Genomic DNA, 49,207 nt, shown 5'->3' on the forward strand with positions numbered 1-49,207 from the left:
ACCGCAGCCAACTCCTCACTCAGCACATCCAGTCAACGACACCGCCGATCAAGAAGACACGCCATCACAGATCCCACATGACCAAGCACTACTAGGCATCAACCACACCATCTCCATCGGCGACCGCAACCTGACCCCCACCGCGCTCTCCTACGCCACGCTGCGCACCGTCACCCGCTTCTGCCACTCCGCCGACCCCACCCTCACCCACCGGCACGTCCCCCGCCTGCGCGGACTGGAAGACCCCGACCACCACCACGAGTTCGCCACCCACATCGCCCCGTTCGCCCGCAAGGCCTGGGCCGACCTCCAGCACCCCGACGACGGCGCCGTCCGCTTCGAACACGACCACTACCTCAAGATGTGGTCACTGACCGACCCCACCCTGCGCACCGACTTCCTCCTCCTGGACGAAGCCCAGGACACCAACCCGGTCGTCGAGCACGTCTTCAACCGCCAACGCGACCACGCCCAACTCGTGATGGTCGGCGACTCCGCCCAGGCCATCTACCAGTGGCGCGGCGCCAAAGACGTGATGAGCGGCTTCGGCGGAACTCACCTGGCCCTGTCCCAGTCCTTCCGCTTCGGCCCGCACCTCGCCACCGAGGCCAACCGGTGGCTGACCCTTGCCGACGCCTCCCTGCGCCTGACCGGAACCCCCGCCGTGCCCACCGAACTCGGCCCCGTCCAGCAGCCCGACGCCGTACTGTGCCGCACCAACGTCGGCGCCATGACCCAGGTGATGCACCTGCTGCACGCCGGTGCCCGCGTCGCGCTCGCCGGGGGAGGAGCCGGCCTGCGCGCCCTCGCGCTGGCCGCCGACGACCTCAAAGCAGGACGCCGCACACACCATCCGGAACTCGTTCTCTTCGCCACCTGGTCCGACCTCCAGGAATACGCTGCCCATGACCCCGCGGGATGCGACCTGCAGCCCTTCGTCGACCTGGTCGACACCCACGGCACTGTGTCCATCCTCGCCGCCGTCGCTCAACTCACCCCCGAACAGCACGCCCAGGTGACCGTCTCGACCGCCCACAAGTCCAAAGGGCGCGAATGGGAACGCGTACGGATCGCCGACGACTTCAACCCGCCCCGGGACACCCGCGACGAGACCGGACAGCTGGTGCCAGGCCCCATCGACCCCACCGAAGCCCGCCTTGCGTATGTGGCTGTCACCCGCACCCGCACCCGCCTCGACCTCGGCGGTCTCTCCTGGGTGAAACAACACCTGCAGGGCCAGCCCGACGAACCCCACTGAGAAGCTGCCAGCGCCTTGGCCACCTCGACCCGAGGTAAGCGAACCAGGCTGGGAAGCCGGGTGGGACTGCCGCAACCCCCAGCCCGGGCTCGCCGACCGCAATCCGAAGGGGCGCAAGGAACTGGCAGACAGTCGACGGGTGCAGGTACCTGTGGCCGCCGCCAGGAGATGACCCCGACGAACTCTGGGGCGACGCGCAGCGGGCGGGCGTTGCCCACCAGGGCCGAGAGGCCCGCCAGTGCAGCGGGGGCCGGTTGTCCGAGGCGGCCGGTGCAACACCGCCCATGCCGAGCCGACCGAGTAATAGTCAAGACTTGTGGATCAAGCCATGCCGAGCCTCTCATCGGGCTGCGCATCAGCGTTCGTTGACCATGGTTCAGTCGTCGGGCATCTGCCAGGTCTCCCATACCAACTCAAGGCGTCGGTACGCGTCGTCGAACCAGGCATCGACCAGTGGGACGGTGACCGTCACCGTCGTCAGAGATATGGAGAGGTCCTTGATCGTGACCCGGCACCGGTCATCGTCCTCGTCGAGTTCGATGAACAGCCACGGAGCGCTGTGCCCCTCGCGCCAGGAAATGTTCTGCCCCGCGTCGAGCGAGTCCAGGGCCTGCTGCCACTCCCGCAGGCTCTCGGGGAAGATCCAGGTCTTGAGGGTGCCACGGACAAAGGGCGTATCGACCAGGAACTCTCCGACCAGGACATCGGGCTTGCCGGAACGCTTCCTCCCCTCTGCCCCCGTGATCCGGAGAATGACGCTATTGCCGTCCCCCTCCAGGCGGATCATGTCGATCGGATCCTCAGACATGACTGCCCCTCCCGGCCTCGCGCATGGTGCCGAACCCTAAACGTCGGCACTGACACAGCAACGATTCAGGGGTGTCAGGCCGCGTGAGTTTCGGGGTGTTTGACGAGGTGGCCGCGTTCGAAGCGGGCGCCGGCCCGGACCAGGGCGACGAGGTGGGGTGCATTTACTGCCCGCCAGCGTTCCTGGGCTGCCTCGATGAGCTTGAAGACCATCGCGAGGGCGGCGGCCCGGCTGCCGGCGCCCCTGGTGACCTTGGTCCGAAGGCGCACGGTGGCGAAGGTCGACTCGATGGGGTTGGTGGTCCGCAGGTGGATCCAGTGCTCGGCGGGGAAGTCAAAGAACGCCAGCAGTTCCTCCTCGTCGTTCGTGAGCCGCTTGACGACCTTGGGGTACTTCGTCCCGTACTGCTTGGCGAACGCGGCGATGGCCTTGGCCGCGTGCTCTTTGCCCTCGGCGTTGTAGATCTCCTGGATCGCTCGCTTAGCCGCGGGCTGGGCCGACTTCGGCAGCGCGTCGAGCACGTTCGCGGTCTTGTGCACCCAGCACCGCTGGTGGAGGGTCTCGGGGAACACCTCGTTCAACGCGTTCCAGAAGCCGAGTGCTCCGTCGCCGACGGCCAGGACGGGGGCCCGCATGCCCCGGCGGGCACAGTCCCGCCCATGCCTCGGACGATTCGCGGTAGCCGTCGGTCATCGCGATCAACTCCTTGGCACCGTCCGCCCGCACGCCGACCATGACCAGGACGGCGGCCTTCGCCTCCTCCAGGCGAATGCGCAGGTGAACAACATCAGCCCAGACATAGACGTAGTCCGTGGCGGACAGGTCGCGGTCCATGAACACCTTGTGATCGGCCTGCCACCGCGCCGTCAGCCGCGTGATTGTCGCGGGCGAGAGGCCGGCGGAGGAGCCGAGGAACTGCTCCAGCGCTGGCACGAAGTCCCCGGACGACAGGCCGTGGAGGTAAAGCAGCGGCAGCACCTCACTGATCTTCGGGGATTTACGGGCCCAGGGCGGCAGGATTGCCGAGGAGAACCGCTTGCGTTCGCCGGTGGCCTCGTCGAGGCGTTTGTCGTTGACCCGCGGGGCCCTCACTTCGATCGCCCCGGCCGCAGTCGTCACCTCCCGCGGCTGGTGGAAACCGTTGCGCACAACCAGACGACGGCCGGAATCGTCCCGCTGATCGGCCAACTCGGCTAAGTAGGCGTTGACTTCTGCTTCCAGAGCGGCGGCCAGCATCCGCCTCGCGCCCTCGCGGACGATCTCGTCAATCAAGGAGCCGTGTGGTGTCGTTCCGCCTTCGTTGACTACCGTGAGCACGGGCGTGCCTTCTCGGCCGACGCAGCGAACGTCGGCCTACTCGATGACCATCACAGGATCATTCGGGAAGGTACATCCTTCGCGTGCCAACCCGAACCCAATCCACAGGTCTTGAGCATTGCTCGAGCCGCGACGAGGCAGTCGTGCCACGCTCCAAGGCAGATCCTCCTCGCGATCGCACTCCGGGCTCAGCCTTCCCCAACCCCGATGGAGTTCGTCATGGGCGAATATCCGAGAAGCCCTCACAAGCTACTGGCACGCAAGAGAGTGCGACCGGTGGGCTGGTGCCGGGCCGAACTCCGTCAGAAACTGCCATCAAATCTCCGCGTTACAAGATGCCCAGGGGGAGATGAAAATCTGCGTACAGTCCGACCAGGTCGTCTGCAGAATCGTCGACGGTAGGGTCGTCATATCCTTAGGATCGACTTTATTCGTCCGTGAGAAATATTTTGGTGATTTCCGTTGCGCGCCGCCAAACGAGCCCCGTGCAAGTGCTTTGGCTAACGAGCGCTGCCCGAGCCGCGAAGGACTCCCTCCGTCTTACCGTTACCCATTTGCCGGATCAGTGGAAGGGGGAAGCCAATCGGGCAACTGATGTTCCCTGAAGTGGCTCAATCTGAGTAAGACCACAGTTGCCCAGAACCCTTTAGGGCCCCTGAGGTCCTCATCTCCGACAGAGTCACATACTAAGTCAGGGGCATTGGTAGTGCGTCGAGGCTGCAGATTTCAGATCCGAGTCTCCGTGCCGGGCCGCAGCCTTGCAGAGGCGTATGAGGGACTGCAAGTGGTGACTGACCGGGGCCGTGGGTCACCAGATCTCATTCTCCAGTTCTTCCAGCGCCAGGTTCCAGGGGGATTCCTCCTCAGTGAACGGAGTTGCATCGAACTGGCCGACAGTCTCGCGGAACCGGGTGCTCAGCTCCTCGGGGTCTTCCTCGTTCTCGTGGCCCACTTCGATTTTGCGGAACTCAATAAAGCTGTAAACCAGGGATTCGATATCGCGGTGAATCAGCAGATATTCGGCGGATCCCTCGGGAAAGGAGAAAACCTTTCCGCTCGCAGGATCAAGTGCGAGAAGCGAGGTGAAAAAGTACCCCAGCTTCAGCCAGGAGCGACTCTCCGGCGGGCATGTCATCCCGTCCTCGTCGAACCTACTGCCCAGAGTGATGGCATCCCCGTCTCCTTCTTCGAATTCCTCCACATCGGCTCGCGTGTGGAAGACTTCCGAGTCGGGAAGCCCGACAGAGCTAAGGAACAGGGAGGTGCGTGCATCCATCTCGTCCGCGGTCCGCGGAAAGTAGACCACGCCGTTCAGGCCGTAGGAGCGGAGGAGGTCGCCGGGTGTCACGGTAAAATTCACGCACTGATCCTATCGCACTCTATTTCCCATGAGCCTTCTTCAGGTCACGGACGTACTCTCGGTGTTCCTGATTGGTGGTTTTACCCGTATCGTCGTAATAATCAGCCACGTGCTCAACTTTGAACGTGGGGTTCTTCTCCTTGAAGTAATGATCCATCCAGCGTCCGCACTCCGGATTCTTTTTGCATGGTTCCCTCTCGGTGAAAACTTTCCTAAGCCCCATACCTTTCCCGCTTTGCAGTAGAGGGCGCCCAATCATCCTTTCAGAGTGCCCGGCTTTGTTGCTGTACCCCACAAGGACCGATTCTTTCCCCGTGGCCGGGTCAACGTAGCGTCCTGCGGCGTAGTTGGTTCCCTTGTAGTCGTCCCTCGCGATCCTGGCGAGCTGTGTGGCCTGAACAAGATTGTCTTTGGCGGGATCCTTTACTTTGGTCGACTTCACCTTTCCCGTGTGTTCCTGGGGCGTGTTCCACTTCCGCTTGTCTTTGTCAGTCGCCGGAACCCACACCTTGCCGTCCTTGACGACACCGTCCAGCCGCGTCTTGTCGTCGCTGGACAGGGCGTCCAGCCCGCCGTCGGGGGTGATTCGCTGCACCGTTCCGTCAGCGTTCAGCAGGTACATCGGAGAGTCGCCGCCGTCCTCCTTCTCCACCTTGCACTGGTCGAGGCCCTTCTTGGCCTCTTTGTCCTTGGCCTTGTGGTCCTTCTTGCTCTGATCGATCTTCCCGCCGTGCTTCTCAAGCATGTCGACGGTCTCGTCGGCCTTCTTATCGACGGCGTCCTCGGCCTTGTCCATGACCGCGGCGAGCTTGTGGAACCGACTGTCCTTCTTCACAGAGCTGCGGCGCTTGCCACCTCCGCTCTTGTGCTCGCCCTTCTTCGTCTGGAAGTTGTCGCGGGTGGTGCGGTAACCGCCGGATGCCCGGTCGAACTCGTCGAACTCGATGGCCAGGTCCTGAGCCATGTCCGCGCTGCCGGGCGCATAGTGCGCCGGGCCCTCCCCGGCCGCCAACCGGTCGGTGAAGACGCTCTCGATCTTGTCGAGGATCTTGGCCTCGATCCGGTCCGTCACCACGGACGTGATCTCACTGACGGCGTAGTCGATGGCCTCGTGCAGAGCGATCCGGCAGGCGATGACGGCGCCCGCGCTGAGCAGGCCACTGAGGCCGGCGGTGAAGAACATGCCGATGACACCAGCGGTCGCAGCGCCAGCCGTTGCGCCGAGCTCGGCGATGCAGGCAATTTTGCAGCCTTCGATCAACGCGGCGCAGTCGTCGAGTGCGTCACCGAGTTCGTCCAATCCCTTGGAGAACGCGGTCAGGTCTCGGCTGGTGAGCTTGCCCCACCGGCGGTCGAGCGCGGCGACGGTCTGGCCCTTGCTCTTGCCAGCGACGATGTGCGAGCAGGCGTGGTTGCCCTCTTTGATGACGTCGCGCAGCCCGTTGGCAAGGTTGCGGTAATCCTTGGCGCACCCCCGGACCTCGTCCTCGTCGATGTTGGGCCATGCGACCCCGACGAAATCGAGCACCTCAACCAGCTCGTCCGGCAGATTCTTCCCCACGTGCCCCGTGCTCCCCTCGTGGCCAGTCCTGCCACCCTGGCGGGCACATGAATGATCGTCAACTCAGGTTGGACCGAGAGCCTGCTGAAACGCGCGGCCTCAGCGGGGATGCAAGCAGCACACCCTGTCACGAGTACCGAACACAAGAGATCCCTCAATGGTGACGGCCAGCGCGCTGACCTCGGCCCCGGTACGGAAGGCACGCACCTCACCGGAATCCACACGATGGTAGCCGATCAGCCCATCAGCCCAGCCGACCGCCAGGACCAGCCCATCCGCGGTCCGCACGGCGCTCAAGGCGGTGACCGGGCAGCCGCGTTGGACCACAGGACGAGCCATCGGTTCCTGCCCCGGGGCCCACAGCCGCACCCGCCCGTCAAATCCCCCGCTATACAGCAGCGTTGTCCATTCGGCACCCCCGCCCACCGGCAGGTCCACTGCGGCCAGCGCAGTCACAGGGCCGTCGTGGAGGGCAGCGGCGGTCACGCCCGCACCCAGGCCACCACACTCCAGGCTATGCACCGCTCCCTGCCCGTCGGCGACCGCCGCGACACGGCCGGTCATCGCCAGAGCCGTTCCTGGGCGCCGTGCCAGCACAGCGGCGAGCACATCCCGAATCTGCTCGGCTGGCCCCGGCACGTCGTCGAGGAGGGCGGCCAGCCCTGACACGGGCCGGTGAACAGGCAATTGCGCAATGTGCAGAAGCCCGCTCGCATCGAGTGCCCACAATGCACCGTCAGGCAGTGCGCAGAGCGCCGTGGCCTGCGGAACGCGCCGGGCGAGACGCCCGATGGGGGCAGCGTCGGCCAGCGACACGGTACGCAGCACACCCGAGTGGTCCGCCAGCGCGGCCGTGCCGCGCCACGAGCCCCCAGTCGTGGCCAGAGCGACGACGGGGCCAGGCCACGGCGGCACAATGTCTCCCGACGTCCGCCGCCAGACCACCTCCCACGGCGTGCCGGCCGCACAAGACGCCAGAGCAGCGTCCACCCGCGGGTCTGACCCATCGCCGAGTGCGGAGCGCAGGATCAGCGCACGTACTGCCGGGTCCTGTTCCCGCACCAGCGCCTGTCCCGCACGCAACCATGCAGACCGCAGTCCACCGTGATCGCCGACCGCAGATTCGTAGGCCGTGCTGACACCCACCGGATCCGCTGAGCACACCGCCACCGGGTCCCCCAAGTCTGTCTCCGGAGAATCGCGCGCACCGACGACAGAACGCCAAGCTTGGCGCGCCGGGTCCACCACAGGTGCCTCTCGGAGGGGATCAGTCCACCGAGGCTCGTCGAGGTCCATGACGGCGGCGGGCGCGTCCGACAGCTGGGACAGCACGGGGTGACCGCTGACCACTTCCACCAGCAGCCGCACCTGCTCCACGCCGGCCAGAGCGTGCACCCAGGCCGCGACGCCCTCAGCATCAGCCGCCTCGTGCAGACCAGGAAGCACCAGCACCGCCCGGCGGCCATCCGCGCGCAGAACCTCCACCAGCTCCGAAGGCGAACGGGCGACGATGCCGAGCTGGTCGGCGAGCACCCACACCGCGCTCCGCATCCCATGCCCGGACAAGGGCACCACCGCGTGCACCGTACGCGGCCCGCGTATGCCAGGACGCATCCCATGACCAGCCAGCCAGGCCAACAGCGCCGACTTCCCGGACCCTTCACTGCCGGTCACCAGACACAAGGAGGGGGCGGACTCGTCTGCCAGCCAGCCCAGGAGCGCCGCCGCCGCAGGTTCCCGACCATGATCAGGCCGCTCCCACACTGCGTCACTCACTGGCGACGCGCCTGCTGGGCGGCGGCTGTGATGAGCTCTTTCAGCCCCGTCTCACGCGACTCAGCGTCCATGCCGTAATCAAAGCTGTGGGTGAATTCGGCGCCCGGGAAGGTCTGCTGCATCCAAACGGCGCAGTAGTGGCCCGGCATCATGCACGCCTCCAATTCGCAGTACACCCGGCGCACCTGTTCGGGCGCCACCCCCCGTGAGGCCAGGCTCCGCCACACCAGTTCCTCGGGATGGGCCCGGCCAGGCCCGGTCGCCTCAGTGGCGATCTGCTTCTCTCCTGCAGCATCGACGTACTCGAACGCCGCCGAGAATGGAAAGTTGAGGGTGTGCCGCACATCATCCAGAACCCGCGGCCACCAGCTCTCCCGTGCCTCGAACGCCGACGGGTCGATCTCCCGCAGTTCTGTGTTCAGCTCTCGGAACGCCGCTGCCGCTGCCGGCAGGTCCGGTGCCGCCGCAATCACGGCCTGCTGCCGGTCCAGGACCGCCAGACTGGCATTGAACGTCGTCACGCTCGTGCTGGCGAACATGTCCGCCTCGCCGGTTCCGAGGAATACCGCCTGCACTGCGCCGTCCGGCCGCACGCACAGGTGCGCGAGACGGTCAGTGCCGATCCGCAGCCATTCCTCCTGCTCCGTCAGCGGGCGCGGTCCGCCACGATGACCGGCAAACACTCCCAATGGAACCGATTCGTGCGCGTCCGGGGCCTCGAAGTAGGGAATCACATGCACCGGCACCCCCACTGTCGCAAGGACCTTCTGCACACTCGAGGGCACTGTGCTGATGTGTGCGCGAGACAAGGGGAAACGGCGCATACCCTCCGCGCCGAAATGAGCAACGGCCGGATCGGGGACAGGCACAGACACAAGGCACCTCACACAACTGACGACGCAACGGATACGACCCTAATAGGGCGCGACTCCTCAGCAGGCAAAGCGTTGAGCTGGCAGGAGGCTGGTTCCTGTGTGTGGGGTTGCCGCCCCCCCCGCTACGACTGGCGGAGCGGAGGCGCCGGGCGGGTTCGTCGTTCGAGGACCGGGAGGGGCCCGCCCGTCCGACAACACCCGCCAAGGGGGCGGGAGTCTCCCACCTTCGCTGTCGTGGTCCGCCGCCCCTCGCTCGTCCTCCTACGCGGGGTTGGGCAGTGAAGATTGAACCCCGCAACAAACTCGCCCCCGAACCAACCCGCGCCCGGTTACCGGACACCCGGCTACCCACGGGGGCACCCTAGATCTCAGGCATCAAGGAGGGATTGGGTCAGCGGGCGAGGGTGACCTTGACGGGGACGTTGGAACAGGTCACGGTGGTCTGGGCGAGGGCGTTGGCCTCGGCGGGGTCCACGGTCAGCTGCCACCGCACCTTCACCGCCGCCCACTCGGTCACGTACGCGCAGTGGTCGACCTCGGCCGGCGGCATCCACGTCGTGGGGTCCTGGTCGGCCTTCGACCGGTTCGTCTTCGCGGACACCGCGATCAGAGCCCGGCTGTCGTCGAGGTCGTTGGCGTACGCCATCCGCTCCTGGGCACTCCAGGCGGAGGCACCGGAGTCCCAGGCCTCAGCGAGCGGGATCAAGTGGTCAATATCGATCTTGGACGGGCCGTCGATGTAGGTGTCGTCGTACGCGCTGTACCACCGGCCACCGCTGATCTTGCACTGCGTGTCCTTCTGTGGTGTCAAGACCGCCTCGGCCAGTAGAATCTCAGCTCTCGTGTTGCACCGGTTCTTGTCCGCGTCGATCCAGTGCTTGAACTTCGTCCGCTCGTACCCGGTACGCGATTCCTCCGCCACCGGCATCTCCGCCAGGATCTTCTGCAGGGGCATCACGAGGGTGTCCCCGCGCTCGCCCCAGGCCCCGGAGCCCACGGGCTCCGCCTGTGCGGCCGCCGCCGGGGCCAGCAGACCCGTCATCAGGGCGGCTGCCGTGGTCATGGTCATCAGTGTGCTGCGCACGCGCATCAGGGTCCCCACCGTCTTGAAGATCACGAATGTGTTGAGATCTTCGTAGCGGAGCCTCGCACCCCAAGTCCCGCCCACCCGTGAGAGGTTCACCCGGGGGAGGGGAAACCGTGATCATCACACAGCCACAGCCACAGCCACAGCCACAGCCACAGCCAGTCTCGATTCCGGGCCGGAAGCGGGCCCCGGTGTTGGGGGCATCGCGATGACAGCGGAGCGCCTTGAGTCCTGGTGGATGTTTGGGGCCTGTTCACGCTGGCAAGCTGCGGACGGTGCCGCCCTGGCCATACGGCTGCCACCAAGATGCGGAGTCCGTCCTCGAAGCCGAACGCAGCCTGCGCGCCGACTGGTTCACGACTCCGAGAGCGGCAAGTCTGCCGGCGGGCCACCTTGTGCAGGCTCTCGCGGAAACGGATTACGCCTGATCTGGGTTCGTTGGCCAGCCGGGGGACTGACCGGCGTGGGGGGGGGGCGAGGAGCCGAGGGGCCGGCGTGATGGTGCTGGTGACTCTGGCGGTCGTAGTCAGTCCGGACGGCGGGGAGTGACATCAAGAGATGTCTGGTGCGGGGGGCTGCTGCCCGGTACTGCGCTGGAGCAGCGCAGAATCCAGCTGGTGGGCACGAGCCGCTGCTTCGATTACCTCAAGATCACCTCCGTCTGCGCGTAAGGCCTGCATGGCACAAAGTCGGAACTTAACTCGGGCAAGCTGTGCTTGTGCCAACAGCTCCGCCAGAGATAAGGGCCCGTTGCTCTCGGGATAGCCGAGCCATTCCGCTGCACGGTCAGTAGCCGCGATCATGACCGTACCTAGCTTCGAGGCCGCCAAGGCCACGTCCTCGGGGCCTTCGAGGAGCACGGCTTCGTAGGCCGTGCTGAGGCCAGGATCTTGCAGTGACTGCATGTGCCCGAAGGCTTCCTCGCGCTTTGGGGGATCCGAGGAGAGGGCCGTATCAACCCGATGGAGAATCATCAGTTCGGCTGAAATCTCAGCAACATACGAGGCGTACGCCTGCCGCCGAGGGCCCCGCAGCTGTGAGACATGATCGGCCCTTACCTGCCTCTCTTGCTGCCGTTCCTGGGCAGCGAGCTGCATCTTGAGTTGAGATCGCGCCCAGAATCCTGAAATTCCCGCAGTCAACGCAGTTCCGAAAGCTCCGACGCCCGCGCCAAGAATTGCTGCCATACCTGCATCCATGGTCGGATTGTGCTTCACTCCGGCACTCCAAGTGGGAGTATCCGCGTACACGGTGCCGCCTCGTTCGGTGCTGCCGGTCCAGTGTGGTGGCACCAGTGGGATCAATTCGGTAGGCCGGTTGCCGGGCGGCCGCACGTTCCCCGGGAAGCATGTGCGGCGGTCAGGGGAGAGGGAAGGAGCGGTGCCTCGGGGTAGTGCGCTGCGAGGTCGCTGTCCATGGTGATGGTCAGGCCGGCCACGAATGCGTCAACCTCTTCCAGGTGCGGGGCGGGTAGTGCAACCTCGTGGTATCGAGGCGGTGGGCGAGCGTGCCGAGGAATCCGTCCGTGTGTTCCTGGAGGTAGCTGCCGTGGCGCAGCGTTAGAGCCCCTTAAGGTCGTGCACATAGCCTTGCGGATATGGTCCGCACCACTCCGCCTCGCCCCGTCGATGTCACAGGGCCCTTCCCTGACGCAGGAAGCATGGCCCACCTGTCCCGACCACGACGGCCCCTGGCAGCTGGGCATACGGCCCGAGGACATACGGCTACGGCGACGGATTCTCACCGAGGCGTGGGAGCGCCCCGGCGCGGCAGGCGCCGACCTGCTGAGCACGGAGGAACGCGAGACACTCGACCGCATCGGCAAGAGCTCACGGATCCCTCTCGAAGGCCCCCTTCCCATGGTGCCCGTGGCCCAGCTCCACGCCGCGGACGTGCCCGATCTGCTGTGCCCTGACGGCACAGATCTGCTCCAGGTGCTGTGGTGCCCGTTCGGCCACGGCGAGGACGAGCTGCCCCGGACCGAACTGCGCTGGCGCACCACTGCCACCCTCACCGGCCCCTACACCCCCGCTCCGTGGCTGCCGGTGATCGGCAACGACGACTACCTGCCCGAGCCGTGCGTGCTGCACCCCGAGACGGTCACCGAGTACCCGGCGCCGCACGAGTTGCCCGAGGAATTGGCGGAGCGGATCGAGGCCTGGGGAGATCAGCACGAGTTCTTCTACCAGTACGACCTCGCCGTTGCCCCGGGCTGCAAGACCGGCGGTCACGCTCCCTGGAGCTTCCGCGACCCCTTCCCCATGGCCTGCCCGACGTGCGGCTCGAACGTCCGGCCGCTGCTCACCCTTGACGGCTGTGAGTGGGACGGTGGCAGCGTGAGCTGGCGGCCGCTGGAGGATGCCCACGACGCGGGAGAGTACTTCCGCGGGCCGGCCAATCCGACGCAGCTCACTTTCGGCCGCGGATACAGCCTGCAACTGCACGTGTGCACGGCTTCCTCCGACCACCCCCACCTCCAATCCGTGCAATGACTCCACTGACGGCGGGGGAGAATTTTCAGAGGCTGCCCGGCGTTGTGGCCGTCGGCCGCCCGCAAACTTGAACGTCTCTCCTCCAGGACCGTTCGGTGGTGGTCGGGTGCGTGCTCCCCGAACAACCACGACGACCAGACGGGGTGTGGCGAGTGATACCGCTTCGGATCCCCCGTGCACAATGGGACGCCACTTTTGGCAGTCGCTGAGCAGAGGTTCCGACGTCCGCGCCCCGGCTGCGGAACACCAGCGTCTTATCCAGGTTCTCATCGGTGCGGGGCCACCAGGCCCGTCCGCAGCGAGCCAAGCGCTTCCCTGCTTGCCAGATCCGAGCCGAGGTGCCCGGCCGTGCGGGCCGCGTGCAGGCCTGGGCCGCTGGTGTCGGCGCAGATCACCTGGTGCGGCGTGATCAGGGCCCGGCGTCTGGCTTGGGCGGCGTCAGATTCCTCAGGACCAGCCTGAAGGCGGGGGAGCGCAGCAGCATGCTGGTGATCGACCGTGGCGCCCGCGCCGGCGCTCAGTCTCAGCCCCTCCCGGATCGGGGCGGCCCCGTCAGGCAGATGCGCCAGGCGGCCGAGCCTTTGCCGGGTCGTGTGACGCCGCCTAAGTATTGGCGGCCTTGCCGCTTTGTGGTGGGCCCCTTCTTCGACCTAGCGGTGCAACGAGCTCATGCCCAGCATTGCGACCGTTGCTCCGTTCGGCAGCGGAGGTGTGAGCAGCAGATCCATCACGCTGAAGTGCCGCGTGTCGCTGACGGCTCCGAGGGAGGCTTCGTCCCGGGCGAATGCCTGGGCAGCCCGCAGGCTGCGCGTGGTGCGCCCTCGAAGGCGTTGAGTGTGATGCCGGCCGAGGGTGCAGGTTGACGGTTGGACTCGCCGGCCCGCACGCGGGTGCATCGGGCAGTCCCGAGGCGATGAGTTGACTCGGACCGGAGCGTATGTGAGATGTAGGGGCAAGGTCCTCCGAATGTGGAGAGAAGGTGTGTTCAGTGCTCTCGTGTATCCGTGGCGCAAATGCCAGACGCATGATCGATCGATCAAGTATTTGCTTGAGCAATTCAAGGTGAGAGTGAACTTGGGCATACTGTCAGTCGATTTTGAGACAGCGCATCCGACTCTGTTGCGGTAGCTCTTTTGCCGATCAGTGGAAGGTGGGGGAGGGTGCTCTGCTCGATGGCGGGATGCCGATCCGTGCGTACCGGTTCCTGGTAGCAAACACCTGGCGGGGATGGGTGGTTGCCGCTTGACGCCTTTACATGCCCACTACATATTGGGCAGCCTTTGTAAGGCTCATGTATACGGTGGGGTGGGTGTGAGGGCTCAGTGGCGGCGTCGTGTGCGCCGAAGAACGGGTGTGGCCGTGCTCGCGGCGTTGATGTCGGTGGGGGCTCCGGCTGCGACGGCTGGAGCGGCGGATCATCGGGCGACACAGACGGAGGCGGCCGGCACGGCCGACGGCCATCCGGACACCGCGCTTGCCAGGGCGGCAGCTACGGGTGAACCGGTGGAGGTGGAGTCCGAGCGGACGGAGTACACGTCGACCACCGCCAACCCGGACGGCACCTTCACACTCACCCAGAACACGACGCCGCAGCGGGCAAGGGGCAAGGACGGTGCGTGGCATGCGATCGACACCACCCTGGTGCGCCGGCCGGACGGATCGGTGGGCCCGAAGTCCGCGGTGGCCGACCTCGGCTTCTCCGGCGGCGGTGACGGCAAGGGTCTGATCCGGCTGGGGCACCTCAAGGGCTCGATGAGCCTGGGCTGGCCGGGCTCTTTGCCGGAGCCGAAGTTGAGCGGGGCACAGGCGACGTACCCCGAGGTGCTCCCAGGGGTCGATCTGCAGCTGACGGCCGAGGCGGAGGGCTTCCGTCAGGTCCTGGTGGTGAAGTCGGCCCAGGCGGCGGCCAATCCGGCGCTGGAGCAGATCAGGCTCACCTCGTCGGGGGACGGTCTGCAGATTGTGCCGGGGGCGGACCGGGGGATCCGGGCCATCGACGCGGACGGCAACGCGGTCTTCTCCGGTCCGTCCGGCCTGATGTGGGACTCCGCCGGAACACCGGCGGAACCGGATCCCACAGGGCCGGCATTCAAGAAGGCCGCGCCGCAACGCGCCGCAACCGAGGGAGGCAGCCCGCAGGAGGAAGGCACTCACCCGGACGCGGGCGATGTCAAGGCAGATCTTCCAGTCCAGGTCGGCCAGGGCAGTGTCACGGTCAAGCCGGATCTGAATCTGCTGCGCGGGCAGAAGACGGTCTACCCGGTCTACATCGACCCGCCGGTCGGACTGGACCTGAGCGAGCGGACCGTGCTGTCGTCCGACGGCGACCGGTTCTGGAACTTCAACGGGGACTACGGGGTCGGCAACTGCAGCCAGTCGGGTCCGTACTACTGCGACCGTTACCACGTGAACCGGATGTTCTTTGAGTTCGCGCCGACCAAGCTGGCGGGCAAGCAGGTCGTCGACGCGACGTTCCGGGCGTACGAGACGTGGTCGTGGGACTGTACCGCACGTCTGGTGAACCTGACCCGGACCGACAACATCTCCGAGGGCACCCGCTGGCCCGGCCCGGCCTACCGCGACCTGATGGCCGACCGGTGGATTTCCGCCGGGCGTGGTGACCTGTGCAGCCCGTCGCAGCCCGACTCCTGGGTGGAGTTCCACGACAACCCGGCAGAGCCGGACGAGAACCTGACTGCCTCGGTGCGGGACCTGGCCAACGGCAAGTTCTCCCGGCTGACCCTGCGGCTGAGCGCCGGCGACGAGGGCGACCCGGATGCCTGGAAGCGGTTCGACGACAACGCCCAGCTGCAGGTCGTCTACGTGCCCAAGCCCGGCGTGCCGTCTAAAGTGGGCATCATCCCCAACAACGGGGCCCAGCAGTACTGCAGCCGGACCGCCACCGCGCCGACGACGGTGACCATCCCCTCCCCGATCGTGCAGGCCGCGGTGGAGACAGCCGTGCAGCCCACCGCGAACGAGGCCAAGGGCGAACTGCAGGCCGAGTTCGAGATCGAACGCAGCAGCAACGGGCAGCCCACCGGCGCCTGGTCGAAGTTCTGGTCCGACTACCGGCCCAAACCCGGCTGGCACGCCGACGGCACCCTGGAGAAGGCACCCACCGCCGCCCTGGCCGACGGGGGCCTCTACCGGTACAAGGCACGCACCGAGTCGCACCTCAACTACGCGGGCAAGAACACCGAACTGTGGTCCGCCTACACCCCTTGGTGCTACTTCACCTACGATGCGGGCGCGCCCAAGGCACCGGTCATCACCTCCGGCGGCCCGTACACGCAGTGCACCGCGACCCTGTGCGAGGGCAAGGGCGGCCCGGGTGTTCCGGGTACGTTCACGTTCCAGCCGAACGCCGCGGACAAGGACATCAAGAGCTACCGGTGGCGGCTCATGACTTCTGATCAGGCGGGTGCGACGACCGTGGCGGGCTCCTTGGTGACGGTGAAGAACGTTACCCCCAGCCTCTCGGGCACCTACGTGCTGTCGGTCGAAGCCAGCGACCTGGCGGCCGGGCGGGTGCGCTGGGGTGCCCCTGCCGAATACACCTTCAAGGTCCAGTCGCCGCAGGGACCGGTGGGTCAGTGGCGCTTCGACGACAGTGCGCCGGGCGCAACCGGTATCACAGCCAAGGACACCGCCACGGACGGAACGCGCCACGATGTGACCTTGCGCCAGCCGGTCGCCGGCACGGCTGCCACCTGGTCGGCGCTCGGGCGGCGCGGCGTGGACATCCAGACCGTCAACGACACGGAAGTCGTGCGCAGGGACTACTCGCTGCGCCTCAACGACGACCTCGACGACCCCGCCAAGCGCCTCGGCTACGCCTCCAGCGCCGGCGCCCCGGTGAACTCCAAGGACTCCTTCACCCTCTCCGCGTGGGTGCTGCTGGAAGACGACACGGTCAACCACGCGGTGGCAGCGGCCCCGGGAACCTACGGTTCGGCCTTCACCCTGTACTACTCGAAGGACTACAAGAGATGGGTGTTCAACCGCACCGCCACGGATGCGCAGAGCAACCCCGTCTACCTGCGGTCCGTGTCCGCCGCGCCGCCGGTGAAGCATGTGTGGACGCACCTGACCGGTGTCTTTGACAACCACAACACCACTGCCGCGGGAGACGACACCATCCAGCTGTTCGTCAACGGCCGCCCGCAGGGCGCTCCGGTCAATCTCACGGCAGGCTCGGCGGCCTACACCCCCTGGGTGGCGGCCGGAGATCTGCAGATCGGACGCTCCAGGGCCCTGGGCGCCTACCAGGAGTACTTCCTGGGCCGTATCGACGAAATGCGGGTCTGGCAGCGCGCGCTGAGCCCGGCGGAAGTCCTGGACGAGAGCCGGATGCTGGAGAACTCCGTGCCCCAGGCCGCGCTCGTGGGGTACTGGGACGCGGCCGGTACCACGAACAACGTGGTCCCGGAGTGGACCTCCTACCCGGTGGACGGAATGGCCCTCTCCCCGAGCGGTGCGACCGCGAACCCGGAGGACAACGAGGTCGACCTCGACGGAACCTCCGGCTACCTGTCCACCACCGGTCCGGCCGTCGATGAGACCGGAGCCTTTACCGTCACGGCCACGGTCCGGCTCGACAAGGCGAAGCTCGGGGCCAAGCCGGTCGGCTACCGGGCGGCAGTGTTCAGCCAGGCAAACCCCGGCAACCAGGAATCCTCCTGGAGCCTGTGGGTGGAGAAAATGAGTGCCGAAGGTGACGGCGCCTACGTGTGGAGCTTCAGCCGCACGGCCGTGAACGCCGCGGGTGAGATCGTCGAGACCACGTCTGCGAAGGACGAATGGCCGGCTGTCCTCGACACCTGGAGCCAGGTCACTGGCGTCTACGACGGGCAGAACGAGCCTGGGAGCGGCAACACCCACCTGTACATCGGCGATGTAGAACAACCCGGCGCTCCCGCGTTCACGGCTCTTTCTCAGGGAACGGGCGTGCTCAGCGTGGGCGGGGAGTCGGACAGCGGGAAGATCGGGCGCTTCCTTCCCGGCGCGCTGGACAATGTCCGGATCTGGGCCGGTGCGATGACCGCAGAGCAGGTCCGCACCAAGGTGCTCGGTACCCCTGGCGAAAGCTGATTCCAGCGGGGTGGGGTGACAGCGTTCGTGCGGCGCTGCCACCTCGCCTCCACGGCCCACCTCTGTGGGCCGTCCCTTTCCTCTTCTTCGGGCCCGGTGTCACGTGACGCGGGGCCCTGGATCCCTGCTGCCTTTGTGCGGCCACGTCATAAGGACATTTGAACCATGAAGAGTTTCCTACCTGCCGCGCGACGCGGCAGATGGGGCAGAGTTCTGAAGCCAGTGGGCGGCCGTCGTGTCGCGGCGCTGACCGGTTTCGCCCTGCTGCCCGGACTCCTGACACCGGTGGCCTTCGCCGCCGACTCTGATCCGCTCGGTATCCCGGACGTCGGCACGTACCGGGCCGACAAGGTCTCGCCGTTCACCACCCAGGCCAACAAGGCAGCCGCCCAAACCGTAGCGAAGGCCGAGAACGCCGACCGTGCCGCAGCGGCACGCGCGGACAACAACCGCGCCCAGAAGCCCGTCTGGCCGACAGCGGGCACCAGCACCCTCAAACTCACCGGGGACCGCACGGCGACCGCTGCCCCGGGCGCGCTTCCCGTGACGCTGGCCCAGCCCGACACGGTCAAGGGCAGGAAGACGCCGTCTGCGGCTTCCGTCACCGTCCAGGTCTTGGACCAGCAGGCCACGGAGCAGCTCGGCATCAAGGGCGTCGCGCTGCGCGTGACCGGCCCCGCCGCCGGGGGTGATGCCGAACTCGGTATCAACTACGCGAAGTTCGCCTCCGCCTACGGCGGTGACTGGGCGGGCCGCCTCCGGGTCTCCCGGCTGCCCGACTGCGCCCTCACCCACCCGGCCAAGGCGGGCTGCCGTACCGGCAAGCCGCTGAAGTCCGAGAACCTGCGCAAGCGCAACCGCATCACCACACCTCTGTCCTTCCAGCAGCCCGAAGCCGGTGCGCGTGCCGCCACCGGCCAGACGATGCTGCTGGCCCTCGCCGCTGGCACGCAGTCGGGCAGCGGCGACTACAAGGCGACCCCGCTCGGCGCGTCCTCCTCCTGGGAGGCGGGCGGTTCTGGAGGCACCTTCAGCTGGTCCTACCCGCTGAAGGTGCCCCCCGCCGCCGCCGGCCCCATGCCGCAGCTGTCCATCGGGTACGACTCCGGCAGCGTGGACGGCCAGACCTCGTCCACGAACAACCAGAGCACCACCATCGGTGAAGGATTCGGCCTCACCTCCTCCTACGTCGAGCGCAAGTACGGCTCCTGCGACGACGACGGGCAGAAGGACAAGGGCGACCTGTGCTGGAAGTACGACAACGCCTCCCTCGTCCTCAACGGCAAGGCCACCGAACTCGTCAAGGACGACACCACCGGCAAGTGGCGGCTCAAGAGCGACGACGCCTCCACCGTCACCCTCACCACGGGCGCGGACAACGGCGACGACAACGGCGAACACTGGACCGTCGTCACCGGTGAGGGCACGAAGTACGTCTTCGGTCTCAACAAGCTCGACGGCGCGGGCGCAGAGGAGCGCACCAAGTCAGTGTGGACCGTCCCGGTGTTCGGCGACGACGCGGGTGAGCCCGGCTACGCGGACGGCGCCACCTTCGCCACCCGGGAGAAGAAGCAGGCCTGGCGGTGGAACCTCGACTACGTCGTCGACACCCACAACAACGCCATGACCTACTGGTACGAGACCGAGACCAACAACTACGACAAGCTCGGCGACGACACCACCGGCACCAGCTACATCCGCGGCGGCTACCTGAAGGAAATCCGCTACGGCCAACGCGCCGGAGCCCTCTTCTCCGCCAGCCCGGCCGCCTCCGGCAAAGTCACCTTCGACTATGCCGAGCGCTGTGTCGCCACCGGAACCGGCTGTGATGCACTCACCAAGGACACCCGGGACAACTGGCCCGACGTCCCCTTCGACGCGGTCTGCAAGGACGGCGACAAGTGCACGGGCAACACCGGCCCCAGCTTCTTCACCCGCAAGCGCATGACCGGCATCACCACTTCGGCCTGGAACGCCGCCGCCGCTCCCGCCGCCTTCGTGCCGGTCGACGAGTGGACCCTGAAGCAGACCTATCTCGACCCGGGCGACACCGGTGACTCGTCCGATCAGTCGCTGTGGCTGAACGAGATCAAGCACACCGGCAAGAACGGCACTCCGCTCTCCCTCGACCCCGTCACGTTCGGCCACGAATACCTGGCCAACCGGGTCGACAGCGGCAGCGACGACATCCTGCCGTTCCACAAGCCCCGCCTGAAGACCATCACGTCCGAGGCCGGCGCCCAGACCATCGTCACCTACCTGCCCGCCGACTGCGTGGCCGGGCAGGCCAAGCCGAAGCTGGACGAGAACACCCGCCGCTGCTACCCGGTCAAGCGGGCTCCCAACGGCGGCGACGACACCGTCCTGGACTGGTTCCAGAAGTTCCCCGTCGAAGCGGTCTCCACCACCGACCCCAGAGGCGGCTCCGAGGCCGTCCAGCACATCTACCAGTACGCGGGCGGCGGCGCCTGGGCCTACAACGACGACCCGTTCACCAAGGAGAAGGACCGCACCTGGTCCAGCTGGCGCGGCTTCGAAAGGGTCACCCACCTCACCGGCGTCCCGGGCAAGACCCAGTCCAAGACCGTCAGCGTCTACCTGCGGGGCATGAACGGCGACCGCGTCCTGGCCGCCGACGGGACCACGGTTGACCCCACCAAGCGCAAGAGCGTCCAGGTCACCGGCATCAAAGCCAGCGCGATCACCGACTCCGAGCAGTACGCGGGCTTCCCCCGCGAGACGGTCACCTACAACGGCGCGGACGAGGTCAGCGGTTCGATCAGCGATCCGTGGTCGAAGAAGACCGCCACCCAGCACAAGTCCTACGCCGACACCGAGGCGTACTACGTCCGCACCGCCGCCACCCACAACCGCACCAACATCACCAGCGGTATCAGCCCCCGCGACCGCGTGCGTTCCACCGTGACGACGTTCGACGACTACGGCATGCCCGTCACCGTGCTCGACAAGGGCGACAACACCGTCGTCGGCGACGAGAAGTGCACCCGCACCTGGTACGCCCGCAACGACGCCGTGGGCATCAACAGCCTGGTCTCCCGCACCCGTGTCACCGCGAACACGACGAAGGCCGCCGACGCCTGCGCCACCTCGGACGCGGATCTCGACCTTCCGGCAGACGCCAACCGCCCGGGCGACGTCATCTCCGACAATGCCACCGCCTACGACACCACCACCTGGTCCGCTTCCCAGAAGCCGGTAAAGGGCGACGCCCAGTGGACCGGGCGCGCCAAGGCCTACGGGGCCGACAACCAGCCCCTCTGGCAGAAGACCGCGACCACGACCCACGACACACTCGGCCGGCCGCTGACCGTCAAGAACACCAACGACGTGACGGTCTCCACCACCGCGTACACCCCCGCCGCGGCGGGCCCGCTGACCTCCTCCACGGCGACCAACGTCAAGGGCCACACCGTCACGACCCTCGCCGACTTCGCCACCGGTGCGACCCAGAAGGTCACCGACCCCAACGGGAAGATCACTGAGTCCCAGTACGACGCGCTGGGCCGTGTCACCAAAGTGTGGCTGCCCAACCGGCCCCGGTCCATCGGCGCCACTCCCAACTACACCTACGCCTACAGCATCAAGTCGACGTCACTGCCGTGGGTGTCCACCAGCACCCTCACGAACGACGGCAGCGGCTACAACACCAGCTACGAGATCTACGACTCGCTCCTGCGCCCGCGCCAGACCCAACGGCCCACCGCAGCGGGCGGCACCGTCATCGGGCTGACCCTGTACGACTCCCGCGGCCTCGCCACCTCAACACAGGGAGACATTTGGGCCGAGAAGACCGCACCGTCGGGGACCCTCCTCGCCACCGAGGGTGGTGCCGCCCCGGCCCAGACAGACACCACTTACGACGGTGCCGGGCGCGCGGTCAAGTCCGTCACCTCGCACTTCGGCAAGGCCCGGTGGACCAGCGAGACCCGCTACACCGGCGACACGGTGAGCGCCACCACCGCTGCGGGCGGGCAGGCCACGACTGTCGTGTCCGACGCGCTCGGACAGACCACGGAGCGGCGCGAGTACGGCGGGCCGCAGCCGACCGGCAGCGACTTCACCACTACGCGCTTCACCTACACCCCGGCCGGACAGCAGGCCACCATGACCGGTCCCGACGGGGCCAAGTGGTCGTACGGCTACGACCTGTTCGGGCACCCGACCAGCACCACCGACCCGGACAAGGGCAAGGGCACCACCACCTACAACGAACTCGACCAGGCAGTCACCTCCACCGACGCCCGCGGCAAGACACTGACCACGGAGTACGACCAGCTCGGACGCAAGACCGGCCTCTGGGACGGCACCGCCAAGACCGACGCGACCAAGCTGGCGTCCTGGGGCTTCGACAAGCTCGCCAAGGGCCAGCAGGACACCAGCACCCGCTACGTGGACGGCGCCGGGACCACCGGCAAGGCGTACACCCAGGAAGTCACCTCCTTCAGCCCCATCTACCAGCCCACCGGCAACAAGCTGACGCTCCCCGCCTCCGAGCCCCTGGTCTCGGGCGGGCAGGTCACCTCGCCCCTGGCATCCAGCACCGTCTACAACGTGGACGGCACCGTCCGGCAGGCCACCGCACCGGCCGTCGGCGGACTCCCGTCCGAGACGGTCTCCTACAAGTACGACGCCTTCGGACAGCAGCTGAGCTCCACCGGATCCACCGGCTACCTGCAGAACGCCTTCTACACCCCGCTCGGTGACCTCAAGCAGCTCCGCCTGGGCATCGACTCGGTATCCTCCGCCAAGCAACTGGGCATCACCCACGACTACGAGCCCGGCACCCGCCGCCTCACCAAGTCCTCGGTCACCGACAACGTCCACTCCTACGCGTTGCAGGACCTGAACTTCACCCAGGACGAAGCGGGCAACGTCACCTCGATCTTCGACAAGGCCGACCTCGGCGGCACGGGCAAGACCGACAACCAGTGCTTCACCTACGACGGCCACCGCCGTACCACCGAAGCCTGGACCCCCAAGACCGCCGACTGCTCCGCCACCGGCCGCACCACCGCCAACCTCGGAGGCGCAGCTCCATACTGGTCCAGCTACACCTATACCGGTTCCGGCCAGCGCCAGACCGAAACCACCCACACCACCACCGGCAACACCACCACCAAGTACACCTACACGACGCCCGACGGACAGCCCCACCCCCTGGTCAAGACTGAAACCGAAACCAAGACCAGCACCTACGGCTACGACAAGACCGGCAACACCACCAGCCGCCCCGGCACCCAGGCACAGCAGACCCTCGCCTGGAACACCGAAGGCGACCTCGTCTCCACCACCGAACCGGCTGCCGGCACCAAACCCGCCCTGGGCACCAGCTACCTCTACGACGCCTCCGGCGAACTCCTCATCCGCCGCGCCACCACCGGCGACGGAGACACGGTCCTCTACCTCGGCGCGTCCGAACTCCGCCTGACCACCAAGGGCACGTCCAAGGTCGTCACCGGCACCCGCTACTACACGGCCGCAGGCCAGACCATCGCCCTGCGCACCGCCACCACCGGAGTGACCGGAACCAAGCTCAGCTTCCTCACCGGCGACCACCACGGGACCTCCAGCCTCGCCATCGACAGCGCCACCCTCGCCGTCACCAGCAAGCGCTACACCGGCCTCTTCGGAGCACCACGCGGAGAAGCCTCAAAGACCTGGCCCGACGACAAGGCCTTCCTCGGGAAACCTGCCGACGCCGCCACGGGGCTCACCCACATCGGAGCCCGCGAATACGACCCCGCCATCGGCCAGTTCATCAGCGTCGACCCCCTGCTGACCACCGACAGCGCACAGTCCCTCAACGGCTACAACTACGCCAACCAGCACCCCGCCACCTCGTCCGACCCCACCGGCCTCTGCGACGACCCCGGCAACGGATGCATGCCGGTCAACCCGGGCAGCGGCAAGACGAACAACAACGTCGAGAACGGAGGCAGCAAGTACCCGGTCCAACACGGCAACCACTACAACGGCAAGAACGGCGGAGGCGGCGGGAAGAGCAATCCCACCAGCCACACCTCAAGCAGCGGCCATACGTCAAGCTCCAGTGACGCCTGCGGCAACTGGTTGTCCTGCGGCTGGAACAAGGTCAAGAGCGCGGCCTCCGCAGTGGTCGACACCGTCTCCGACAACTGGGGAAACATCGCGCAGGTGGCCACCGAAGTAGCCGTCGGTGCGGTGTGCGTGGCGGGCGCGGCAGCCGCAGGAGCCGCAACAGGCGGAGCCGGATTCGCCGCGGTCGCAGGCTGCGGCGCACTCGCCGGAGCAGCCGGGGCAGCGGTAGGAAACGCACTCTCCGACACAGCGGACCACAGCGTCGGCGGACAACTCACCGACATGGCCGAAGGAGCGGTCTGGGGAGCGGCAGGAGCCGTCGTCGGACTGGGAATCGCCAAGGGCATCTCGAAAATCTTCACCAAGTGCCACAGCTTCCTCCCCGGAACCGGAGTGCTCCTCGGAGATGGCACGCACAAGGCCATCGAAGACGTCGAGACCGGCGACACCGTCATCACGACGGACACCACATCAGGAAAGACCGTCACCAAAAAGGTCGTCTCCACCATCACCACGGAAGACGACAAGAACTTCACCGACATCACCATCTCCACCGGTGAAGAACTCTCCAGCATCGTCGCCACGGACACCCACCCCTTCTGGGTCCCCGAACTCCGCAAATGGGTCAAGGCCGGAGACCTCGAAGTCGGCCAGTGGCTGCGCACCAGCGCGGGCACGCACGTCCAGATCACCGCGACGAGCCACTACACCAAGCGGCAACGCACCCACGACCTGACTATCCAGGACATCCACGCGTACTATGTGCTGGCGGGGGCCACGCCGGTCCTCGTTCACAACTGCGGCGGCGGCGCTCTCGATCTTGACAACCTGCAGGACCGAGCCGACACCCTGCACGCGCTCATCCCGGCGGGGAAGGCGAACGACAGGGCGACCACTGGAGTCATGCACGCGGTAGGCGGTGGACCGGAGTCTCTCGACGTTGTGGCCGTTGGAGCACGGAAGAATATCTCTCTGATTCAACGTGCACAGCTCCTCCCTCACGAGCTCGGGATATCGCGCACTGGCGTGGACGCATTGGGCAAATTCCCGCACACAGAGGTCAAGCTCTGGGAGACAGCAGTTCATCTTGACCTAACGCCCACAGGCTTGGCAGTGAATAGACCGTTCTGCCCAGCGTGCCAAGGTTTCCTGCAGAGCAAGGGTGCGACGCTGGTCAGCGACACACAGGCGATTTGGACTCCGTGAGGTGAATTGAGATGGGATTTCTCGAAGACATCGAAGTCGTCCGTATGGAGTGCGCACGGCTGACCCCACGCCAACGTCTGGCCGTCACAGCGCTCTGTGCGACCAAGGTGCGATCGGTATCCATGGCGTTCCTTCACGATTCAGGAGAAGGGGACTCCTTCTACCAGATTAACAACGGACTGGATGCGGTGTGGCTAGACCTTCGCGGTATCCGGCTGGTCTCGGCGTCGGACCTCATGCGGGTCCGAGACGAGGCAGAGCACTGGATCACTCGCCTGGAGGACGTCGGGGGAGAGGCAGCCGGCTTCGCAGCGGATGCAATCTCCGTATCGGTATCCGCAATGTCAAGCTTCCTTGAGGAAGATCCAGAGGCCGCAGTGAACTCGGCGCTCTCGATCGCCGAAATCCGTTCGGAGATCGCCGAATTTCTGGCGGAACGCCAGAGCGCCGAAGGTGAGTACTTCCTGAAGGGTGACGAGGCCGGGGAAGCATCCCTAGGCGAAACCAAGAGCGATGTGGAGTTCCTCGGGGAGTTTCCCGCTGACGAGTTTCCCGCGACTCGGTTTATGCGTCGAGCTGGGGCTGTGAACCTTGCTCTCGCAGAGCAGATGAAGTCGGTGCTGAAGGTGGATCGGTTGCGTCTGCCCTGAGAGGTTCTGTCGGACTGATCCTTGACACCCACTGGCGCTGCTGCAACTGGCGCCGGGGGGGTGCCGGGTCGGCTGGAGGGCGAGGTGCAGCCTCGTTGCCCGGAGCGACGCAAACCATATTGGTAGCAGTCGCAAATTTGAAGCCCCGTCAGGTATGTCCTGGCGGGGCTTCTGCGTGGGGTGACGGCAGTAGTTGACGGCAACGTCAGCGGACGAGGGCGGGGCAGGGAGGCGGTTCGCCGCCGTTACCGTTGGTCATCTTGGTGGTCTCCGGGCTGCCGAGTGCGGTGCTGAGGGTGTCGATGGCGTTGCACTGGCGGGCTTCGTCGGCGGTGAGCGGTTCGAAGCGTCGGGGTCGTGGGGTGCCGGTGCGGACGTTGCGGGCGACGTTGCGCGGGATCTCCTCCTCGCGCACGGCGTGCTCCAGGGCGGGCTTGAGCACGGAGTGGACGGGGAGTGTCCAATAGACGGCGGATCCGATGATCAAGGAGACGCCTGAAGTGAGCGAGACCATCACCGAGCACGAGGCCGGGCAGGAGCCGGTCGTCGAGCCGGTCGCGGAGGCCGTGTCGGACGAGCAGTTGATCGCGATGCTGGTCGACCGCGCCCGGACGGACGGGCTGCAGTTGACCGGCGAGGGCGGGCTGCTGCAGCAGCTGACCAAGCGGGTTCTGGAGTCTGCCCTGGAGGGCGAGATCACCGATCACGTCGGCTATGACAAGCACGACGCGGCAGGACGGAACAGCGGCAACTCACGGAACGGCACTCGGTCGAAGAGGTGCGATGTCGGGCCGGTCGAGGTGAAGGTGCCCCGCGACACCGCCGGCACGTTCGAGCCGCAGCTCGTAAAGAAGCGGCAGCGCCGGTTGACCGGGGTCGACGAGATGGTGCTGTCGCTGTCCGCGAAGGGCCTCACGCACGGGGAGATATCGGCGCATCTCGCCGAGGTGTACGGGGCGGAGGTGTCCAAGCAGACCATCTCCACGATCACCGATGCGGTGATGGAGGGCATGGCTGAATGGCAGGCCCGCCCACTCGATCGCGTCTATCCGGTGGTCTTCGTGGACGCCATCAACGTGAAGATTCGGGTTCTGTCGACGATCTTGTGATCCGGACGGTTGAGCGGCTGGTGCTGACTGTTCGCGATCATGCATCGCGTGCTCTCGTGATGTGGTCTTGGAGTTGTTCCCGCACCTGTCCGCGCTGCTGGTCGAGGAGGTCGATCGGCGGGCGGATGAGGTGGTGTTGCGGACGCGGGTACGGGCGGCAACCGGTTCCTGCCGGTGCGGGCAGAGCTCGGCCCGGGTGCACGGCCGGTATGTACGCAAGCTGCGTGATGCCGCCGTGGGCGGTCTCGGCGTTGTGATCGAGTTATGTGTGCGCCGTTTCCGCTGCGAGAACCCCGCCTGCGCGGCGGTGACATTCGCTGAACAGGTCGCGGGGTTAACCGGCCCGCACAGCCGCTACACCCCGCTGATGCAGGGCTGTTGACGCAGATCGGACTGGCCCTGGCCGGCCGGGCCGGCGCACGCCTGGCCGCCACGGGCGGCCTCCCCGTGGGCAAGGACACCCTGCTGCAACTGGTCAGGGCCCTGCCTGAGCCGGACATCGGCAAGGTCGAGATCCTCGGCGTCGACGACTTCGCCTTCCGCAAGGGACGCCACTACGGCACCGTGCTGATCGACATGGCCACCCACCGTCCGTTGCACCTCTACGACGGACGCGAGGGCGAGGATCTGGCCGCCTGGCTCCGTGATCACCCCGAGGTGAAGGTGATCTGCCGGGACCGCTCCAGCGGCTACGGGGAGGGCGCCCGGAGCGGGGCACCGCAGGCCGAGCAGGTCGCAGATCGCTATCACCTGTGGGCCAATCTGGGCCAGGCGGTCGAGAAGACCGTGAACGCCCACCGCTCGCGCCTGGCCGAGCAGTCGACCGTGCCCGCCGGAACACCCGACGCGCCGGAGGCCGAGCCCGCAGTGGTCCAGCCGCAGCAGGAGCTGAAGATCGTGACTCGGCTGCGTGAACAGCATGCCGCCGCTCACGAACTGTGGTCACAGGGGATGTCGAAGGCCGCGATCGGCCGGATGTCGGCGTACTCGCCTATGTGGCTCTGGCAAGCGGATGCTGTTGGTGATCTTGGCTGACTCAGCTGCCGGGCGAGTGTGTGGTGTTCTGGCAGAGGCGTTGGAACAGGGTGAGCGGTCGTGCGGGCGTAGGTGGTGCGGTGCCCGGCGGGAAGCATTCGCTGAGGCGGACGATGTTGGTGCCGGCGGCGGTGAGAACGTGCTGGACATGGACCTTCGCCAGTCCGCGGTAGCGGCAGTGGCGCAGGCCGTGGGCGTGGACGGTTTCGGAGACGGTGGCCTCGCAGCCTGCTCGCATCGCGTAACGGGCCCGCCAGGCAGGGGTTTCCTGTTCGGCGCGGGCCTGGTTCTGGATTTCCTGCAGTGCGCGGGGCATCAAGATCAGGTGGCGGCCCTTGCCGTCGATGTTGCCTGTGCAGGAGAGTCGGTCGCTGCAGGCCCGGCAGGCGGCGCGGGGGAAGAGCACCGAGTGGCCGGGCTGGCCGTCCAGCCGGGTCGCCTTCCAGGGCGGACTGGTCACGCCCCGCGGGCAGGTCGCGGTGCGATGCTCCCAGTCGATGTGGAAGTCCTGCTTGTCGAAGCCGGGACGGCGCTGGCGGGGAGAGATCAACCGGACCGGGCCAAGCAGGGTGACGCTGTAGGCAGTGGCGGCCCTCAGGATCGTCGACGGGGTGACATATCCGGAGTCGACCAGGTGCTCTGAAGGCAGCAGTCGGTGCTGGGCGAGTGCGCGGTGGATCGGCTCCACCATGGAAACGTCCTGCTCAGGGGCCGTCTGGGTGGCCACGTGGACGATGACGTTCGGCCCCTCGGCGTCGCAGGTCTCCGTCTGATGATCTTTGTAGCCGATCCAGGCTGCCTTGCCGGGGCGGTGGGCGAAGCGTGCCTCGGCATCATGCGGGGTGACGATCTCCATGCTGGACCAGGGCACCCGCGCCGAACCGATGCCTGGGCTGCCCTCGCCCGGGCCGTCGGAACGGTGCGGAGCACTACGGCGGCTGAGGCGGTCGTGGCTGTCTTTGGGGCCACGCCAGCTCAACTGCCCGTCCGCGTCGCAGAAGTACTGCTGGACCCACACCTGCCGCAGCACTTGGACCTGAGGCAATGTGCGCAGCCGGAGCGGGGCGTCGTCCTGGTAGACCGAGCGGAGCAGCCGCATGCCGTCCTCGCCGACCTGCAGCACATACGCGGCCAGTTCCTCCTTCGCCCGGGGCAGCCGGTCATAGCGGACCGGGCGCCCATAACGTGCCGCCCACCCCACGGTGACCAGGGGCGCCAGCCAGCCCTCGTCCGCCGCGGCGAGCTCTTCGAGCGCGGCCCGCAGCGTCTCGGTGACCAGCTCCACCCGGTTCAACTTCCGCACCGCAGCCAGCACATGGGTGGAATCCGTACGCATCCGTCCGTGCCGCTTGACCAGGCCCGCCGCCACCAGGTGGTCGACCATCACGGCAAGTAGCCGGTCCGCCCGGTCGCCCTGGGCCATCCGGTCACGGAACTCGCTGAGTACCGAATGGTCGAACCCGGGATCGTCCAGCTCGAGACCCAGACAATATTTCCAATCGAGCCTGCACCGAACCGCCTCGGCGGCCTGCCGGTCGCTCAGGTTCTCCGCGTACTGCAGCACCGAGACCATCGCCAGGCAGGCCGGCGACAGACCCCGTCGCCCGTCGGCCGGGTACCAGTCGGCAAAGTCCTCGTCCGCGAACAGCTCATCCAGCCGGTCACGCACCCACATCGCCGCTGTGCCCCGCGGGTTGCTCGCCCGCGCCACCCGCACCGTCAACGGCGGAATCACCCGCCCTGATGCTGATCCCATCGCCATCGCGGCCTCCCCATTGACCGCTCGAGACGAGTACGCCGACACCTGTGGTAGGCCCACTCCTCCAGCAGGGTGCGGTGGAAGCGTTCGACCTTGCCGTTGGTCTGCGGCCGCGAGGGCCTGGTCCAGCGGGGGCTGATGCCCAGGTCGCGGCAGGCGTCGCGCCAGGTGTTCTTGCTATAAGCCCAGGCGTTGTCGGTCAGGGCCCGCTCGATACGGGTGCCCAGGGACGCGAACCAGGCCGTGGCTCGGATGAGGAAGCCGGCGCAGGTCGGGGCGGCCTCGTCGGGCAGGTCTCGGTGTAGGCGATCCGGCTGTGGTTGTCGAGGGCGGTATGCAGGTAGGCGTATCCGGCGCCGTTGCGGCGGTCCTTGTGCGGGCTGCCAGCTGCCCGGCCGAGGACTTTATGGCCGCCGCCGTCGGGGATCCGGCCCAGCTTCTTGACGTCTATGTGGACCAGTTCGCCGGGTCGGGCGCGTTCGTAGCGCCGGACAGGTTCGCCGGTGGCCCGGTCCAGGACGGCCAGGGGTGGCTGGCCGTGTCGGGTAAGGATGCGGTGGGCGGTCGAGGCCGCGATGTGGCACCGGACAGCCAGCCGCAGCGGGCCGATGCGGTGTTCGCGCCGCAGGCGGAGGACTTCCGTCCCGATCTCGGCCGGCGTTCGTCGGGGCTGGTGGTGGGGCCGGCTGGAGCGGTCACTCATTCCGGCGACGCCGAGCTGCCGGTAGCGGGCGGCGGCGGTGTGGCTGACCTGGAAACGTTCCGCTGCCCGGCGCAGCGGCCAGCCGTCGTCGACGACACAGCGGGCCAGGCGAAGACGCCCGGTCTCGGTCAGCGGGGCATTACGGTGGGGCACGAGGGCCTCCTCGGATCGGTGCAGATGTCGCAATCCACACCGAACCCGGAGGCCCTCACCCATTCGAGAACCCAGCACGCGTGTCACCAACGTCCCCGAACAACACAGCGCTTACTTCCAGTCTGATTAAGGATCAGACTGGAAGCGACGACGTGAGTGGCCCCCGGATGCTGCAACCCGGCACTCGGGCCGGGCAGGTGAGACACTGTGAACCTCACTGGCCCACCCTTTTATGCAGATCCGCGCAACAATCGGATAGACGGAAAAGCGGGGCAATTCCCACGGCTCCTACGTCGGCCAGGGGTCATTGCGCGAGGTTGGAAGCGCAAGAAGAGAACCGTCCTGACATTGAGACTGGAGCGGCTCCCAACGTCATCAACGCTGCGGTCGGTGGCTAAGAAGGTAATTAATCCCCGCCTTTAGTATCACGGGGTCATCCTGGGCATAGCCCAGCATCCCGTTGCAGGGCTGGCACAGGATGCCGCGTACACATTTGCCACACGAACGCCCGCCCTGGGGGCAGCACGAGTGGTCGTGGTCGATAGATAGCTCTCTGCCACTAGCGCAGATTTCCTTCCGGCATATCGCGCAGGCTCCACCCTGTGTCTCCAATAGTTCCGCAAACTGTTGGTAGGTGATGCCATATCGCCAGCAGATGACGCAGCGGTTACACATGGACCGGAGGCCATCATCTCCTGGCGTCTGCTTCGCTCGCTTGTGAAACTCGGTCGGAGGGAGCCAACGAAGGCACTTGCTGCATATCCGCTCGCCGCGCTCGTTGTAGCGCTCACGCATAGGGATTATGCGGCTCTTCACCTGTAGGGGCGCAGACATCGAGACGCCCTTCGCTTTTCTCTGCAAGTGTAGGCTGCAGAGGCCCTTCGCTCTAGCACGGTTAGCGCATCCCTTGATGGCGCAGAAAGGCATGCGCTCAGAGCGGTCTTTCTCATAACACCCGCTGCACAAGCCGCGGGCCTTAGCGGGCCGGCTGCAACCGTTAGAGCACTTTGGCTTTGACTCTGTCGTCACATCCATGATCGCGCTTGACCCTTTTCCTAGGCTATCGAAATCTGAATCCGGCTTCTTCGTCTGCGGTCTCGCCTGCTGACGACTGCATGCTCGGATGACGGGGCGGCGCATGAGACTGCCTGTCTCACCCTCGGCCAGCTAGGTACTGCGAATTCAGCCCTTATGAGCAGGAGACAAGAGGAAAGAGAGCTGCAACATCCGGGGGCAGCCCTGTGCAGTGTCAGGCAGGTGGCGTACTGGTGCCCCCAACCTCCTAGGCCTGTGGATAGTCCGAGACGTCGGACAACAGGGGCTTCAGATAATGCTCAGCTTCACACCGAGCCACGCGGCCACCGCCATCGCATTCGCTGGGTGAGCCGCAGGGACGGCGGGGCTGGCGGGGGCCAGGGAGTCACGACATTCTCTGGCGTGTGTGTGTCTTCAAAGGAGAGTCGACCACCCTTTATCTCGGCCTCCGTGAGCGAGACAGCCCCAGAAACAAAGTATGCGTCGTTGAACAGGACAGACGTTCCGGTCAGGCTTACGTCAAAACCGACGGACGATCCGGAAAAGTCTGCACCTATGAAGCTCAGAAATCCCCCTCGCAACTCGGCTGCCGAGAACCAAACGTCACCTCCTGCAAATTTTGCTCCAAGCCAAACTGGACCTCCGAAGTTAAGCTGCCCTTCATCATCAATGATGCAGCTCCCGAACGTCACCCGACTGCCGCCGAAGAACGCTGCGCCAAAGCTGACTTCGCCTGCTCTGAATTCGGCAAAAATAAAAGATATGATGCCGCTCTCGAAGTGGGCGCCAGTAAACAGGACCTGCGCTCCATTAAAAATAGCAGGCGGATCTTCACCACTCCCAAAGTTCACGGTTGCGCCACTGAAACGAGCATGATCGAAGGAAACGGTTCCACCGATGAAATGGCAACCCGAAAAATTGACCTCTCCTGATGTAAAGTGAGATCCGGAAAACGATCCGCCATCGAATGTTGCGCCGCTGAAGTCCAAGTCAAACCCGCACCATGCCGTCTCCTCTTCCGGATCTTGCAAGTGCTCTGCGATTACTTTGATGGCAGTGAATCGCACTTCCCGTTCACCGGGTCGCGCTTCCCTCGGATTGTAGGGCATGCGTATATAGGCGCATAGTAGGCGGCAAATGGTCTGACGCTGACTACTGTCATCATCGGCCAATTTTGAGAGAGCATATATTCCGGCGAGCCTGACTGCTGCGCTTTCGTGTCCAAGTTGCTCGGCGGCGGCTTGGTAGCGAGACCCTAGGCTCTCGGAATCTTCCCTGTGGCTTGTGGCCTCTTCTATCTTTTGTTTCCGATACGCGTAGACAATCGCAAAGACTCCAGCCAAGAGTCCTGCCGCCGTCACAGTGCTTCTCGTTAGATCGAAGAGTCTATCTTTTGGCAGAGATGCGCTTTTCTGGGGCCAAAAGCCAATGTGTGCTCCCGTCAGTTCGGCAAGTCCGACGAAAATGGCCCAAGCCGCCGCCGCCGCCGTTGCAAAGGAAAGGGTTAGCGCAAGGGGAAAGCTGGGCATTCGTGGAGTATGCCTTCCGGCATCCCGCCTCATTGCTCTTCTTCTGGGGCGCCGAATCTTCCTCAGCTTATGGCGAAGGGGCTGCATAAGCGAGGATCTTACCGAACAGTGGTCGGGGACCGGGCAACTTTGCCCACTCCCCGGCGTGAAGCCCTAAGGGCTGTCCCGTACCTCCAGATACCGCATGTCAATGTCCGTTTCGACACGCTTGACCCGGCTTCAGTTGAGGCCACGAGTCGGGGCGGAACCGGACAAGCCGATCTGTCTGCGGTGACCTACTGACCTCCGTCCTGAGTTACGGAACAGCCCATAGTCAGCGGGTGCTGAGCTTGTCCCCACCGGGCTCGTTCTCGTGCACGTACTCGATCAACCCCCACTCCGGGTCGTAATCGGGGTGGTCGGCGTATGCCCAAACGAGTCTCTCGATCACCGGACTACGGAGGAGCTCGGGAACAGCAGCGATCAAGTGCACGGCCCCCTTCTTCAAGGTGGGTAGGCTCCTGGCGTCCGCTTCCGCCTTCAATGCCGTCCCAAAGTTGCCCTCCACCCACGCCACGAGCTGGCGCTTGGCCTCGACGTCGGCGAGGACGCGGGCCTGCAACGTTTTCAGGTCCTGGCTCTTTCCGGGCTTCACTGCGCGAGCAGCCTTCTCGTCCTCGCGAAGCCGGGCCTTGAGGAACTGCATCGCGCCGTCGAAATTTCTCATCGCCTTGCCCCCTTTGTTGGTGCGCTGATGGGTCATCATCCACCAGGCTGGTCGGTCCGCGTCGCTCCATGGCCCGCAGCGCCACTCGCGAGGACCTTGCCACGATGCGCCGCCGCATCTCCGCGAGCATCTCAGGTGAGACGGCTGGGGACGCCGAGGAATCCTGAGCCGGCCGCCGCTCCACCGTTTTCTCGACGAGAGTCTTCGGGGGGGTGCCTCTATGTCTTTCGTCAAGTATGTCTTTCGTCAAGCGAGGCGTGGGGGTCGGTGTTCGTAGAAGGTGCCGTCGCGGAGCATTGCGAAGAGCACGCTGATGCGGTGCCGGGCGAGGCGGAGGAGGGCCTGGGTGTGCGTCTTTCCTCTGGCCCGGCATTTGTCGTAGTAAGACGGTGTCCTATGTGGTGAGTCGGACGAGTCGTTTGTGGCAGCACAGGGCAGCGGCGAGGCCAAGAAAGGCGAGGTAGTTGGCGGGTTGGCGTTCGTAGCGTGGGCTGAGTCGGCGGTAGCCGGTCAGCCAGGACATGGTGCGTTCGATCACCCACCTGCGGCGTCCCAGTCGTTCGCTGGTCTCGATGCCCTTGCGGGCGATGCGGACGCCGATGTGTTTGCCCCATAACCATTTCCGCAGGTGGGGTACGTCGTATGCCTTGTCCGCGTGCAAGCGGGCGGGTTTGAAGTAGCGGCCGCGGTGGGGGTCGTGTCTCGTTTGGAGGCCGGCGATCATGGGCTTCAGGGCGAGGCTGTCGTGGACGTTCGCGGCGGAGAGGCCGACGACCAGGGGCAGTCCGTTCGCGTCCGACAGGACGTGCATCTTGGAACCCGGCTTGCCCCGGTCCACGGGGCTCGGGCCTGTGTGCTTGCCCCCTTTTTAGCCCGCACGTGCGCGGAGTCCAGCACGACACGGGAGACGTCGACGAGGCCGGCGTCGTCGAGGCGGTGCACCACCGCTTCGTGGAGGCGGCCCCAGACACCGGCTCTCGACCAGATCATGAACCGGCGGTGCACCGTCGACTTCGACACCCCGAAACACGGCGGCAGAGCCCGCCACGAACACCCGCTGACCAGCACATAGACGATCGCCGCGAACAACGTCTCATCAGGTGTGTCCTGCGTCCCGCCGCCCTGCGGCCGCACCTTCGACGGCGGGATGAGAGGCCTCACTATCTCCCACAGCCCGTCCGGAACAATCCAACTCCACGTTCCCTGCCCCATGTTGGAAGCCCTACCCAACCTCACCACATAGGACACCGTCTTAGACTCCCACGGTGATCGAGATCCTCGAGAATTTGGACCTCCTGTCCCGGCCGAACCTCGACCTCGCCAGTGCCGAGGTGAACGGCATCGCCCTGGGGGCGCCGGCTGTCACCGTTCCGCGGCAACGCATTGTGGGCGGCCTGTCCTCCGTCATCGCCCGGTATCGCGGTGGGACCGATATCGCAAACGAGTACTACGCAGCTGACGGACGGAGTCTGACGCTGGACGAGGTCGTCGAAGACGTTGTCCGGTCGGACGGATTCCTCTACGGCGCCGACAAGATCAACTACAAAGTGTGCGCCGGAGCGGTGGTCGGCTTCGCGATCAGCGGCCCGTATCTGTCCCACTTCGCGCACTTGGCCTCGTACGAGGAGTTCCTGACTGTCTTCGGCCAGCCTGACCGAATACACGAGAATGAGGCGTACGGCGACGTCCTGAGCTACGAGACCTACTACTGGGGTGCTCGGAAGCATGTGAGCTGGGACGCCTGGGAGGACCGGGTGAGCTTTATCAACCTGGGCGACTTCGAGGGGAACAGCTGCCCCTGACCGGCCCCGACTGAGCGGTGCAGTTGGCCCGACGGCCCCAACTGCACCGCTCAGTCACACCACCGCGAGGGGGCGGTCGGCAGGGCGCGGGCCCTGCCGCCATGTGCCCGGCCCTCGCCCCGCCTCAGCTGCGGTCCGCGAATTCAACACCCTTCAACACCCCCTCCCACCGTTCCGCCGCACCAGCCAAGGGAGTTGGCTGATCAGGTCAAGGACCCCGCGGTCAACACCCGGTCATGGTGAGGAGCCTCTGCTTGTGGACGGTCAGCTAGATCTCCGGACAGCGTTGATGCTCGTCATCGGTGCCGCTGTCATGTACATGTCCCTGAACCACCCCCGCGTCGGTACCGCCCTCCTGGTCGGCATCGGCACCGTGACGCTGCTCCACCTCCTCCTCAAGGACCGGTGACCTCCCTGGGATCCGGGCCCGCTCCGTGGTCGTGGGGAACGGTCGGGCAGGGCGTGCGCGGGCCGGGCAGGGACGGCGGGCCGGGCGGTGGGGTGTCGAGGTGGTGGCGCAGGCGGGCGGCGGCGAGGCGGGCCGGGCCCAGGATGCGCCGGGCATCCGGATCGAGCCGGGCGAGCGCGTCCAGGACGGCGTCCAGGCCGTCGAGGGCATCAAGAGCGCCGTCCTGGAGGGGCCAGCCGGTGGGCACGGTGTCGGCGAGGGCGCGGGCGGTGTTCGCGAGAAGGCCGGCGAGCACGGGCACGGGGCCGGTGGCGTCCGCCACACGCGCAGCGGTGCATGGTGTCGTCATAACTGGCCAACGACCCACCCCCTTGCGGGGGTCGGCGGCAGGTGCGTGTGATCGGTCACCCTCACGGGCCACCACCCCGCCTGAGGGGCCTGGTCACACCCGCCGGGCGCAGCGTGCGCACCCTGGCAGGATCAGCGCATGTTCTCGCTGTTCCGCCGCACCCACGTACCGGCCCCTGCCCCCACCAGCCCCGCCCCCCTGATGGTGGCCGACGCTGCGGTGGCGGAACGCGCGGACCGCATCCGTGCCGCCTGGACAGAAGCAGGCGGGGACCTGAGCCGTCTCACCCCGGCCCCGGCCTGGCTGGAGGCCGCCCGTACCGGAACCCCGGTCCTCCTCAGCGACGACGACCGCCAGCAGGTGCTCGGGCACCTCGGGACGAGCCCCTTCTCCCTTGCCTCGGACACCGCGTGCGAGGCGGTAGTGCGCGAGATCGAACTCCACGGGCTGTGGCGTGATCTGCGCGCGGAGGGTATCGAGGCGGTCGTGTGCGGCCCGGTCGACTCGCCCGAGTTCCTGCGCGAGGTGCTGGCATCCGCCCGCGCCGACAACGTCAAGGAGTGGTTCGCCCTGCGGGAGCGGGCGGCCTGAACACTGCCGTGGCGCGGACCTGCCCGGCACGTACGGCAGCGGGTAGGGGCAGGGCCCGCGCTCTCGGGGGGACCGGAAGAGTACGGGCCCTGCTGCCATGAGCGCGTCGCGGTGTGCGCGCGTGGGGCCGGCGGACCGGCTTGGCCCCTTCATGGCTTTCTGAGCAGCGTCCTGCTGCGGCCGGGTCGTGTCGACCCCTGTGGGCGGGCGGGGTGTGTGGGGCCCGTACCCCCGGGTGAGGTGGCCGGCCGGGGGTACGGGTCCTGCTGCCATGTGCGTCCTGCCGCGCACCGGGGCCGTCATGCGCTGGGCGGCCCCGTCATGGTCTGTGGAGGAGTGTGCGGGGCCGGACAAGTCCTGTCGATCCGCCGCACGGGTGAGTGAGGAAACCGGGGGCAGGGTCGGTGGCGGGGCACCGTGCGGATGGTGGCCGCCCGGAGGGCCCCCGGTGCGTGCACAATGCGCCGGAGGCCCTCGTGTGGGGGCCGGTGCTCTGGGGACCGTCCCGTTCCTGAAACGGCCGTGCCTGGTCGGCGGTTACGGCCCGCGGAAGGGCTGTGCGAGGTGAGGTGCCGTTGTCACCCGTACGCACTGGGGCGCAGCTGCCGCCGGAGACGGGGCGGGGCGGGAGCGGCCCGGTGGTACTGCTTCCCCAGAGCGCTCTGGGCACCGGGCCTGACCCGCACACCCCTGTCGGTACGGACTGCCGGGCATCCTATAGTGATCATGCTCATGTCGGGTTGCCTTGGAGTGCGGTGAGGCGGGCGAGGCGATCCCCCGGCTGCGCGAGAGCCCGGCGTCCTGGGGAAGTTTGGTACCAAGTGCACCTGGCGGGGTGGTAGTTGAGCGTGCCGGGCCCGCACGTGAGAAAGCGGGCGCCGGATCCCGGTGAAAGGCTCCGCCCCGGCCTGGCGCCTGGGTGGGCCGGGCCCGCCAGCTCGGGCAGCGCCGCGCCCGGCGCCAGGGGTTCGTCAGTCCAGGCTCCGGCTGAGCGCGGTCAGCAGGGTCCGCTCGCGCACCCCGGGGCCGTCGAGGCCGTCGATGAAGTCGTCGATCAGCGCGAGCGCGCACGTCATCGCGCGGGGCTCGCTGGCACTGACCGGTCCGGCCTGCTCGCGCCAGGCGAATGGATCACGGCCCTCGAACGCGACGGTTACCGCCTGGGCCACCATCGGCAGGTCGGCCGGGAGCACACCGTCGTCCTCCCACTGGCTCAGTTTGGTGAGGAGGACGTCGGTGAACCGGTCGGTGAAGTCGTCCCGTTCCGCGCTGATCTGCGCCAGGGCACCACCGAGGAGGAACACCGTTCCCTGGAACAACTGGTGCGCACCGTAGAGATCCCGGGCCATGGCGATACGCTCCCGCAGCACAGGGCATTCGCCGTTGTCCGAGCGCAGGACAGCGACCTCATCCCACGCGGCCTGCACCGCGCCCACCTCCAGAGGCTCGCTCGTCGTCATGCGGTGCAGCGTAGATCCGCCGCCACGCCGGTCTGAGGGGATTCACGGGCAGGGGACCCGAATGAGGTACCGGCGTACACGGTTGCGTGCCTCCCGCCCCTTGCAGAACAGCGAAGTGGAACGGGCCATGGCCGCCGCGCATCTTTAACAACTGCACCACGAGGTGTGAGCCGTGCAGTCCTGGATTGAGAAGTGAGCACCGCCATGAGCGCGTCCCCTGCCACCGCCACCGCGCCCAGCACGGGCGGAAGAACCTGGGCCTTGGCGTCGGTATCGGCCCTGGCCGGAGGCATCCTCCTCGGCATCCTGACCAACCTGGCCCAGGGCTGGCTTCCCGGCGCGGCGAATCAGATCGCCAACTCCGGTGCGGTCTGGTCCATCGCCGCGTTCGCTGCCGGGGCGCTGCTGGCCCGGAAGGTCAGCCTGCCCGCGGCCGCCGTTGCGGGCCTGCTCGCCGAGTCCGGCCTCGTCGTCGGCTACTACGGCTACGCGGAGTTCGGGCGCGACGGGATGGGCTCGCTGTTCGCCCCCCTGGTCTGGGTCGGCATGGCATGCGTCGCGGGCCCCCTCTTCGGCGTGGCGGGCGCCTGGTGGCGGGGCAGCAGTTCGCGCCGCCGCGTCGTCGGTCTTGCCGCTCTGGCCGGGGTGTTCGGCATGGAAGGCATCCACTACGCCTGGGGCCTGCAGTACCCCACCGAGGCATGGAGCTGCTTCACCGTGCTGGTGCTCGTGCCGCTCCTCCTGAGCCGCACCCACAAGGAACGCGCGCTGACCCTCCTGACCGCCCTCCCCTTCTCCCTTTTCGCCTACCTCGTCGTCTACCAGCTGCTCCTGATGCCGCTCCTGGGCTGAGAGCGCACCGGCGAGGGCGAGCGGCTCCCGGGAACCGTTCTTGACCTCCCGCACACGACCCGGGCGCCGGCGGTGAACCACGGCCGGCGGGCACACCCGCAGCCCGTTGCGCGCGCGGCCAGGGCCCCGACGTTCCTCCCGCGGCAGAACGCCGACGCAGGCGGGCAAGGGCCACCCCGGGGGCGGTGCGGGGTGGTGGCCGAGGCCCGCGACGGGGCAGGATGTTCCGCACCAAGTGTGCGTGGAGGGACGGCCGTTTGGGGCGGTCGGCCCGCGCGGGCCCCGTCGACCGGGGCACGCACCACGCACCGCAGAGCCCGGCGGGACCCACCACCCCCTCGCCGGGCTCTGCTGTGGGGGTCTGGATCAGGGAGGGACTCGGTTCCGCCCCTGGCGGTGGCCCCAAGAGGCCCCGCGCCGACTCTCCATCTGACCAGCATCGGATCGCTAGGAGGTCTCCTTGTGGACGGCTTCGATGTTGTTGCCGTCCGGGTCGCTGACGAACGCACAGTAGGCGCGGTACTGGCTCCACGAGCGGGGCACGTGCCGAGAGACGCCTCCGGCCGCTACCGCAGCCGCGTGGAACGCGTCCACCGCATCCCGGCTGACCGCCGTGAACGCGATGTGCACCCCCGTCGTGGCGGCAGCCTCGTCCAGTGAGCGTTCCAGGGACAACGACGGTGTGTCCTGCTGTGGTCTCCAGTACTCGGCGACACCGTCGGCCCGATGGCCGACGCCGATCCCCAGCGCTTCCAGCGCAGAGGTGTAGAACCGTTCGCTGGCCTCGAAGTCCGAGGCGAACACCCCGAGATGATGGACAAAGGACGTCGTTGTCTCCATGGGGGCCGAGCCTACGGAACAGCAAATCGAGCGACACGCTCCGACGCTCGCCACCATCCCGGTGAACCTTCCCGGTCAGAGCACCAGCGGATGCGGGGCGCCTGGTGGCGGAGGCACATGGTGCGATGCTGATGCGGCCTCGGCGCCGGAGCGGGGGTCACGGGTGCGTCCATGAACGCAGTCCCCGTACCTTCTTGACCGTGTGCACCGATACCCCGACCGATCGGTGAAGTCCTGCAGTCCCAGCGGGGGAGCCTGCCGCATCCTGCCCGTCTGAATCGATCGCCCCCACGGAGACTCCGTAGGGGTCCTTCTTACTGGCCCGCGTGTGTGGAACCTGCTTGATGAGCGTCGTAGTCCGCTGGGATGCTTGAGGCTCACGATGCTTACGAGGAGGACGAGTTGATGCCTGGGTATGTGTGGCTGCCGTTGGAGGGTGGCGGGACGATCCTGCTGGAGGAGCCGGGGCAGGAGGTGTCGCCGAACGGAGGGCCGGTGAAGGCCGGGCGGATTGGTGACGCGGTGCGTGAGCTGCCGCGGACGTTGCAGGAGTCGCTTGTTCCGGTGCGGGACACGGCGCGTGCGGTGCTGGAGTCGCTGCGTGAGGCGGGTTCGCAGTCGGTGGAGGTGGAGTTCGGGGTGAATCTGTCGGCGAAGGCCGGGGCGGTCATCACCACGGGCGAGGCAGCCGTGCACCTGAAAGTCCGAGTGGTGTGGGAAGGCAGCCGATCCGGGCCCGCGGGTGCTCCTGACGCCGGTCGTGCGTGAGGCGTGAACGGCAGCTTAGGAACCCCGGATCGCGACGGTGACGATCTCCGGGATGAGGCGGGGACGCTCGGGACGGTCTTCCAGGTGCTGGGGGCGGACGGCCGCGCGGTGGGGGCGGGTTTCCTGGTCGGCCGGGACACCGCGTTCACCTGTGCGCACGTGGTCCGTGCCGCCGGGCAGGAACCGGGCGGACGCGTCGAGATCGCATTCCCCGGACTCCCGGGCACACCATCGGCGACGGGCCAGGTGCTCACGGAAGGGTGGCGGGACCCGGAGGCGCAGGACATCGCCGTGCTGCGTCTGACGGGACTGCCGCAGCGGGCGGGCGGGCTGCCGGTGGGAGTGGCGGCCGGGTGCCGGGGGCACCGGGTGTTCTCGTTCGGGTTTCCCGCCCAGGCCCTGGGCGGCGGTCACTTCGGCTACGCCACGGCCGCGGACCTGCTGGGCGGGCAGGACGAGACGGGGCCACTGCTGCAGCTGTCGGAGGCCAACGGCCTGACGACCGGGTTCAGCGGGGCGCCGGTGGTGGACGAGATGACCGGGCTGGTGGTCGGCATGGTCACCGCGGTCGTCTCCCCCGACACCCACCTCAAGGGCCTGGACATCGCCTACGCCACCCCCGCGGAAGTACTGCGGGAGGCATGGCCCCGGCTCGCGGAGCGTCAGGTGTGCCCGTACCGAGGGCTGGAGCCCTTCGGAGCGCAGCACGCGCAGTGGTTCCACGGCCGTGAGCGGGCGGTGGAGAAGGTCCTGGCAGCCTTCGCCGGGAACCGGCGGCTGCTGATGCTGCTCGGGCCGTCCGGTGCGGGAAAGTCGTCCCTCGTCAACGCCGGAGTGCTGCCCGCCCTGGCCGACGGGGCCATCCCCGGCAGTGACCGCTGGCTGCCCCTGGTGACCCGCCCCGGCCGGGGCCTCCTGGCACAACTGGAGGAGAGCGGGCTCCCCGGCGCCACGGACGGAAGCCTTGTCGATGCGGCCGAGGCCCGGCTGGCGGCCGAGCCCGAACACGACCGGCTGCTGCTGGTCATCGACCAGTTCGAAGAACTCCTCACCCAACCCACCCCCACCCCTCACCTCGGGGAGGACCACAGGCACGGGGGCGACGGGCGGATACGGGCCGTCCAGGAGCTTGCGGCGCTGGCCGCCTCTCCCGTACCGGTCACCCTGTTGCTGATCACGCGCAACGACTTCTACGCGCCCCTGGCCGAACTCGCCCCCGACCTCATCGACGCCGCCTCCCCGGGAATGTGCAACATCCCCGGGACACTGGGCCGCCCGGAGCTGGAGGCCATCGTCACCCGGCCCGCCCAGACCGTGGGCCTGCCGTGGGAACCGGGACTGCCAGAGCGGATCGTCAACGACGTCCTGGACGCCGACCCCACCACCCGGCAGGCGCCGGCCGTCCTGCTCCCCGCACTCGAACTGGCCCTGCGCCAGCTGTGGCTGCGCCGACGGCGCGAGGACGGCCGCCTGACCCACGCCGCCTACGACAAGATCGGCGGAGTTACCGGCAGCATGACCGCCTGGTGCAACCAGGCCCTTGCCCAACTGCCCCACGACCACCGCACCACCGCCCAACATGTCCTGACCGCGCTGGTACGGCCCGCCGACACCGAACACGGCACCCCCGCCACCCGCCAGCTCATCCCCCTCACCCAGCTCCGGGAACTGACCGCCGACCCCCGGCCCGCCCAGGCAGGTGGCATCAGCTCCGACAGCGGCTTCGACGCCGTACTGGCCGCCCTGACCGGCTACCGCATCATCACCACCAACACCATCACCCACCCGAGCCTGGCCCCGGGCCCGCAGGCTCCTGGCGAGGCGACCGCAGAACTCATCCACGACGCCCTCCTGCGCGACTGGACCGACCTGCGCGACTGGGTCGCCCAGGACCACCAGTTCCAGGTCTGGCTGCAACGCACCCGCGAACAACACGCCCTTCACACACGCAGCGGCCTGCCCGACGACCTCCTGAAAGGCTCCCTGCTCGCCGAAGGCAACGAATGGGCCACCCACCGCGCCCTCACACCCCAGATCACCGCACTCCTCCACGCCAGCAGACAACAACAACAGAAGGCCCTGCGCCGCACCCGACGCCTCAACACCATCCTCGGCACACTCCTGGCCCTCGCCCTCATTGCCACCGGCATCGCCTTCTACCAACAACGCGCAGCCACCAACGCAGAGCGCACCGCACAGTCCCGCCAACTCGCGGCCCTGTCCGCCACCCTCGCGGACAGCGACCTCGAACTGTCCTCCCTGCTTGCCGTCAAGGCGTGGAAGACCAGCCCTACCGCAGAAGCCGCCGCAGCCCTCTACGCAGCACCCGCGGCGACTCTCCTCCTCAGCCATCAAGTCGCGCATTCGCACGACATGGCATGGAGTTCAGACGGGACGAGGCTCGCCACCGCCGACATCAGCGGCACCGCACGCGTGTGGGACACAGAGACCGGGAAGGCCCTCACTCCCCTCGAAGGCGCCACCGACGCGGTGGGGTCGGTGGCGTTGAGTTCGGACGGGACGAGGCTCGCCACCGCCGACGTCAGCGGCACCGCACGCGTGTGGGACACAGAGACCGGGAAGCCCCTCACCACCCTCGAAGGCGACACCGACACGGTAGGTGAGGTGGCGTTGAGTTCGGATGGGAAAAGGCTCGCCACCAACGACGGTGGGACCGCACGCGTGTGGGACGTAAAGACCGGGAAGCCCCTCACCACCCTCGAAACCGTCACCGGCACGATGGAGTCGGTGGCGTTGAGTTCGGACGGGAAAAGGCTCGCCACCGGCGACGACGACCACACCGCACGCGTGTGGGACGTAAAGACCGGGAAGCCCCTCACCACCCTCACAGGACACACCGACACGGTGGGGTCGGTGGCGTTCAGTTCGGACGGGACGAGGCTCGCCACCGCCGACTACGGTGGCACCGCACGCGTGTGGGACGTAAAGACCGGGACGCCCCTCACCCCCCGCCTCGGTGGCTCCGGCACGATGGAGTCGGTGGCGTTGAGTTCGGACGGGAAAAGGCTCGCCACCGGCGACGACGACCACACCGCACGCGTGTGGGACGTAATGACCGGGAAGCCCCTCACCACCCTCACAGGACACACCGACACGGTGGCGTCGGTGGCGTTCAGTTCGGACGGGACGAGGCTCGTCACCGCCGACATCAGCGGCACCGCACGCGTGTGGGACGTAAAAACCAGGAAGCCCCTCACCGCCCTCGAAGGCGCCACCAGCAGGGTGGGGTTCGTGGCGTTGAGCTCGGACGGGACGAGGCTCGCCACCGCCGACATCAGCGGCACCGCACGCGTGTGGGACACCGAGACCGGGAAGCCCCTCACCGCCCTCGAAGGCGCCACCAGCAGGGTGGGGTTCGTGGCGTTGAGCTCGGACGGGACGAGGCTCGCCACCGCCGACTTCAACGGCACCGCACGCGTGTGGGACGTAAAGACCAGGAAGCCCCTCATCACCCTCACAGGCACCAACGACGCGGTGGGGTCGGTGGCGTTGAGTTCGGATGGGAGGAGGCTCGCCACCGGCGACTACAACGGCACCGCACGCGTGTGGGACGTAAAGACCGGGAAGCCCCTCACCCCCGGCCTCAGTGGCACCGACGCGGTGGGGTCGGTAGCGTTGAGTTCGGACGGGAGGAGGCTCGCCACCAACGACGGTGGCACCGCACGCGTGTGGGACGTGAAGACCGGGAAGCCCCTCACCCCCGGCCTCGGTGGCACCGACACGGTGAGGTCGGTGGCGTTGAGTTCGGACGGGAGGAGGCTCGCCACCGCCGACGACGGTGGCACCGCACGCGTGTGGGACGTGAAGACCGGGAAGTCCCTTACCCCCCTCGAAGGCGACACCAGCAGGGTGAGGTCGGTGGCGTTGAGTTCGGACGGGAGGATCCTCGCCACCGCCGACGACGGTGGCACCGCACGCGTGTGGGACACAGCGACCGGGAAGCCCCTCACCCCCCTCGAAGGCGACACCGGCAGGGTGGGGTTGGTGGCGTTGAGTTCGGACGGGAGGAGGCTCGCCACCAACGACGGTGGCACCGCACGCGTGTGGGACGTAGACCTTCGTGATGCGAAGAAAATCAGCCGTTCCATCTGCGCTGCCTTGAGCCGAAATTTTTCCGAGCACGAGGAAAGGCAGTATCTGCAGGAACACGACCTCGCCCCTGTCTGCGGTAGCTGACGCGGGCCTCCAAGACCGAAAGCCGCACCCTCCTTCGAATCTCGGTCGACGTCCTCGCCGGATCAGCTGGCCCGTAGGAGCGGAGGCACTCTCCCCAGGCGGGAAACGATCACTGGTCGAACGGGGAGTGGCCTTGGACAGCTATCTAAGCGCCCAGATGCCGCCCCGGCCGCCGCGAAACAGCCTGCCACGAAGCAGAAGCCGGGGAAGCCGCCCACGTGCGTCTGCACCTGGGTCGAGCTGATGCTCGGCGTTGTAGTGGCGGTGCCCCGGTGCGTTGCGGCACACCCGGAACCCTGCCACGGCCGACCACCGGACGCGGGAAGCCACGCCCGGCACTGCCCCGTCACCAGCCACCCTCTTTCCTCGCCCCCAGATCCCTCACCCTGAAGGACACCCGGTCACAGCACGTTGCCGACACCCCACACGGCACTGACGTCGTTGAGCCACCGGTCCGGGAGCTCCCCGTTCCACCACACGGCCAGCGTGTACCGGGAGCGCACTGCCACCAGGCGCTCCAGGACGATCAGGGATTCCGGGTGCGCGAGCAGTTCGCGCCGCCCGTGCTGCGCGGTGGCCGACTGCGGCCCGTACTCCGCGAACAGCCCTGCCAGCCGCTCCCGGTACTCCCGCACGAACTCCTCCAGCACCCCCGGGTATCCCGCACGTTCCGCAGGCAAGATCGCCGACTACACGAGGGGCAGGACGTCCTCGCCCATGCCGTCGCCGAACCGCGCGTGCACCGCGAACAACGCGTACGAACGCACCGCGACCGCCAGGACGGCGTCGGCACCGCCCTGCCGCACGTCCTCGGCCGCCCACTCCACCGGACCACTGCCGTACGCGTCCGGGCTCATCATGCTGCTGTCGGTCACTGGGAAGAACCTTCCTGGCCGCGAACGCCCGCCGCACTCTTCGGGGGCACCCGGCTGTCGTACCAGTCCCAGGCCCACCCGGTGTGCCGGGTCTGAGAGACATGGAACCCGCACCTGTAGCAGCGCGGCGGGTTGATCCGCTGCGGCACGAACCGGTGCGCAGAAGCCCGCCAGTCTCCCTCGGCCTGCGCATGGTCACTCCGGTGACGCCCGCACCCCTCGAAACCACACAGCCAGTACCCACTGCGGCCCGGCCCCTCCCGAAACCAGTGCGCGGTGATCAGCGCCTGCCTGCTCACTTCGACCTCCTGGCCGTGCCCGCCGACCACCGCATGCCCAACGCATCGAGTTGTGCCCGGCGTTCCGGGGTGAGCTTGTCCTCCCGCTTCCGGACGTTGTCGAGCCACGACCCCAACCGCACCCCCACAACGCCCTCAGCGCCGCTCTGAGCGCCCGCCGACCCGTCAGCCGACTCCAGGTGCTCCACGTGCTTCCTCGATACCACCAGGTGCCCCTCACGGGCGTGGAACGCCTTCGCCGCCGTCAGGTTGGTGGCCCACTTGTCATCCTGCGTCCGCTTCACCGGCCGCTCGCTCACATCAGCCGGCCCCAGCCCCAACGCAAGCTCCAACAGCCACTGCTGTGCGGGCTGCAAACGGTCCCAGCCCAACCGGCAGCCCTGGACCCACCGCCCCAGGTCCTCCCCCTGCACGACCAGTACACCGGCCTCCATGGGGAGCGTGCCGCCGTCCTTGAGGTGGTTCTGTACGAGCCGCAGGCACCGCTGCCACCCGGCATCCCATGCCGGGCACCACCCCGGGTCGATCGCGTCCAGCGCTTCCCGCCGCGTCCAGGACAGCCCACCGCCCGTCTCGTCGTCCGTGAGGTCAACACCCGCGTCCTCCAGCTCCTGGAGGCGGGCATCCGCGAGCCGCGCGGCCGTCCGCAGATTCTTCGCCCACGTCCCCACCGGATACCCGTCCCAGACAGCATTGGCCGGCGGGAGGAAGTGCCCGTGCTCAGCGGCCCAGTGCCGGGCGGCCACCAGGCCCTGCTCGAACGCCCGGTCCTGATGGGACCAGACGACCCCCAACCGTTCCAGCTCCCGCACCCGCTCCGGCTCCAGGGTCTTCGCCCCGTGGGCAACCCGCTGATTCCGCAGCCACGTCCCCAGGGGGAAGCCCGCGGGCGTCCAGTCGTCCGGGGTCACGAAGTCGTACGGCACCCGCAGCTCACGATCCTCCGCGACGTCCCGCACGTACCGGGCGGCAGCCGTGATGCCGCTGCGCCAGAACGCCGTCTCCGGGTACAGCACCCGCAGCGCCAGGAACCGCGCGACCTCGGCCGGGTCCCTGGGAGTGGAGAACTTCAGCAGCTCCCGCGCCGGTGCACTCGGACCCAGCGCCTCACCGCCGGGCTGCTCCTGGTCCACCTCGTCACCCGCCTCCGCAGGGGTCTCGGGTTCCCAACTCCCGCTGCGCACGCGGGGATCGGCCAAGGCTTCGACGGTGTCGGTGTCGTGGGCCCGGAGGGCTTGAAGCACCTTCCCGAGCGTTTCCGTGCCCGGGGAAACCACCATTTCCCCGGCTTCCTCGCCCGGCCCGATAAATACCGGCACCACCAACGAAGCGATTTTCCCCTCACCCGGCTGCATACGCAGGGCCCGGCCGACCATTTGCACAATGTCGACCATGGAACCGCGCGCATCACAAAAGGCGACGGAATCACAGCGGCTCAAATCGAGACCCTCACCCAGGATCTTCACCGAGCTGACCACCTTCAACATCGCCGGAGACACAGCATCGCCGTCGGCGGCCCGGCCCTTGGGCCGGGTGGTGACGTCCGACTCGAACTCGGTCAGCACTGCCCGCCGGTGGCCGGGCTTGTGCTCCCCGTACAGCCAGGAGGCCCACACCCGCTCCGGCGGGTGATACCGCTTGGGGTCCTCGCGGAACAGCCGTGCCGCGACCGCGGGGAGGCCTTCTGCCATGGCTTCGGCTTCCGCGACCCGGGAGTGGAACGCCAGCGTCTTCCGCAGGTTCTCGTCCGCGGCCGCCGTCACCAGACCCGCCTGGAGCGCGGCCAGCCGGGCCCCGCGCACGAGATCCGAACCGCGGTCGCCGGATGCCTGCGCGGCATGGAGCTCCGGATCACGGATGTCGACACAGATCACCTGGTACGGCGCGATCAGACCCCGCGAAATCGCCTGCGAGAGCGTCAACTTCCACGCCACCGGCCCGAACACAGACGAGTCCGGGGTCATGTTCGCGAGCAGCCGCGGCGCCTCCCGGCCGCCCCGCCGCGCGTCCTCGGCCGCTTCCCAGATGCGGGGGGTGGCGGTCATGTACAGCCGTCGCACGGCCGGGATCTTCGCCTGGTCGTGCACCGCAGCCCACGGCTTCGACGCATCACCACTGGTGCGATGGGCCTCGTCGACCACCATCAGGTCGAACGCCCCCATGCCCAGCTCATGGGCCCGCTGCACCGTGGTCGAGGCAGAAGCGTAAGTGCTGAACACCGTCACGGTGTCCTCGCCCCCGGCCCACGCCAGCAGCTCCGCCGGGTTGGTGGTGCAGGGGATGCCACCGGACTCCCAGGCTGCCAGCGAGCACGCCCCGACCATCGCTCCACCTCGACCGGCCCGCCGCCACTCAGCGGCCATCTGCGTCAGCAGATCCAGCGTCGGTACCAGGACCAGGACCCGGCGGGCATGCAGGCGTTGGGCGGTCACGGCCGCGATGCGCGTCTTCCCGGAACCGGTCGCAGCGATCACCTGGCAGCGCAGCCCGTCCTCCGGCACCGGAGAGCCGGCCGGAAGCTGAAGATGGCGCAGCGCGGCATCGACCGCCTCTTCCTGGTGCGGACGCAAAGTATCCCTTGGCATACGACAGAACCCTTTCCCGGTCGACTGATGCTCTTTTCCCGTGGCCCTGCGGCACACCGGCTGTATTCGCTACGGTTGATATCCCTGCACCACGCGCCGGTGAAAGCAGGTGACGCAACGGTCCAGATTTCTCGGCGCCCGGAGGGCCGAGAGGATGTCCATTTTCTGGAACCAAGGTAGCGCCCATGTCAAAGTGACGCACACGGATCCGGGGGGAGTGACAGGAAGTGTCCGAAACTGGTAGCGTCATGCCGTGAGACCGGAAGAGACAGCTCGGCTTCCTGTCCGGTCTGCGCAGGACATAGCCGGTCTACACCAACCCCGGGGTTGCCCCGCCCGCCCCTTCCTGCTGGATCCGACGCCCCGTCGACCGCCGCCGCTGCGCTTTTCAGGGGCGTGCGGAGCACGGCCCGTCGCTGGATCGCGGAGCGATCCGGCCTCCGGAGCCGAAGGCGCCGGCCCGGAGTGCGGCGAAGCCGTACACCGGGACTGCAGGGCCACGGAGTGGACCGGCAGCCCGTATCGCGGAGCGATACGGGAAAGAGCCGCGTAGCGGCTCCGCGTCGCGTCTGCGGAGCAGACCGCGCGC

At 67.3% G+C, this 49,207-nt stretch carries 31 protein-coding genes and 5 pseudogenes; 14 read left to right on the forward strand and 22 right to left on the reverse strand.

Translation table 11 applies throughout. From position 1 onward, the window contains the following. A partial coding sequence (locus ACFYVL_RS42865; RefSeq protein WP_389255283.1) for a UvrD-helicase domain-containing protein occupies nucleotides 1-1,258 on the forward strand: 1,258 nt, incomplete at its 5' end. Nucleotides 1,259-1,634: 376 nt separating this feature from the next. On the opposite strand, the gene ACFYVL_RS42870 is transcribed toward ACFYVL_RS42865, so the two are convergent. The 8 genes and pseudogenes from ACFYVL_RS42870 to ACFYVL_RS42905 all read right to left on the reverse strand — a co-directional run bounded on the left by ACFYVL_RS42870 (nucleotide 1,635) and on the right by ACFYVL_RS42905 (nucleotide 11,241). Beyond that, nucleotides 1,635-2,066 carry a DUF5959 family protein gene (locus ACFYVL_RS42870; RefSeq protein WP_389255285.1) on the reverse strand — a complete coding sequence of 144 codons (432 nt, stop codon included), beginning with the start codon at nucleotides 2,064-2,066 and terminating at the stop codon, nucleotides 1,635-1,637. A gap of 74 nt (nucleotides 2,067-2,140) precedes the next feature. Then, nucleotides 2,141-3,383: pseudogene (locus tag ACFYVL_RS42875) on the reverse strand (IS256 family transposase). An 808-nt stretch (nucleotides 3,384-4,191) separates the two neighbouring features. After that, nucleotides 4,192-4,743: an SUKH-4 family immunity protein gene (locus ACFYVL_RS42880; protein ID WP_389255287.1), complete on the reverse strand. Its 552-nt coding sequence runs from the start codon at nucleotides 4,741-4,743 to the stop codon at nucleotides 4,192-4,194. Nucleotides 4,744-4,762: 19 nt separating this feature from the next. After that, nucleotides 4,763-6,304, reverse strand: a complete 1,542-nt coding sequence (locus ACFYVL_RS42885) for a nucleic acid/nucleotide deaminase domain-containing protein (RefSeq protein WP_389255289.1) — start codon at nucleotides 6,302-6,304, stop codon at nucleotides 4,763-4,765. A 99-nt stretch (nucleotides 6,305-6,403) separates the two neighbouring features. After that, on the reverse strand, nucleotides 6,404-7,837 hold the full coding sequence (locus ACFYVL_RS42890) for a hypothetical protein (RefSeq protein WP_389255291.1): 1,434 nt from the start codon (nucleotides 7,835-7,837) through the stop codon (nucleotides 6,404-6,406). A gap of 239 nt (nucleotides 7,838-8,076) precedes the next feature. Next, entirely contained in the window at nucleotides 8,077-8,967 is an 891-nt protein-coding gene (locus ACFYVL_RS42895; protein ID WP_389255293.1) for a nucleic acid/nucleotide deaminase domain-containing protein, read from the reverse strand. A 379-nt stretch (nucleotides 8,968-9,346) separates the two neighbouring features. Then, nucleotides 9,347-10,045, reverse strand: coding sequence for an HNH endonuclease family protein (locus tag ACFYVL_RS42900; RefSeq protein ID WP_389255343.1), 699 nt, complete (start codon nucleotides 10,043-10,045; stop codon nucleotides 9,347-9,349). 548 nt (nucleotides 10,046-10,593) lie between these two features. Continuing rightward, entirely contained in the window at nucleotides 10,594-11,241 is a 648-nt protein-coding gene (locus ACFYVL_RS42905) for a hypothetical protein (RefSeq protein WP_389255295.1), read from the reverse strand. 429 nt (nucleotides 11,242-11,670) lie between these two features. Between ACFYVL_RS42905 and ACFYVL_RS42910 the strand changes: the two genes are divergently transcribed. The 4 genes from ACFYVL_RS42910 to ACFYVL_RS42925 all read left to right on the forward strand — a co-directional run bounded on the left by ACFYVL_RS42910 (nucleotide 11,671) and on the right by ACFYVL_RS42925 (nucleotide 25,562). Beyond that, on the forward strand, nucleotides 11,671-12,534 hold the full coding sequence (locus ACFYVL_RS42910) for a hypothetical protein (RefSeq protein WP_389255297.1): 864 nt from the start codon (nucleotides 11,671-11,673) through the stop codon (nucleotides 12,532-12,534). Nucleotides 12,535-14,037: 1,503 nt separating this feature from the next. After that, nucleotides 14,038-17,628 (forward strand): LamG-like jellyroll fold domain-containing protein, encoded by a 3,591-nt coding sequence (locus tag ACFYVL_RS42915; RefSeq protein ID WP_389255299.1) that lies wholly within the window; start codon nucleotides 14,038-14,040, stop codon nucleotides 17,626-17,628. Nucleotides 17,629-17,793: 165 nt separating this feature from the next. After that, entirely contained in the window at nucleotides 17,794-24,912 is a 7,119-nt protein-coding gene (locus tag ACFYVL_RS42920; protein WP_389255301.1) for a polymorphic toxin-type HINT domain-containing protein, read from the forward strand. Nucleotides 24,913-24,923: 11 nt separating this feature from the next. Continuing rightward, nucleotides 24,924-25,562, forward strand: coding sequence for a hypothetical protein (locus ACFYVL_RS42925; RefSeq protein ID WP_389255303.1), 639 nt, complete (start codon nucleotides 24,924-24,926; stop codon nucleotides 25,560-25,562). A 313-nt stretch (nucleotides 25,563-25,875) separates the two neighbouring features. On the opposite strand, the pseudogene ACFYVL_RS42930 reads toward ACFYVL_RS42925, so the two are convergent. After that, nucleotides 25,876-26,013: pseudogene (locus ACFYVL_RS42930) on the reverse strand (site-specific integrase); the annotation flags it as partial. A gap of 139 nt (nucleotides 26,014-26,152) precedes the next feature. Here ACFYVL_RS42930 and ACFYVL_RS42935 point away from each other — a divergent pair. The 3 genes and pseudogenes from ACFYVL_RS42935 to ACFYVL_RS42945 form a co-directional block, all read left to right on the forward strand. Then, nucleotides 26,153-26,650, forward strand: a pseudogene (locus ACFYVL_RS42935) (transposase); the annotation flags it as partial. Nucleotides 26,651-26,738: 88 nt separating this feature from the next. Beyond that, nucleotides 26,739-27,053, forward strand: coding sequence for a transposase family protein (locus ACFYVL_RS42940; protein ID WP_389255305.1), 315 nt, complete (start codon nucleotides 26,739-26,741; stop codon nucleotides 27,051-27,053). Next, nucleotides 27,050-27,706 carry a transposase gene (locus ACFYVL_RS42945; RefSeq protein WP_389255307.1) on the forward strand — a complete coding sequence of 219 codons (657 nt, stop codon included), beginning with the start codon at nucleotides 27,050-27,052 and terminating at the stop codon, nucleotides 27,704-27,706. The genes ACFYVL_RS42940 and ACFYVL_RS42945 overlap by 4 nt, the downstream gene beginning before the upstream one ends. Nucleotide 27,707: 1 nt before the next feature. On the opposite strand, the gene ACFYVL_RS42950 is transcribed toward ACFYVL_RS42945, so the two are convergent. From ACFYVL_RS42950 to ACFYVL_RS42980, 7 genes and pseudogenes are all read right to left on the reverse strand, one after another. Further along, nucleotides 27,708-29,441, reverse strand: a complete 1,734-nt coding sequence (locus ACFYVL_RS42950) for an IS1182 family transposase (protein ID WP_389255309.1) — start codon at nucleotides 29,439-29,441, stop codon at nucleotides 27,708-27,710. Between the two features lie 23 nt (nucleotides 29,442-29,464). Further along, a pseudogene (locus ACFYVL_RS42955) lies at nucleotides 29,465-30,321 on the reverse strand (IS481 family transposase); the annotation flags it as partial. Nucleotides 30,322-30,696: 375 nt separating this feature from the next. Next, nucleotides 30,697-31,461: an endonuclease VII domain-containing protein gene (locus ACFYVL_RS42960; protein ID WP_389255311.1), complete on the reverse strand. Its 765-nt coding sequence runs from the start codon at nucleotides 31,459-31,461 to the stop codon at nucleotides 30,697-30,699. Between the two features lie 200 nt (nucleotides 31,462-31,661). Further along, on the reverse strand, nucleotides 31,662-32,885 hold the full coding sequence (locus tag ACFYVL_RS42965) for a pentapeptide repeat-containing protein (protein WP_389255313.1): 1,224 nt from the start codon (nucleotides 32,883-32,885) through the stop codon (nucleotides 31,662-31,664). Nucleotides 32,886-33,198: 313 nt separating this feature from the next. Continuing rightward, entirely contained in the window at nucleotides 33,199-33,591 is a 393-nt protein-coding gene (locus ACFYVL_RS42970; RefSeq protein WP_389255315.1) for a DUF6221 family protein, read from the reverse strand. A gap of 246 nt (nucleotides 33,592-33,837) precedes the next feature. After that, nucleotides 33,838-33,975: pseudogene (locus tag ACFYVL_RS42975) on the reverse strand (IS110 family transposase); the annotation flags it as partial. Nucleotides 33,976-33,985: 10 nt separating this feature from the next. Further along, a protein-coding gene (locus ACFYVL_RS42980) for an IS5 family transposase (RefSeq protein ID WP_389255317.1) occupies nucleotides 33,986-34,803 on the reverse strand; the annotation gives its coding sequence in 2 pieces (ribosomal slippage) (nucleotides 33,986-34,461 and nucleotides 34,461-34,803; 819 coding nt in all). Between the two features lie 53 nt (nucleotides 34,804-34,856). On the opposite strand from ACFYVL_RS42980, the gene ACFYVL_RS42985 reads away from it, so the two are divergent. Continuing rightward, the gene (locus ACFYVL_RS42985; protein ID WP_389255319.1) at nucleotides 34,857-35,393 is read left to right on the forward strand and encodes a hypothetical protein; all 537 of its coding nucleotides are present in this window, start codon (nucleotides 34,857-34,859) and stop codon (nucleotides 35,391-35,393) included. A gap of 256 nt (nucleotides 35,394-35,649) precedes the next feature. Continuing rightward, entirely contained in the window at nucleotides 35,650-35,802 is a 153-nt protein-coding gene (locus ACFYVL_RS42990; protein WP_389255321.1) for a hypothetical protein, read from the forward strand. Here the strand turns inward: ACFYVL_RS42990 and ACFYVL_RS42995 are convergent. Next, nucleotides 35,789-36,124, reverse strand: a complete 336-nt coding sequence (locus ACFYVL_RS42995) for a hypothetical protein (RefSeq protein ID WP_389255323.1) — start codon at nucleotides 36,122-36,124, stop codon at nucleotides 35,789-35,791. The two genes, ACFYVL_RS42990 and ACFYVL_RS42995, sit on opposite strands and share 14 nt — an antisense overlap. A gap of 165 nt (nucleotides 36,125-36,289) precedes the next feature. Between ACFYVL_RS42995 and ACFYVL_RS43000 the strand changes: the two genes are divergently transcribed. Continuing rightward, entirely contained in the window at nucleotides 36,290-36,742 is a 453-nt protein-coding gene (locus ACFYVL_RS43000) for a hypothetical protein (RefSeq protein WP_389255325.1), read from the forward strand. A gap of 971 nt (nucleotides 36,743-37,713) precedes the next feature. Here ACFYVL_RS43000 and ACFYVL_RS43005 read toward each other — a convergent pair. Continuing rightward, entirely contained in the window at nucleotides 37,714-38,202 is a 489-nt protein-coding gene (locus ACFYVL_RS43005; protein WP_389255327.1) for a hypothetical protein, read from the reverse strand. A 204-nt stretch (nucleotides 38,203-38,406) separates the two neighbouring features. Here ACFYVL_RS43005 and ACFYVL_RS43010 point away from each other — a divergent pair, with 204 nt between their 5' ends. Further along, nucleotides 38,407-39,054 (forward strand): DUF6518 family protein, encoded by a 648-nt coding sequence (locus ACFYVL_RS43010; protein ID WP_389255329.1) that lies wholly within the window; start codon nucleotides 38,407-38,409, stop codon nucleotides 39,052-39,054. 447 nt (nucleotides 39,055-39,501) lie between these two features. On the opposite strand, the gene ACFYVL_RS43015 is transcribed toward ACFYVL_RS43010, so the two are convergent. After that, nucleotides 39,502-39,894: a VOC family protein gene (locus ACFYVL_RS43015; protein ID WP_389255331.1), complete on the reverse strand. Its 393-nt coding sequence runs from the start codon at nucleotides 39,892-39,894 to the stop codon at nucleotides 39,502-39,504. 405 nt (nucleotides 39,895-40,299) lie between these two features. Between ACFYVL_RS43015 and ACFYVL_RS43020 the strand changes: the two genes are divergently transcribed. Beyond that, on the forward strand, nucleotides 40,300-40,662 hold the full coding sequence (locus ACFYVL_RS43020; protein ID WP_389255333.1) for a CU044_2847 family protein: 363 nt from the start codon (nucleotides 40,300-40,302) through the stop codon (nucleotides 40,660-40,662). 84 nt (nucleotides 40,663-40,746) lie between these two features. After that, nucleotides 40,747-44,859: a trypsin-like peptidase domain-containing protein gene (locus ACFYVL_RS43025; RefSeq protein WP_389255335.1), complete on the forward strand. Its 4,113-nt coding sequence runs from the start codon at nucleotides 40,747-40,749 to the stop codon at nucleotides 44,857-44,859. 401 nt (nucleotides 44,860-45,260) lie between these two features. Here ACFYVL_RS43025 and ACFYVL_RS43030 read toward each other — a convergent pair whose 3' ends face one another. From ACFYVL_RS43030 to ACFYVL_RS43040, 3 genes are all read right to left on the reverse strand, one after another. Continuing rightward, nucleotides 45,261-45,539 (reverse strand): hypothetical protein, encoded by a 279-nt coding sequence (locus ACFYVL_RS43030; RefSeq protein WP_389255337.1) that lies wholly within the window; start codon nucleotides 45,537-45,539, stop codon nucleotides 45,261-45,263. Between the two features lie 9 nt (nucleotides 45,540-45,548). Then, nucleotides 45,549-45,734 (reverse strand): hypothetical protein, encoded by a 186-nt coding sequence (locus ACFYVL_RS43035; RefSeq protein WP_389255339.1) that lies wholly within the window; start codon nucleotides 45,732-45,734, stop codon nucleotides 45,549-45,551. 295 nt (nucleotides 45,735-46,029) lie between these two features. After that, nucleotides 46,030-48,603 carry a Helicase associated domain protein gene (locus tag ACFYVL_RS43040; RefSeq protein WP_389255341.1) on the reverse strand — a complete coding sequence of 858 codons (2,574 nt, stop codon included), beginning with the start codon at nucleotides 48,601-48,603 and terminating at the stop codon, nucleotides 46,030-46,032. Between the last annotated feature and the right edge of the window lie 604 nt (nucleotides 48,604-49,207).

The organism is Streptomyces sp. NPDC004111 (assembly GCF_042874215.1).
Lineage (GTDB): Bacteria > Actinomycetota > Actinomycetes > Streptomycetales > Streptomycetaceae > Streptomyces.

Bases quoted from the DNA above. Each gene is read 5' to 3' on its own strand.
- ACFYVL_RS42965 (WP_389255313.1), bottom strand. From the start codon at position 32,885: ATGCCCAGCTTTCCCCTTGCGCTAACCCTTTCCTTTGCAACGGCGGCG.
- ACFYVL_RS43005 (WP_389255327.1), bottom strand. From the start codon at position 38,202: ATGACGACGAGCGAGCCTCTGGAGGTGGGCGCGGTGCAGGCCGCGTGG.
- ACFYVL_RS43015 (WP_389255331.1), bottom strand. From the start codon at position 39,894: ATGGAGACAACGACGTCCTTTGTCCATCATCTCGGGGTGTTCGCCTCG.
- ACFYVL_RS42905 (WP_389255295.1), bottom strand. From the start codon at position 11,241: ATGGATGCAGGTATGGCAGCAATTCTTGGCGCGGGCGTCGGAGCTTTC.
- ACFYVL_RS43010 (WP_389255329.1), top strand. From the start codon at position 38,407: ATGAGCGCGTCCCCTGCCACCGCCACCGCGCCCAGCACGGGCGGAAGA.
- ACFYVL_RS42920 (WP_389255301.1), top strand. From the start codon at position 17,794: ATGAAGAGTTTCCTACCTGCCGCGCGACGCGGCAGATGGGGCAGAGTT.
- ACFYVL_RS42910 (WP_389255297.1), top strand. From the start codon at position 11,671: ATGTCACAGGGCCCTTCCCTGACGCAGGAAGCATGGCCCACCTGTCCC.
- ACFYVL_RS42870 (WP_389255285.1), bottom strand. From the start codon at position 2,066: ATGTCTGAGGATCCGATCGACATGATCCGCCTGGAGGGGGACGGCAAT.
- ACFYVL_RS42970 (WP_389255315.1), bottom strand. From the start codon at position 33,591: ATGAGAAATTTCGACGGCGCGATGCAGTTCCTCAAGGCCCGGCTTCGC.
- ACFYVL_RS42960 (WP_389255311.1), bottom strand. From the start codon at position 31,461: ATGCGCCGCCCCGTCATCCGAGCATGCAGTCGTCAGCAGGCGAGACCG.
- ACFYVL_RS42925 (WP_389255303.1), top strand. From the start codon at position 24,924: ATGGGATTTCTCGAAGACATCGAAGTCGTCCGTATGGAGTGCGCACGG.
- ACFYVL_RS42900 (WP_389255343.1), bottom strand. From the start codon at position 10,045: ATGCGCGTGCGCAGCACACTGATGACCATGACCACGGCAGCCGCCCTG.
- ACFYVL_RS43020 (WP_389255333.1), top strand. From the start codon at position 40,300: ATGCCTGGGTATGTGTGGCTGCCGTTGGAGGGTGGCGGGACGATCCTG.
- ACFYVL_RS43000 (WP_389255325.1), top strand. From the start codon at position 36,290: ATGTTCTCGCTGTTCCGCCGCACCCACGTACCGGCCCCTGCCCCCACC.